We start from the raw sequence: 53711 nt of genomic DNA on the forward strand, positions 1-53711 counted from the left end.
CTTACATTTACCCTTACCACTGCTTTAACTTCTTCTGAGCAAATTCCCGCACTTGCTCATCTGGGTCATTCTCTGTGCGATCGCACTTAACCCCACATCCCGCCAGAGAATAAATTCTCTAGCTAATAGCTCAAGTCCACTGAAGCGGACTAAAACTTTGGTTCAGTCTTCAATAGATAGACTTTAGCTATGAGACTGGGAATTCATTCCCAGGCGGTTGTTGGGATTGGCGAAATTGCTAACCGCGATGTCTACAATGGTCACTGAGCGGCTGGTGAGCGGCTTGCCCTGAGCGTAGCCGTTCGCGTTAGCGTCTCCGACAGGAGAAGGGAGTCGAACCATGTCGAAGTGCGGGCTGCGCGATCGCAATTTCCCCCATAGCACATTCACTTTTGCTACAACCATGAGCCGCTGCTAGTTCTTGTAAGGGATATGTGCGATCAATCACCATAGCAATTTTGCTAGATTCAATTTATTCTTTAAGAAAAACCAAGTTCTCAGTGTTGGGTTTTTTAAACACCAATTTGGCTTTTTGACGGGGAAATAACGCTGTTAAGGCTTTCTGCACAATGCTTTTGCGGCTAGATAGGGTGGTGATAATTCCGTTAAGTTTGAGGAATTTTTTGGTTTGAAAGAGCGATCGCTGTGCCTTTGTTTGTAACTTTCGCTTCACCCATTTTTTGAGGAGTTAAGAAAAATAATAGTACATAAAGATATTTGAAGTATTTTAAAAAACTAGTACCTCTGAGTTAACTTTGTTCAAACTCCGGCTACAATCGGCTAGCCGAGAGTTACGTGTAATATAAATCACTACAAAGCTAGAGGGAACTTTAAAATGGTTGCATTTGCTTTAAAACCAACACAGATAATTGGAGGCATATTATCCACATGGCTACTGAGTCTGATGTCCTTAGAGGTTCTTACCACCGCAGCCTTCGGCATCCCGCCAGCTGCGTCTGTTCAAACTAAGCTGAAAGTGCCTAGTACAATGACCTTTGCGCCCTTTAATACTAACCGTTACTTGAAAGTGCCGCCCAATTTCTCTGTCTCTGTTTATGCTCGCATTAACAAAGCTCGCTTTATGGCAGTTGCTCCCAATGGGGATCTTCTCGTGTCACAGCCCAGTACAGGTAAAGTGTTAATTGTCCGACCCAATGGCAGCAAAGACCCAATTATTTCTGACTTCGTGACGGGTCTACGCAAACCACACGACATTGTGTTTCATAAGATTGGCAACACCACATACGTTTATATCTCTGAGACTCATCAAATTAACCGCTTCATCTACAAATCTGGAGATCGAATCGCCAAAAATCGTCAAATCGTTGTAATTGGTTTACCAGACAACAGCACATCGGAACTCAAAGGCTCCTATGGGCATGAACTAAAAAATATCGCACTTGATTCCAACCACAAACTGTACGTGTCAATCGCCTCTACGTGCAATGCCTGCAAGGAAGATACTGTCAGTACCCCAAAGCGTGGTGCAATTTACCAGTACAACGCCAATGGAACCAATCAACGGCTTTTTGCCCAAGGTTTACGTAATGCCGAAGGATTAGCATTCTTACCTGGCACAAATGACCTTTGGGTAGTCGTTAATAATCGAGATAACATCGCCTATCCTTTCAAGGATAGCAGTGGCAATTACGGTAAGATTATTCCCTCTTACGTAGACAATCACCCGCCAGAGGAGTTTACGAAAGTCCGAGATGGCGGCAACTACGGTTGGCCATTCTGCAACCCCAATCCTGACACGTCAACTGGCCTCAACAATATGCCGTTTAACCGCGACTATGAGTTCAATGCTGATGGAAGTGTTAATTGCAATGCAATGGACAGAATTAACAAGGGTATTCAAGCCCATTCGGCTCCCTTGGGACTAACATTCTTACAAAATACCAAATTTCCCAGCCTGTACTTAAGTGGGGCAGTGGTGGGGCTGCATGGTTCATGGAATCGGCGGAGGAAAACGGGCTACAAAATAGCTTACTTTCCCTGGAACAGTACAACAAAGACTCTAGGACAGGAGATAGATTTAGTCAACGGTTGGCTAGTTCCAACAACGCAAGAAGTCTGGGGACGACCGGTGGATATGGTAGTTGATAACCAAGGTAATTTGTTAATTTCGGATGACTACAGCGGCACTATCTACAAGCTCTCCTATTTATTATCCAACATCTAAAATTGAGTTACCTGTGCTGCTTTTGGCTTATTGGGGACTTCCAAATAAAAAAATACTCAAAAAACTGGCGAAAAAACTCTCTCCTCCTTATTCCTCTGTGTTCCAATACAGTTCAGTTAAGCTTTTTTTCTCCCCCTGCTTCCTCTGCCTCCCCTGCTCCCCCTGCCTGCCTTAACAGATAAATTTGCTTAACTGAACCGTATTGCTCTGTGTTCTCTGTGTCTGGAGTGGTAGCCTGCGGCAAGCCCTCCGGCTTGGTGCAGTCGCTCATGGGGGAAACCCCCATGCGCTAAAGCGTCTCCCCTTGGGAGAAGACCGCGCTGCTTCACCGCTTTGCGTCTACGTTTATTTGGATAATTTATTTCTTGGAAAGTCCCTTGTCCTCCAATCAACTAGAAACAGCGATCGCAATTTTCCCCATTGCACGCCCAGTTTCGCTATAAGCATGAGCCGCCGCTAGTTCTGGTAAGGGATATGTGCGATCAATCACCACACGAATTTTACCCGCTTCAATCAATTCTTTGAGATAAACCAAATCTTGAGTGTTGGGTTTTTCTAGGATAAATTTCGCTTTTTGTCCGGGAAGAAACGCTGTTAAGACGCTCTCTAACAAAACTTTGGGGCTGGGTAACGTGGTGATATAAATTCCGTTTGGTTTGAGGACTCTTTTGGTTTGAGAGAGCGATCGCTTACCCACTGCATCAAAGATAATGTCATACTGCACTGTATCTTGGCTGAAATCTTGCTGCGTATAATCAATCACGCGGTCTGCTCCCAAAGATTTCACTAAATCCAAATTTTTAGTACTGCTAACTCCCGTCACTACTGCCCCTAAAGCTTTAGCAATTTGCACTGCAAAAATCCCTACACCGCCCGCAGCACCATTAATTAAAACTGTTTGTCCTGTTTTAATATTTCCTTCATTTCGCAGCGATTGCAAAGCCGTAAGTGCTGCTAATGGCACAACAGCAGCTTCTTCATAGTTTAGATTTGTTGGTTTGAGAGCCACCAAATTTTCTGGAACGGCTGCAAATTCGGCATAACCTCCTCCAGGGAAGCTAGTACTGCCATAAATAGCATCTCCAGGTTTAAAGCGCGTGACACCAGAGCCAACCTCTACAACTTCTCCCGCCACATCAAACCCCAGAATCTTTGGGAATTTGCTGCCGCTAATCAAACTCAACATCCCTTGGCGAATTTTCCAATCAATGGGATTAACGCTACTAGCACGAACTTTCACAAGTAACTGCGTTGGCTCAATTTTTGGCTGCTCTACGTCTTGGTACTGCAACACTTCAGCCGCGCCATACCGACGGATAACCACTGCTTTCATCGCATTCCTCCTGCTACCCTGTTTTTGTGAATGAACTTAGACAGCTTATGACTATAGTGTAGCGATGTCTAGGGCTACGCCTACGCATGGGATTTAACGAAGACGCTAGCCGCAGTCAGAGATTTCCTAAAATAGAAATATCGGTCTAAGATTACACCTGTATGCCAGCTAGAGACATCTATCACAATAATGTCAAAAATGCTTTGATTAAAGACAAATGGACAATTACTCATGACCCACTGACTCTTAAATTTGGTAAAAAAGATTTGTATATTGATTTAGGTGCTAGACAACTGTTAGCGGCGGAAAAAGCAGAATCAAAAATTGCAGTTGTGATTAAAAGTTTTACCGAAAGTTCGGATGTTGATGATTTAGAAAAAGCGTTAGGTCAGTATATTTTATATCAGGATATATTAATTGAGTTGGAGCCAGAGCGAATGTTATATCTTGCAGTGCCTAACAGAGTTTTTGATGATTTGTTTAAAGAACCCATTGGCAAACTTTTACTGAGAAATCATCGTTTAAAGCTGATTACCTTTGATCCAAAACAGGAGGTCATCAAACAATGGATTATACCCAATTAGACCACTATCGCCAAGTGATTGAAACTATTCTTGGTGAATATGCTTCCTTGAGTTATTCCTATGCCGATATTCAATCAGAAGTGGTGTTTGATCGAAGCCGCGTTGGCGCAGCCTCTCTGAAAGAGACTCGCTATTTGTGGATGGATATAGGTTGGGATGGCGAATGCCTACGGCACGCTACGCGAACGCCGTATTCATGGCTGTCTGGTTCATATTGACCTAATTAATGGCAAAATCTGGATTCAACGGGATGGCACGGAAGAAGGCATTGCCGCCGATTTAGAACGGGCTGGAATTCCTAAAGAACACATCGTCCTTGGCTTTCGTCCACCGGAGTTAAGACCCTACACTGGCTATGCAGTTGCTTAAAGACATTAACTTTTTCGCTTTTCAAGAAAACCCATTTTCTTTATTCTTCAGTCGTAAATACAACATCTTGATACAGCAGTTCAATCGAACACTCAAATTCAATGCTCGATAGAGTGATGATATCTCCAGCCGTGTAGGGATAGTAAAGCCACATCCTACCCTCACCCCGACAGTAACGCTCGACTGAGATTTTTTCCGAGTCAATTAAGATATACTCTTGCAAACTAGGGATTGTCAGATAATAAGTGAATTTTTCATCCCGATCTTTAGCGCTTGTACCTGGGGAAAGAACTTCGACAATCAGCTTGGGATGTTGAATAAATTTGCGGGCATTGAGGTCTTCAGGGTCGCAACTGACAATAACATCAGGATAATAGTAGCGACTCTGGGGAGTGAGTTGCATTTTCACGTCTAACACATTCACTCGACAACCTTTAGGACGTAGATGGGGGTACAAAGCTCTGTAGAGATTTAGTGCAATGTCGTTATGGGGAATTGTACCGCCTGTCATGGCAAATACTTCGCCATTGGCATATTCGTAGCGAAGGTCTTGCTGAGGTTCCCATTCGAGATATTCCTCAACGGTCATTTTTGGCGGCTGTTGGGAGATGGCTATCATAACTAAGATTTTTCACGCTTGCTTTGATTGTAGCTAAATGACATTCTGACAATTCAGATTATCGGTAAAACCTCTCTCCTAGAAAGAGAGAGACTTTGAATTTTCCCCCTTAGAGCGTCGGGAAGGGGGTTAGGGGGTTAGGTTTTTCGCTAAGGTTTGTAGTGAGCAATTCCGAAAATTCATTGCGATCGCTCAATCATGTTAGATTATAGTTTGTTGTTTCTCTTAAACACAAAATTCGAGACTTTCCTACCCATCTCCTCATTGTGGGAATGAAAAAAAAGAACTGAAAAGTTAAGTTTTTTGAAAATTATGTGCAGCAATACATCTATTCCCACTAGCTCATATAGCTTACCAGACAAGGCTTAAAGGCATAATTGAACATCATTGTCAAAGAAAAATTAAAAGAATATGAAGTGCATTTTTACCCTCAAAAAAATGATATGTTAGATACAGAATTCAATTTCGCGCGTTTATGGAGTAGAACAATATAGATTACTTCAGTTTTTCACCCTCAAACCCTTGGCATTTCTTGCTTTTGACGCAAATTGAGGGCAATGTGAGTACACATTTAAATAACCAAAACCCAGTTGCAAGTAGATTAAAGTCTTTGCTGGGATTGTGTTGTGGCTGAGTACAAAGAAATCCTGAACCCCTATCTATAAACACTAGAACCCCAACCAAAAAATACTAGAACCCCTACCCGAAAAAAACTTTTTTAATTCTTGTAATGCTTGAAGAATTAGGGTTCTTATTATTTGAGTACAAACGTAATAAATCCAATAAATTCTATCCTAGAGAGACGCACTGTTTGGCTAGGAGACGGCTGCTATAAATCTTATATCGCCAATCACCTAACGCTCTGAAACAAACGAAGCGAAAAGTGAGTGGAGGGATGACATAGCACCATGCCTGAAGTGAAGAGAAGTCGCGGCTGTAAGCACCAATTCTACCCAAGAACCGAACGTTGACACACACCAGCCGAACATCAGATATCTATTGCCTGCCTTACTTGAAAACAAGTCGCCCGAACCCAAGGGTTTGCAGGCAGTGTGAAAGACGCGACTTCAATTCCTGGGCATAGAGAGTGGCAACAGCATCTCCCACAGTGGCAGCCAAGTCCACCGACCTTTTGCGAAACTCAATGACATCACCGTCTACACGACTCCTCAACTCCCCTGCTACGGAATCGACAACCCAAGCAAAATCCGGTGGTTGCGGCTGCGACAGCACCAGCAGCGCCACCGTGGAAAGGGACGAAAAGCTCCAAGAACGAATTGCTAAACATCCCTGCTACAGCGAAGACGCTCATCACCACTACGCCCGGATGCACGTTGCAGTTGCTCCCGCTTGCAACATTCAATGCAACTATTGCAACCGCAAATATGATTGCGCTAACGAAAGCCGTCCTGGAGTAGTTAGCGAATTGCTAACACCAGAACAAGCAGCACACAAAGCTTTGGTCATTGGTGGAAAGATTCCCCAAATGACAGTTGTGGGAATTGCCGGCCCTGGCGACCCTTTGGCGAACCCAGAAAAAACTTTCCGCACATTTGAGTTGATTGCAGAACAAGCACCAGACATCAAGCTGTGCTTATCAACCAATGGTTTAATGCTGCCAGACTACATCGATCGCATTAAACAATTAAATATAGATCACGTTACGATCACCATTAACATGGTAGATCCAGAGATCGGTGCTAAGATTTATCCTTGGGTTCACTACAGACGCAAGCGTTACAAGGGCATTGAAGGCGCAAGAATTCTCCACGAAAGACAGATGGAAGGATTGCAAGCCCTGAAAGATGCTGATATCTTGTGCAAAGTTAACTCAGTGATGATTCCCGGAATTAATGACCATCACTTAGTCGAAGTGAATCGAGTCATTCGTGAAAAAGGTGCATTCTTGCACAACATCATGCCATTGATTTCTGCACCAGAGCATGGCACACACTTCGGTTTAACCGGTCAACGCGGCCCCACACCCAAAGAACTCAAAGAAGTTCAAGACAATTGCTCCGGTAACATGAAAATGATGCGCCACTGTCGCCAGTGCCGCGCCGATGCAGTAGGATTATTGGGAGAAGATCGCAGCCAGGAATTTTCCAAAGAGAAATTCTTGGAAATGACTCCAGAATATGACATGGAGAAACGTCAAGAAGTTCATGACGGTATTGAGAAGTTTAAAGAAGAACTTAAAGTAGCCAAAGACAAGGCGCTTGCCGGCAAGAAATTTGCCAACAGTCCTAAAGTCCTAGTTGCAGTAGCAACCAAAGGCGGCGGATTGGTTAACCAACACTTCGGTCATGCGAAAGAATTCCAAATTTACGAAGTGGGTGGAGACGAAGTTCGCTTTGTCAGTCATCGCAAGATTGACCAATACTGCCAAGGTGGATACGGCGAAGAAGCTTCTTTTGAGCATATTATGAAAGCGATCGCAGATTGCAAAGCAGTTTTAGTCTCTAAGATTGGTAACTGTCCTCAAGAAAAATTGCAAGAAGCTGGAATACAGACTATTGAAGCTTACGACGTGATTGAAAAGGTTGCTTTGGAGTTCTACGAGCAATACATTAAGGAATTAGAGAATAGGGAATAGGGCATGGGGCATGGGGCATGGGGCATGGGGCATAGGACAAGAATTATCCTCAATGCCCTGCCCTAAACCCAATACAGTTCAGATAAGCCCAAAACATTGATGTAGAGACGCGATTTATCGCGTCTTGAAAGACCAATCATCTACACCAATCACCCTTAACCCAAGCGTATTGGCCCTAAACCCAAATCTCAATGCCCAATGCCCAATGCCCAATGCCCCATTCCCCAAAAGGAGAATAATCATGGCTTACAAAATTACTAGCCAGTGTATTTCCTGCAATCTCTGTCTCTCTGTATGTCCCACAAATGCAGTTAAAGTGGTTGACGGACAGCACTGGATTGACCCTGAACTTTGTACAAACTGTATTGGTAGCATTCATACCGTGCCTCAGTGTAAAGCTGGTTGTCCTACATGCGACGGTTGCGTTAAGCAGCCTAGCGATTACTGGGAAGGCTGGTTTGCCAATTACAACCACGTAGTTGCTAAATTAACAAATAAACAAGATTACTGGGAACGTTGGTTTAACTGCTATTCCCAGAAATACTCTGAGCAGTTGCAAAAGCGTCAACCCCAAATAATTCGTAATTCGTAATGGGCTACGCCCCGCTTCTCTACGAGACACTTCGTGAACGCTAACGTAATTCGTAATTGAAGACAACAATGCAAAATAACTGCATCTATCTTGATAATAATGCCACGACTAAGGTAGACCCAGAAGTTATAGAGGTAATGCTACCTTACCTGACGGATTATTACGGCAATCCCTCCAGTATGCATACCTTTGGTGGGCAAGTCGGTAAAGCAGTGAGAACAGCAAGAGAACAACTTGCAGCCATCCTGGGAGCCGATGAGTCAGAAATTGTCTACACAAGTTGTGGAACTGAGGGAGATAACGCGGCGATTCGAGCCGCACTGTTGGCACAACCAGAAAAGCGACACATCATCACCACCCAAGTTGAACACCCAGCAGTACTCAATGTCTGCAAACAATTAGAAACCCAAGGTTACAGTGTTACCTATCTATCAGTAAATCATCAAGGGCAGCTGGATCTAGATGAACTAGAAGCTTCCTTGACGGGTAACACCGCCCTGGTGACAATTATGTATGCTAATAATGAAACCGGCACGGTTTTCCCGATTGAGCAAATTGGGTTGCGCGTGAAAGAATATGGTGCTATCTTCCATGTAGATGCGGTGCAAGCAGTGGGAAAAATCCCCTTAAATATGAAGACTAGCACCGTGGATATGTTAACTCTGTCTGGTCACAAGCTGCACGGGCCGAAAGGAATTGGTGCTTTATATATTCGACGCGGAGTTCGGTTCCGTCCCTTCATGATTGGCGGACACCAAGAACGTGGACGTAGGGCGGGAACTGAGAATGTTCCAGGAATTATTGCCTTGGGCAAAGCTGCGGAACTAGAACTGTTACACTTAGAAGAAGCGACCGCAAGAGAAAGAAAGCTGCGCGATCGCCTCGAACAAACTTTACTTGCGACAATTCCCGATTGTGTCGTTAACGGTGACGTTACGCAGAGATTGCCCAACACCACAAATATCGGCTTCAAGTATATTGAAGGTGAAGCTATCTTACTATCCTTGAATAAATACGGTATCTGTGCATCATCTGGTTCTGCTTGCACCTCCGGTTCACTGGAACCTTCCCACGTCCTTCGGGCTATGGGCTTACCCTACACAACTTTGCACGGTTCCATTCGCTTCAGTCTTTGTCGCTACACAACAGTTGCAGAAATTGATCAAGTGATAGAGGTAATGCCCAGTATTGTGGAACGTTTACGCGCCCTCTCACCCTTCAAAAATGATGACGCGGGTTGGCTGCAAGAACAAGAACAAGCACTGTTAGGAGTTAGGAGTTAGGAGTTAGGAATTAGGAATTAGGAGTTAGGAGTTAGGAGTTAGGAGTTAGGAATTAGGAGTTAGGAGTTAGGAGTTAGGAGTTAAGAAGTAGCTTTGGCTGACTATTAATGATTTCATAACTCATCACTCCTCACCCCTCACTCATCACTCCTCACTCCTCACTCCTCACTCCTCACTCATCACTCTTGCTCATAACTCTTGCTCATAACTCATCACTCCTAACTCATCACTCTTAACTAATAAAAGTTATGTGGGACTACACTGATAAAGTATTAGAACTGTTTTACGATCCCAAAAATCAGGGAGCAATCGAAGAAACGAGCGAACCTGGAGTTAAGGTTGCAACGGGAGAAATCGGTAGCATTGCTTGCGGTGATGCTTTGAGACTACACCTCAAAGTTGAGGTAGAATCTGATAAGATTCTAGATGCTCGTTTTCAAACCTTTGGCTGTACTAGTGCGATCGCATCTTCTAGTGCATTAACCGAAATGATCAAAGGTTTAACCTTAGATGAAGCCTTGAAAGTGTCCAACAAAGACATTGCAGATTACCTTGGTGGTTTACCAGAAGCAAAGATGCATTGCTCTGTCATGGGACAAGAAGCGCTAGAAGCCGCTATCTATAATTATCGTGGCATTCCTCTAGCTACCCATGATGATGACGACGAAGGCGCGTTAGTTTGCAGTTGCTTTGGCATCAGCGAGTCCAAAATTCGCCGTGTGATTCTAGAAAATCATCTCACGGATGCCGAACAAGTAACAAATTATGTAAAAGCTGGTGGCGGATGCGGTTCCTGTCTGGCGAATATCGATGATATTATTAGATCAGTTCAACAGGAATACGCCTCACCTGCTCTCAACAATTACGGCGTACAAGTTGCCACAGAAATTGTTACTTCAAAGCAACGATCGCTAACCAACGTGCAAAAGATTGCTCTAATTCAAAAAGTTCTCGATGAAGAAGTCAGACCCGTACTCATTGCAGACGGGGGAGATGTAGAACTCTATGATGTAGAAGGCGATCGCGTTAAAGTTGTGTTGCAAGGTGCTTGCGGTTCCTGTTCTAGTAGTACAGCAACTCTGAAAATTGCGATCGAAGCCAGATTACAAGATCGTGTCAGCAAGAGCCTTGTAGTCGAAGCAGTTTAGGAATTGCTGTAGGACTTAACGTACTCTACAAATACGCCCTAATATGCATCAGCCAGGAACAGAAAGTAGGATTTGAATCGAATCATTGTCTCCACTCAATGCTTCATACCAATTCTTTCTTAATTACGAATTACGAATTACGAATTACGAATTGGTATCAGTCCTACCACTATTACTGCTAACAGCATATAGGCTTCATAGATTAAGCGCCTACTTGCGAATTTCATCATCTAACTCGCTTCAAAGGAACAGAATATGAGCACATTGTACGACAAACTTGGTGGACAACCAGCTATTGAACAAATAGTAGATGAACTCCACAAACGCATTGCGACAGACAGCATCCTCAATCACTTTTTTGCTGGTACAGATATGGCCAAGCAGCGTAATCATCTAGTTGCTTTCTTATCTGAGATTTTTGAGGGGCCAAAGCAATACGGCGGTCGTCCAATGGACAAAACACACGCTGGAATGAATTTACAGCAACAACACTTCGATGAGATCGCCAAGCTTTTGAGTGAATCAATGGCTGTGCGTGGAGAGTCGCCAGAAGACACCAAAGCTGCACTAGAGCGCGTCACAAATTTCAAGGGCGCTATTTTGAACAAGTAGTAGGACTTATGCATTGATTGTTGACAAATAGCAACATCAAGTCCTATTTAGTCTTGCAAGCTGAGACACATTATGACGTATTTGTAAATTGCGTAGTTTTCTTTGTTCTTTGTCATTTGTTTTGACAAAGAACAAAGGACAAAAGACAAAAAGAAAAGAAATTTAACCAGGAAATATATGTACTTGCTTTCGATCATTTTAGCTGTGGAGCGATCGCCCCCAGCAGGCATTTATGCCAACGCTATCAACGATGCTCTACACGCGCTCACTACTGTCGCTCAACTGGCGTGAACGCAACTGACAAACGCGCATACCCACCAACCAACCAATTGCAGGGAAACACGAACAATGACAGACGAAAACATTAGACAGATAGCTTTCTACGGTAAGGGCGGTATCGGTAAATCTACCACTTCCCAAAACACCTTGGCAGCTATGGCAGAAATGGGTCAACGCATCCTCATCGTCGGTTGCGACCCTAAAGCTGACTCTACCCGTTTGATGCTGCACAGCAAAGCTCAAACAACCGTTCTTCACCTCGCCGCAGAACGTGGTGCAGTAGAAGATATCGAAATCGAAGAAGTAATGCTGACCGGTTTCCGTAACGTTCGTTGCGTAGAATCTGGTGGTCCAGAACCCGGTGTAGGTTGCGCCGGTCGTGGTATTATCACCGCCATCAACTTCTTAGAAGAAAATGGTGCTTACCAAGACCTAGACTTCGTATCTTACGACGTATTAGGTGACGTTGTGTGTGGTGGTTTCGCAATGCCTATCCGCGAAGGTAAGGCACAAGAAATCTACATCGTTACATCTGGTGAAATGATGGCGATGTATGCTGCTAACAACATTGCTCGTGGTGTACTCAAGTATGCTCACACTGGTGGCGTGCGTTTGGGTGGTTTGATTTGTAACAGCCGTAACACTGACCGGGAAATCGAATTGATCGAAACCTTGGCAAAACGGTTGAACACCCAAATGATTCACTACGTACCCCGTGACAACATTGTTCAACACGCAGAATTGCGCCGGATGACTGTTAACGAGTACGCACCAGAAAGCAACCAAGCTAACGAATATCGGATTTTGGCTCAAAAAATTATCGACAACAAAAATCTGGCTATTCCTACACCCATCGAAATGGAAGAACTAGAAGAATTGTTGATTGAATTCGGTATTCTCGAAAGCGACGAAAATGCTGCCAAGTTGGTTGGTAAGACTGCTGCTGAAGCTCCTGTAGTATAAGTCGCCGCTAAGAAATAACGTTTTAGCACAAGGAAAAAGGAAGAGTTCCATATCTTACCTTTTCCTCTCTCTCTTGCATCTCCCCCCTAACCTTAGAGGGGACTCCTAGTCCCCCTATGCCCCGATCCTTACGAGTCACAGAGGCTAAGTATGACACCTCCAGAAAATCAAAACATCATCGAAGAAAGAAAAGAACTAATTAAAGAAGTTCTCAGTGCTTATCCAGAAAAAGCTGCTAAAAAGCGCGAAAAGCACTTAGGCGTATACGAAGAAGGTAAGTCCGATTGCGGCGTTAAGTCTAACATCAAATCCCTTCCAGGTGTAATGACCGCTCGTGGTTGTGCTTACGCCGGTTCTAAGGGTGTGGTTTGGGGTCCTATTAAGGACATGATCCACATCAGCCACGGACCTGTAGGTTGCGGTTACTGGTCTTGGTCTGGTCGTCGTAACTACTACATTGGCACCACAGGTATTGATACCTTTGGTACCATGCACTTCACCTCTGACTTCCAAGAAAGAGATATCGTTTTCGGTGGTGACAAGAAACTTGTCAAGCTAATCCAAGAACTAGATGTACTTTTCCCCCTCAACCGTGGTGTTTCCATTCAATCTGAATGTCCCATCGGTCTAATTGGGGATGACATCGAAGCAGTTGCTCGGAAGACATCGAAAGAAATTGGCAAGCCAGTTGTACCTGTGCGTTGCGAAGGCTTCCGGGGTGTTTCCCAATCTTTGGGACACCACATTGCTAACGACATGGTTCGTGACTGGGTGTTCACCAGAGCAGACCAAGCTAAGAAAGACGGTACACTTCAGTTTGAAGGTACTCCTTATGATGTAGCCATCATTGGTGACTATAACATCGGTGGAGATGCTTGGGCTAGCCGCATCCTGTTAGAAGAAATCGGCTTGCGCGTAGTCGCTCAGTGGTCAGGTGATGGCACCATCAACGAAATGTTGATGACCCCCAATGTGAAGATGAACCTCATCCACTGTTATCGGTCGATGAACTACATCAGCCGTCACATGGAAGAAGCTTACGGTATACCCTGTACGAAGTATGATTTAATGTATCGTGATACCAAGATTTAGTCCACGTCTAACTTTGCTCAATTTAAACATTGTTCTAAATGGACTAAATTTTAAGACACATTTAAGACACAATGAAAAGCAAGGCGCAGGACATTTTTGAGGATTTCATTCCGCCAGCATCTACCGATGGCAGCTATCTAGGAACGCAGAAACACATGAAGGCTACTCGGCAGCATCTGGAACGCAAGTTTGAGAAAGGTTTGGCAGACACTAGGGCCCGTCTAAAAGCCGCTAAGGTCAAAGTTGGTTTGGTCGTGGCACGGGACACTATTCAACTGCAAGCATCCCTACCTATCAAACCGGGCGATCGCGACACTAAAGGAACTGGTTTTAAGCAGTACAAGATTTCGCTAAATATCCCTGCAAGCTTGGACGGGTTGAGAACAGCTGAGGAAGAGGCAAACGAGCTAGGCAAGCTACTCGCCCGTAAACAGTTTGAATGGACTGAGAAATATCTGGGTAAAGTCGCTAAGGTCGGCAACAGATCCCAAACCCTTGGTGATGTTTTAGAAGAGTTTGAAACTGAGTATTTCAAAACACGCAAGTTAACAGAAAAAAGTAAACACACCTTTTTCTATTACAAAGAGTATTTACGGCGACTGATTGGGCTAGATACTTTATTGGCTCAATCGGAGATTGATAAAAAGCTTGCAGAATTGACGGGTGATTCCGCCAAATACAGTGCTGTTAAATCATTGAAGGTTTTAAAATCAACTCTTAATTTAACTAGTTTCACTCTCGAACAATTTAAAGCTACACAACCCAAAAGTCAGGCTAGGGACATTCCCAGCGATGAGGATATCATCAAATATTATGAATCTTTTCATCAGTACTCTTTGACTAGAAGCCTAACAATTAAAAAGAGTTGTTTAGACAGTTGGAAGATGTGGGAATGGGTATATGGAATGCTCGCTACTTATGGACTACGCCCAAGAGAACTGTTTGTAAATCCTGAAATTGATTGGTGGTTGAGTCCTGAAAATAAAGATAATACATGGAAGGTTCACCCAGATACTAAGACTGGTTACAGGGAAGCTTTACCGCTACATCCTGAATGGGTTTACTTGTTTAATTTAAAAAATCTAGAGCCTTTGGAACTGTTAAAAGCTCAAACTGATGACAGAACTAGTTTTACAGATATCAACAATATTCGGGTTAATTGTTCATCGTGGTTTAGGCGCGTAAATATTCCGTTTACACCCTATGACTTACGCCATGCTTGGGCGATTCGAGCGCACATGATGGGCATTCCAATTAAAGCTGCTGCTGACAATTTGGGGCATTCTGTAGAGATTCACACTGAGATTTATCAGAAGTGGTTCAGCTTGGAGAACCGGAGGAAGGTAATTAAGCAGGCAGTAGATAAAAAAGATGACATGGATGCGTTGAAGCAGGAGAATGCACGGCTAAGGGCTGAGGTGGAATATCTCAGGCAAGCTCTGGCACGGCATCAAATCATTGAAGTTCTGTCTACTTAACTCACCGTAGAGTGCGGTTTATTAACAGAGGTGCATCTCTATCTGTTTAGCTTTGAAACTGTTAAAATAGTGCTGCTATATTTTTTGGGCAATATATTAGATAAAAAGGCTATTTTTTGGAAATTTATGTTAAAAAATAGCCAGTCAAAAAAATTGTCTACAGTTGCCAAAAACGGCATCCAGAGCGGGTTTTATTCGTCTACAATTTCGTCTACACATGTAGACAGTATAGACACACTCAAGCCGCACTGCAACCGCACTTGTCACCGTTGATCGTGGCATTGTAACCGCTCTTGTCGCCGTCGAACGTGGCACACAAAGCGCACTTGTCACCGTCTGTTGTTAGGGTGTAATCCAACTGTAGACGGGTTGAAACCGAGTTGAAACCGTACATAAGTTGACTACAAAGCGTGCTTTAGTTCCTTGATAAAAGCCTGAATTGCCTTACCTGCTGGTGATTGTCTGCCCATTTTTAACTGATTCAGAGTGCGATCGCGGATTGAGTCGATGTCTACAGAAGCGTCTACAGGTGTAAACAGCGTAGCTGGTGATTGCCCAAGAGATGCCGCGTTCTCTCTCAAGCGCTCAACTCCCCCAGGCGCTCATCGACTTCGTGCTTAATTTCGTTGATGCCTGTTGCCAGGTAAGCGGTATTAGCTGCGATCATCTCTTTCAATTGTTCAGAGTTGGCGATCGCGTTTTCTACCTCTTGCCTAACTAACTCCTGTATGTCTACACCTGTAGACGATACTGTAGACGGTTCTATAATCCCTGCCAACATCCCCCTCAGCAATCTTGCAGCTGTTTGACTAGGGGATTTATCCTTTGGAGTTTGGAAGGCTTGCAGTGCCTCTAATTCCTCATCACTGAACCGAAATGAAATTATATTGCTACGCATTTGTAGACTATTTGTAAACACCTATGTCTACATAGTAGGTCAACCATCATTAATTGTCTACAAGTTTGTAGACAATGTTGACAAGCAACGAAGTAGTAGCTTAGACTGTTCGTAGACAGAAAGTAGACGATGGTAGACTTTGGTTTCAGCGAGTAAATCGTAGCGTCGTATCGCCGCCTAGTTCTCCTACCCACACTAGATGGATAAATGATCATCTGTCCCAGAAATAGCGCGATCGCTATTTGTTGCGAAATCTGCTTCAATGATTCCAGATACCTGATGCTTTCAAATCCTGATTTATCCCTCACCTCTGCCGTTGCCGCGCTGCTGCCCTAGCAGGTATTCCCAGATTTGGCGAATTTCAGCTTGGGTTTGTGTCCATCTCACTTGGTCAGCTTCAGCGTTTCGAGTCAAGCGAGTAACGGCATCTGCTAGAGATTCAACTGCTGCTGAGGTGCGAGATTGTTCTTCTCCCAGTCGGTTAAATAGACGTTGGGTTTCAGATACCAGGCTGTCAAAGCGTGAGGCTAGCTGTTGTTGCTGCTGGGCGGTTTGTTGGGCTAACTGGGCAGTTTGTTGGGATAATTCGGCAACTTGATCTAGCCGTGATGCTGTTTGCTCAAGGATGCGCTCGATGCGGTCTAGGCGATCTGGGGTTACTTCACTCATGCTGCCCCCTGGTCTTGGTTGTTGTCTGTGGAGTTTTCCTGATCTGCGCGGTCTAGTCCCTCTTCAATCAGAACTGCCCCAGTTTGACTAACTGACCAGCGTTTAGAATTAGCTAGCTGCTTTAATTTATCATGCACTTCTTTGCTGACAATGACGCTAACAGTGACCTTATCAGACGCTGTGGGCATAAATTTAAGTTTAGGTATTAACTATTCATAATCAATCATAACCTTTCATTGTTTCTCATATAGTTGCTATACTCAACTCAGTTCATAGCTTCTATGAACTGTTCATAACCAATAGTTAGCGCCCTGGCAGCGGTGGTCAGACCGATGCCAGCACGACTTCCATCCTTAACAGCCAAGGAGGCAATAGATTATGTTAGCGTCAGACGCGCCCACTTTGGGCATTTTTCGTCAAGCGTCAAAGTTTTGGCGTTTGCGAGTGAGTAAAGAATTCGACAAGCCCGAATATTACATTGGTCAAACCGTGCTGCACAAGATGAAAGTGAGGCAGGGTGAAATTTTGCATCCAGTGACGGTGATCGGGGTAAGGTGGTCAGGGTTTGACTGGATGTACGCCGTCATATTGCCAGAAGACCATCCACAGTTTCATCCTGAGAATCATGGCTGGGATGAATATGAATATTACCTATGCTTCTGGCGATTGGTAATCGCCAACATGGGAAAATGCCCATTATTTTTTCTCTGATTCATTCAGATTTTTTGGTGATTTTTCTGTACTTAGACGATCACCTTTGGCTGTATTGCTTGCTGTGTCTAGATTGATGGGGTGATCGGGGGGGGTGATCGGGAGGTGATCGGGGGTCTCACCCCTGATCACCTTAGGATCACCTTGACGGATCACCTTCTTAAAAATTATGAAAACCTTACACAGCAAGGATTTTAGTTCGATTGTAAAGCAAGGTGATCAGGTGATCATCGTTTTTTCGCATTTTTTTCTGATTCCAATTCTGTTTTTTTTGCAATTTCAGGCGTACTTAGACGGATCACTTCGTTAGAATTAGTCAAAAATTCCTACTGTGCAAGGCTTTCAGGATTGTAACGAAGGTGATCCGGCAAGGTTATCATAAGGTGATCCACAGGTGATCCATCGTTTTGATACACACTTTCTTTTTGAGTGCTTGATAGCTCTGGGCAAGCCTTTGAGGTATTTTCAGAGGTGATCCACTGAGGGGAGTTGACACACCCCCTGGGGTGTGTCAAACCCTAGCCCTGAAGTTGACACCGTAATCATTCGTGCAGTACCAGTGTCTGTGGACTAAAAAAAACAACCCCTGTTTGAGCCGGAGTTGTTTAACATTTTCAAAACAATGAGAAATTTATATGTCACAAATAGAGCAGTTTAGCAATTTGGTGCAAGATGCACAACGAGATGACGAATACATCAATGCTACCAAGTGGTGTAAGCATTTTGGGTCTCGACTTGATAAGTGGAAGCAGTTGCCAGAAACAAAGGCTAGATCAGAGGATTTGAAAATTACAGAGTCAAATGCTGAACCCTGGATTGTTGAGCGCGTAGGTAAAACTTGGGTAACTTGGGTTCACCCAATCATGGCAGTTCACCTAGCCAGCTACCTCGATCCAGCTTTCGCCAACTATGTAGTCAAGACTTTTATCAGGTATGCCAAGGCTGACCCAACTCTCGCTGCTGATATTGCCTCACGCCAAAACACAGTAGAAGGGCTGGATATCATCAACGAGGCAGTTCAGAAGCAATACAGCCTGATTTTTGCGCGTGATTGGATTTGTGAAATAAGTAAAATTAAGTTTGATTTCTTAGATGAAAACCCTTGGATGAGAGACGAATTATCAGAGTCGAATTTATTGTCTGTTTTAAACAATAAATTTGGATTGCCTTGCAAAGGGCTTGTTGTAATTCATTCGTTAAGAGAAGATTTACTTGAAGACTTTTTGAAAGAGAAATACCCCAACATTTATCAGAGCGCGTATACGTTTGTTGAGTTACGTTCAGGACTGGTCTCATGTATATCAATAGAAAACGAAGGTGCTTTATTTAGCTATTTCTTCCGAGAAATTAATGATTGGGTAAAAGAGAAAGGCGGCACTGATTGTAGCTTTTTGAGGTAGTGCCTGTGGACTACAAAAATGACCCCTGGTCAACGGCTGGGGGTCGTTTTTGTGCGCGACCGCTCACAGATCGTTGCAACGCTTCCCGACTTCCAACTTCCACCAGCTAGCTAATGAAGTTGGAAGTTGAAGTTGGAAGTTGCCGCAACGTGCAGCAGCAAGACCAGCCGCCGCCGATTGCGTACAAAAACGTCGGGCAATCGCGGTAAAGAACTTCATGTAAACCTTAAGGTTTAGCCATTGTTGAGCGGCGATCGCCCGTAGGATAGTCGTCGCTACGGAGTTTTAACCGCTCCGCTCGTAGAACATCCGTGAACAAAACAGTGTTGCGTACTTTGGAAACTTATAGGTTTCCCTATGTTCTGGAAGTGTCACCAATCCTCAACAGTGTTGCGTACTTTGGAAATGTATAACATTTCCCTATGTCCTGGAAGATTAAAGCTTAATACTCACACATTGCAATCGTGTAACTTAAACCGGAACCCTTAAAGGTTCCCTAACAGAAGTAAAGCGAATTGCATTAAACAACAAACCATTTAAGGGTTAAGGCCCAATCGGGAGAGTTAGCGATCGCGCAGCAGTCGTGCAATTGTCATTGAGTAAAACTCTGTCAAGGGTTAAGGGCCGATAGGGAGTGTAAGCGGTCAGTCACTAAAAACAGCGACAATTTCAAACCACGCTAAAACAAGCTAATCCTTTTTCGGCAAGTTAACTTGTCACTGGTTTAATTCTTCCTAAAATTGCAGTGCCAGCAATGGAGTTAGTTTCTTCGACATTAACCCCAAAGAAACCAAGTCCACTGATCATCATCCAGTTCGTGTCGGACAGTATACTTATCGACGGATAATTTACCTGCCGAAAACACGCTGTCAAACAATAAAGATAAAAACCTAATAGGTTTCGCCAGAGAATTCTAAGGATTTTAAAGGCAGTGTAACTAGACCCTACTTGCCACGCACTCATGCTGCATTTAGCCGAGAGTGCAGTAACAAGTTACTGCGTTGCATACGAACGCAGACTGTACAGCAGTTCTCGCCGGCATCAAATTTTTGCAACGGTAGAGCGTGAGTAGCGCGAATCTTACGACCGCACAAGGTCAACCAAGTTTGCGATCGCGAATCTTCACTATCCATTAGGTGCAACCTCTTGTTTTGGCTCATCGGCCTTCCCAGTACTTCCATGCCAATACACTCACGTTTTAAACAAGTGTATAAAGTTTGACAGATAACCTGCAAGCTGTTGCAAAAATTTGCTGGACAACATATGTTATCCGGCTGCGAATTTTGACTTATGCACCAATGTTGCATCTCCAGTTGAGAGTTAAGGTTCGATTCTTAATTCTGTTGGGTATACAGCTAAAACTTCACATCTCTTAAGCCACAATTTGCAAATCAAATTACCATTTCACTAGAGTTTTGGATGTTTAAATCGCAAGCTTTAAGACAAAAACAAGACACACAGAACGCAGACTTGTAAAACCTTTAATATACAAGGCTTACAGGCTTTAGTCTACCGTATACCCTGGCTTGAGTATAATTTCTTCGGCCCCACCAAGATTGCTGAATCTTTACGGGAAATTGCTTCCAAGTTTGACGAGACAATCCAAGCGAATGCTGAGAAGGTTATCGCCAAGTATCAGCCAACAATGGATGCGGTAGTTGCTAAGTACCGCCCCCGCTTGGAAGGTAAGACTGTAGCCATCATGGTTGGTGGTCTGCGTCCTCGCCACGTTGTCCCAGCTTTCCAAGACTTGGGTATGAAGATGATTGGTACAGGTTATGAGTTTGCTCATAATGACGACTACAAACGTACCACTCACTACATCGAAAACGGCACCATCGTTTATGACGACGTTACCGCTTACGAATTTGAGGAATTTATCAAAGCGCTGAAGCCTGACCTCGTAGCTTCTGGTGTGAAAGAGAAGTACGTCTTCCAAAAGATGGGTCTACCTTTCCGTCAAATGCACTCTTGGGATTACTCCGAACCTAGCGATGCCTTCGGCGGGCTACGCGCCAACGCACTTCAACATCATATTAATGCAAGGTTTTTTAGCGGCGGGAGAAAAAAGAGCCTATTTCTAGCCTAAATGCAAGTTGCAGGGTTATTTAGGAACAATCTGTTTTTATGCTTCAGACAGTATAACTCTTATGCAGTCTAGCTTTTAGATTTTACTTGCACTTTGTTCAAAGAAAAGCTGTTATTTAAAAAACTTTTTAAGCTGACATTTTATTAGACTAAATTATAGCTTTAATCTTGCTTAGATCATATTATTACAAAGTGTTTTTGACAACTAAAACAATGGAAAAAAGCTAGTATATTCTTCGTCTATCTCAGAATCGTATTTGTATTCAAGTATGTGCTTGCTCTTACATTGAGGACACTGAACAAAATGCCAGCGATAGTAAGTTCTCTCAATATTGTATTGAACACCTAATAAAACTGGTTGATCTGCATTTTCCTCATTGTAGTAATCATCAGATGTCAAAAATTCCTCATTGAATTGAACGGCATCTGGTGCAGGATTAAGACGTTCAGAAACAATCTGGTTAGTAGCAGGAGTAAAATTTGTTATCAATTTAATCATATTGCCTACTTGACCACATCGCTTACATTTGAAAGAACCTATAGTTACTGGATAACCATATTCATTGCTCTGCTTAAAAATTTCCATTACAAGCTACCTCCTCACTCGACAATAAACTAGGCGATCGCATTAAACCGTCCAATCCTCTATTAACAATCTGGTATTTTGCTGAAATCCCGATGATTGCGTATTAACAAAACTAATTTACGAGATAGTGCGACGCCGAACAGCTCGTCGTAGACATCGCAGTAAAAGAAGTAGACTGTTGTTGCGATCGCACTGAGCCGCATAACGGTGCAATTGAGCGGTTGCAAGTAACAGTCTTGCTGATTGATGGGATGATTTTTGCTGGGCTACGCCCCGCAACTCTTGGAGACGCTTTGCGTAGCTTGCTTCCCCGGAGGGGTACGCTAACACGCAAAGCGCAAATAAGCAAAGAATTTACCTTTAGCTTTGTTCAAAAATCTCAATTTATCCCCCAAATATGCAACGCCCAAGCAACCCGTGCATACACACCAAGCTATCTCGAAAGTCTGCTCCAAAAAAGCATAGCGTTTTCATTGATATTTGCCAAGGAAGTTTAAGCAATCATTCTTGGGCTTCAGTCTGGGAAAGCCAAACCAGTCATCGGGTCACGAATATATAACCCTAGCGTGAGACTACGCATCGCTTCATCCCAAACGGGTATTAGTTGTTCTGCTTGATTTGCCCAATAATCGAATGTAATCAAGCACTGAATATTCGACCCCAAAGCAATGCAAGTCCGCGAAAAAGCTTCCCGTGGTTCTTCCTGAGTGTCAATGAACTTCATCTCTGTCCAGACAATTTTGGCGGTTTGGCGCTTGACGGTAATAATTTCTCCCTTAGCAATGATGTTGCGGCTGTCGTTTTCCAGGACTTTCTTCAAGGTAGATTTTAGCGGAAACTGGCTCCAATCATTGGGTGGCAGAGGATTGAAAGATACTTCCAGACAGCAATCATCGTTGGGGGGTTTTTTATCGAGGAACTTGAAGGATTTTTCTTGTGGCTCAAAAACCCAATCCTGGGGAACATTGAAGCGAACAGCCCCACGATTCGCAACAAATATTTTATAGCCTGATGGAGATTCCCAACGATGGTCAGGCTTTAGTTCAAGTGTTTCTTTAATCCACTGGAGATTGCTTTTCTTACGCTTTGCCATAGTGTTTTTGCCAATCTGCTGAAGAGGGCGTAGGCGTTAGCCCGTCGTAGACATCGCCTAATTTGGGTCGTAAACAATCATCAACTTTGTTAATGTTATCAAATTGCTAGTATTTAGTAGCACTCTTTTATTACTCTTACCAAATAAAAATTAGAAATCTTGATTTTCATTCATCGGCTTTATGAATCTATGGGTAGGTTGGGAAGCCACAGTCAACCCAGCAAGTTAAGGTTCTCCTTCAGCAAGGGACTGGCGTTGAAGGTTTGGGCAACCCCCAAGAAGCGGAGGATTTTACTCAGGATATTTTTTTGACCCAGCAAGCGATCGCTAAGAACCTATTTGGCAATTTTAACGGTAAAACTCAACCTTATGATTAAATTTTCAGCTTTCACCATTAAAATCTTAGCAGCAGTGTTCATGGTTATGGATCATGTGTGCTATTTGCTAATGCCAGACTTTTTAATATTGCACTTTATTGGGCGATTGAGCTTTCCCCTCTTTGCATGGCTTCTGGCTAAAGGCGAAAAACACACCCAAAATGTGTACCGCTATGGAAGCAGGCTATTAATTACAGCAATTATATCTCAGCCAATCTATACTGTTGTTTTCCAAAAGTTCTCATTTAATATTCTCTTCACGCTTCTTCTTGGACTTGTAATGTTGCGCTTAGTAAGGCTTTGTCCGCAATTATGGCAGCAATTAATAATTATTGGATTGTGTGCAGCAGTTTCTGAGGTCTTGGGCTTTGAGTATGGCGGATATGGGATTGGAGTAATTTTATTGATGTCTTTAATAGATAAACTCAATCCCAGAGTATGGTTGCTCTACTGGTGCATCTTGCACTTGATTTTAGTAATTCTATCTATAAATTATATATTTCAAATTTGGGCAATTTTTGCAGGATTCATTGTGCTTCGATTCAATGGTAGGCAAGGTTCACGGTCTAGATGGTTTTATGTGTTCTACCCGGCTCATTTAATAATTTTAGGTGTAATCAATTATTTAACTAGTTCCGTGGGTTTAAGTCCCCCGGTTCAATAAAAATTTTGTTTTGTGTTGGGGTTAAATCCCCATTACAAAACTTAATTACAAATTACGAATTACGAATTACGAATTACGAATTATTTAATCCGGCGATCGCAAAAAATTTGTAATACCAATTCTGTATGAAGATGCGCTAAACCATATTTAAGTACAAGAAAGAAGAAAGAGAAACGAACCGCAAAGGACGCAAAGGACACAAAGAAAGAAAGAAAGAAGTTAAAAGGGTTTGGCGCAGCCTCACAAAGAAATGGTATAAGTTGCATTTTACTAATAAACGAACCCAGGGCTTGCATTAGACAGACTTCACTTTATTTAGCCCAACCTACGGCTAAACATAAATCTGCTACAACCCATACAGTAATTAAAAAAACTAATTTAAGCAATTACCAAATTCTATTTTTATTGGCGAAAAAGTTCAGAAATTAGATATATTTATCTCCAGAGATAGATGCTAGATAGTTAGATATCTTCCTTTAGAAGGATATCTTTTTTTAAATTACTTTTATTAGACCATAAGTTAAAAATAAATGGTAGATATACATTTAATTCAATGATATTCATCAGATAAATATTATAAATCTTAGTCTTTTGTTAATGTTTACCAGCTATGATGTCAGAGTAGTAAATAATAATTCGGATTTAAGTATCTAGGGATAATTGTGTCATCCAGGAAAAATCCCCTAGATTTATCACCCAAGCTGCAAAATGTAGCCGAAAGCAACTACTGAATAGGTCAATCTTTAAGGTAATAACCATGAGTTATACTATCGAATCCGCACGGAATATTTTTTCTAGCACTCAAGTGGCAGATGCTGTTCCAGCCACTACAGCAAAGTTTGCTGAACTCAACATTGACGATCAGTTGGCATTTCTCTGGTATGCCTACGCTGAACTAGGTCGTACAATTACTCCAGCTGCTCCCGGAAAAGCAAATCTCCAATTAATGGAAGGTATATTCAACGACATTAAGCAGATGTCTCATGAAGAACAAACGCAATTGATGAGAGATTTAGCCAGTAATGCTGATACTCCCATCAGCCGTTCTTATGCATACTTTGGTGTCAACGCTAAATTGGGATTCTGGTGGCAGTTAGGAGAGTGGATGAAACAAGGTATCGTCGCTCCTATGCCAGCAGGCTATCAAATGTCAACCCAAGTTAAAGCAGTGCTAGAAGCTGTTCAGAGAATCGATCAGAGTCAGCAAATTACTGTACTACGCAATACTGTAGTAAATATGGGATTTGATCCGTCTCTGGCTGATAAAAAACAGGCAGAAGTCATAAACTTTAAGTTCCCACGTTCATCCCTAAGTCCCCAATTTACTATTGAGGGAGTTACAGAACCAACAGTGCTGAAATACATTGAAGCGATGAATGCAGATAATTTTGAAGCTGCTGTTGCTTTATTTGCTAACAATGGTGCGCTGCAACCACCCTTCCAAAAACCAATTGTTGGTCAAGAAGCAATCACTTCTTATCTACGAGATGAGGGACAAGGGTTAGTGATGAAGCCAACCAAAGGTGTTTCGGAAACTATAGAAGATGGTTATACACAGCATAAAGTTACTGGTACAGTCGAAACTCCTTGGTTTGGAGGTAATGTTGGGATGAACATTGCTTGGCGATTTTTACTCGATCCTCAAGGTCAAATTTACTTCGTGGCTATTGACTTACTGGCTTCTCCCAAAGAACTGCTTAACCTAACTCGCAAGTAAAATTTCTTTGTTTTAATACAAAAGCAATTGCGCTTGTTTAAGATGATGTTTTAAAAAGTTTTTTGCTCTCATAGCTAGCAAATTATTGCATATTAGTACATAGCTAAAACATTAATTTGGCGTTGTACTTAACCCAGGCAGAACTGCTATAACTTTCGGGACTTTTAAAACATCCTCTAAGTGTCATGATAATCATCAAATAAAATCTCAATCAATGCTCGGTTCTAGGTGAACCGAGCTTTAGTTATTGGCTATGAGTCTCCGAAGTTTTGAGCTAATTCCTTTTTTCTAGTAGCTAACCTGATACCCAGCTGCATTTCTGACTTTTCACGTTATGTGGAAAAGTCCACTAAAAACCTAACCCCCTAACCCCCAACCCGTGGCGGGAAGGGGGAAATTCAAAGTCTCTCTCCTAAAAGGAAGAGAGAAATAGAAGTGATACCAATTCTGTATGAAGATGCGCTAAACCATATATAAATACAAAAAAGAAAAAAGAATAAAGAAAAACGAACCGCATAGACGCGGAGCGGCTTCCCGCAGGGTAGGACGCAAAGGACACAAAGAAAGAAAGAAAGAAAGAAAGAAGTTAGAAGGGTTTGGCGCAGCCTCACAAAGAAATGGTATGAGGTTTTCCAGATGCCGTGAAAAGTCAGGCTGCATTTACAGGAGATTTCAACTTGGTGGAGTACACAAACTAAGGTTCAAAGCCAGACATAAAGCCTGTTTTACTTCTGAATTATGAATGATGACTCCTGAATTTTGCTGTAAGCGTCATGCTTTGCGATCGCACTGCCATCACGATAATCATAACTAGTCATTACAGCCCAGAAATATGGATAAAGTCGAATTTAGTAAGTCAAATAGCATTTGGCTTACTCAAAATGCCATTTGACTTACTCATTTTGGTGTTTTCCGCAAGTAAAATCAGCTTTTACTTTCTCAAACCCCAGTTTGCTTTCTCATTTTGGTGTTTTCCGCAAGCAAAATCAGCTTTTACTTTCTCAAACCCCAGTTTGCTTTCTCATTTTGGTGTTTTCCGCAAGCAAAATCAGCTTTTACTTTCTCAAACCCCAGTTTGCTTTCTCATTTAAGTAGTTCGCGCAATCTGCTGTAATTATCCCTATGTAGCAAAAGCCATTGCAGATTTGCCGGAATTCTCTCAGGCTGATCTATACGGAAGTCCTTTAAGGTAAAGAATATTAACCGTACTGGATTCCAAGGTGTAGATCATGGCTCGGAGAAAAAGAACTTCTGTAGTATTAGAAAAAGCAGTGCGTCGTGCGGCTAGTATAAACTCAATTGATCCGAGTTTAGATTTAGGCAATGGACTCACCTTACCTGCCTTCTCAAACCTGATCGAGACGATGCGAACTAAAGAAAATGCCTACAATAGCGCCCTTTCCAGCTTGGATAAGTTGTACCGTGAGATGCTGGAAACAGAAGACGAGTTGGGAGATATGACAGAACACATGCTGATGGCAGTTGGGACTCGATATGGCAAAAGCAGTGTAGAGTATGGCATGGCGGGAGGAGTTCCTAAGAACCAGCCTCGTAAGGGACTACGAGGCGAACCGCCAATTTCTAGTGATGAGCAACCGTCATTTGTTGCCAGTGTAGAAGGCAAGAATGGAAAGAAAACGGTAGCCACAAGTTAAGATGTGCCGTAGTACTCAAAATTTTGTCAAACCCAAATAATTGCGTAGGCGCAGCCCGTCGTAGACATCGCTGTTTTATCAAAATTAGGACTTACGCACTGTACAAATGCGTCGTGATGTGCATTACCTATCTTGAGGAAGTTTTCAGGCTTTTCTTAATTATCCTGCGATCGGAAATAGACCATGCTGTAGGGGCTAAGCTTTTGCTGTGCCCTTACGAAAGATATGGTTTTTAACTTGCTTCATATTTGGTATTTCTTGTCAATGCGTAATATCATGTCCGGATAAATAGTTATGATTCCCACAGTCATTGCACCCCACCCCCAACCCCTAAGAGCTCTTCGGGAGGGGAGACAAAGCATAGCTTTGGCTCTTTGGGGTGATTCGGGTTTAATAAGTAATCAAGCGGACATGATATAAGTCCTAAAAATATTTATACGCTAGGGACTTCCAAATAAAAAAATACCCAATAAATTTACGAAAAAGCTCTCTCTCCTCATTCCTCTGTGTTCTCTGTGTCTGGAGTGGTAGCCGGAGGGCTTGCCCTCCGGGTTCGGGGGTGACGCTCCTAACGTCGCTAACGCTACGCTATCGCAAGACGCTCGTTCGCATGATTGCGTCTCCCCTTGGGAGAAGACTCGCTAACGCTGCGCTAACGACGGGAACCGCCAGACGCTCGCGGACTCGCTAACGCTACGCTATCGCTTTTAGCGTCTCCCCTTGGGAGAAGACTGCGACCCCCTCACCGCTTTGCGTCTACGTTTATTTGGGTAATTTATTTCTTGGAAGTCCCTTAGTAGTCGCGCAGCATAACGCACCCTACAGCTTGACAAAAAAATTTAAACAAAGGTGAGTATGTGGCCATCTTGGGAACTATATAAGTAAATCAGATTAGCATCAGCTTCTAGTTTCCAATGAAAACTCTCTATTTTAGCAAAAGTAAAGCGTTCCCATTACAGATTGTTCTTGTTGTTCCCTTCCTGATCCAAATTTTTGGAGCAGTCAGTTTAGTGGGTTATTTGTCCTTTAAAAATGGGCAAAGAGCAGTTAATGACCTAGCACAGCAGTTGATGGATCGCACCAGCGACGTAGTGGATGAACATTTGAAGTCTTATCTTTCCATTCCGCAAACCCTTAATCAGATTAACGCAGATGCTATCCGCAGGGGAATATTAGATGTGCGCGATCGCAAAACTCTTGGCAAGTATTTCTGGGATCAGATGCACGCGTATGATCTAACTTATATTGGTATCGGACTAACGACGGGTGAGGGGCTGGGAGCCGCTCGTTATGATGGCAAGACGATCACCATTGATGATTGGACTGCCAACCCTCCAAACAATACCTACACCTACGCTACCGATGATCAAGGGAATCGAACTCAGGTAAATGCTCCGTGGACTTGGAACAATTTCAGTGAATCTTGGTACACCAAACCCATTGCCGCTGGGAAACCTATTTGGGGAAAGATTGTGACTGCAAATTTCCCCACTGGCCCGTACATCGTCGCCTCTGCCAGTCGTCCGATCTATAATGCACAAAATCGCTTGCTGGGAATGATTGCTACGGATATTCACCTGCTGAAACTCAGCGATTTTTTACGCAGTTTAGATATCAGTAAGTCTGGGCGGGTGTTCCTTCTGGAGCGCGATGGCACATTAATCGCCAGTTCTGGGAAAGAGAAGCCTTTTACTCTCGTCAATCAGGAGATCCGGCGATTGCGGGCGATTAACAGCTCTGACCCAATGATACAAAACATTGCTAAATACCTCCAAAGCTCCAACGGCTTTGCCTCCATCACCCAAGACACAGATTTTCAGCTTGAGGTGCAAGGAGAACGGCATTTTATTAATGTTGTGCCTTGGCGTGACGAGTATGGTTTAAATTGGCTGATGGTAGTGAGTGTACCAGAAAACACATTCATGGAGCAAATCAACGCCAATACACGTACCACGATCGCACTTTGTTTTGGCGCATTGGTGGTTGCCTCGGTGATGGGCGTGTTTACCTCTCATTGGATTGTACGCCCGATTCTGCGCCTGAATTGGGCAAGCGAGGCAATGGCATCCGGCAATTTAGATCAGACAGTAGAAACTAGCGGCATTCAAGAACTTAATACCCTGTCCAACTCTTTCAACCACATGGCAGGGCAACTGCACGAATCGTTTACTGCCCTAGAGAAAAGCAAGGAAGAACTAGAAGATCGGGTAGAAGAACGCACCAGTGAACTTAAAAATGCATTAGAGGAATTGCAGCGCACTCAATCTCAAGTTATTCAAAGTGAAAAAATGTCTAGTCTCGGACAATTAGTTGCTGGAGTCGCACACGAAATTAATAACCCAGTCAACTTTATTCATGGTAACCTCGACTATGTGCAGGAATATACTCAGGATTTATTAGCACTTGTGCAGTTGTATCAGCAGTATAATTCTAACCCTGCTCCTGAAATTCAAACCGCCATTGAAGACATGGATCTGGAGTTTTTGCAGGGAGACTTGCCAAAAATGCTGTCTTCTATGAAAGTGGGCACCGATCGCATTCGCCAGATTGTATTATCGCTGCGAAACTTCTCCCGCACCGACGAAGCAGAATTTAAAAGTGTTGATATTCATGAGGGCATCGACAGTACCCTGATGATTTTGCAACACCGCCTCAAAGCTAAACCCGAACAACCTGAAATTCAGGTGATCAAAGACTATGGCAATGTGCCTCTAATAGAATGCTACGCCGGACAACTCAATCAGGTGTTTATGAATATTTTAGTGAATGCGATTGATGCGTTAGAAGAAAGCAATGCCTTGCGTACTTATCAGGAGATCGAAGACAATCCTAGTAGAATCAAGATTCGGACATCAGTAGTTAATTCAACCTGGGTAGAAGTGGCGATCGCTGATAACGGAGTCGGAATTTCCAAAGAATTTCAGCAACGAATATTCGATCCCTTTTTCACCACCAAACCCATTGGCAAAGGAACCGGAATGGGTATGTCCATCAGCTACCAAATCGTCACAGAAAAACATGGCGGCAAACTGGAGTGCTTCTCAACTGCTGGAGAAGGAACCGAGTTTATCATTCAAGTTCCTCTCCAGTTATAAGTTTATTAAAAAATATATCTTTATACCAGGTTATTGGTTTAAAAATAAAAAATTTTCTAAGTATTGTTACAGAATACAAAACAAAAACACCACTATACTATACAACTAAGGAGAGATGTAAAACAGTAGTTCTATTTGTTAAAGAACCTATGCAGATAAATCAGGTGATTGAAACCTACGATCAAGGCGCAGTGGATTATGACGCAATTATGAAGCGTTACTGGCACATCGAGCGCAAACCTCTAATTGCTTCTTTGCAGCTGAAGCCAGGACAAACCGTACTAGATGCTGCGGTAGGAACAGGTCTTAATCTTTCAGCCTACCCTGAAGGCGTGCATGTCGTCGGTGTTGATCTTTCTGAGAAGATGATGGATGAAGCACGTAAAAAGCTCGTATCCGCAGACATCACCTTCAAGGTAATGGATATGTGCAATCTTGATTTTCCTGATAATAGCTTTGATGCAGCAGCGTCGGGATTTACCCTCTGTGTTGTTAATGATCCAGTTCTTGCTCTTAAGGAAATTCTACGAGTTACCAAGCCTGGTGCATTTATTGCCATTCTTGATTATTGCAAATCGCAAGATCCAGAGTTTCAGAAATGGCAAGAATTAATATTTGATGCTACTTCACAGCTAGGCTTCCCGACTGGCAAAATCAAGTGGGATGCATTGATGGATTATGACGAATTGATTTATAACAGCAAGCTTCCCATTCAAGTGCTTGTGGACGATCGCACAGAAAATCCAAACCCGTTTTTATGTAGTTGTCAATTACTGCTTAAAAACTCAAAAGCTTAAAGCCAACAGTATCGCAGTCTTGTAATTTTGTTTTGTAGTGAGGACTTTAGTCCTCTCTACGAGACGCTACGCGGTAAGCGCAGCTATGCCCTTCATTGCTTTACAAAATCACAACTGAAGTCCCGACTACGAAAATTTTTAATAGCTTGTAACTATATCATATCATATCATGTTCGCATAATTAGTTATGATTTCCACAGTCATTGCACCCCACCCCTTAATCCCCTCCCCGCAAGCGGGGAGGGGAGACGAAGCGTAGCTTTGGCGGGGTGGGGTTCTTCGGGTTTAATAAGGAATCAAGCGGACATGATATCACAAGTTATTTTTAAACAGTTCTAGAACATGTTGCCAAGCATCAGGAGCCGCTTCTGGGTTATAACTTGGGTGCTGGGCTAAGAATGGGTACTTATCTTTGAAAAATCCGGCAAAGAATCCATGTCCTGCATCGTATCGAAATATACGATGATTTATTTGATGTTTCTTTAATTCTGCCTCAATTTGCTCGTTTTCTTCCTGGGAAACTAATGTATCTCTTGTACCAAAAAATGCATAGATAGTACCTTTAATTTCTGAAGTACGATTAATGGTTGGAGTCTCTTCACCATAACTAGAAGTGGTAATTCCACCACCATAGAATGAAGCTGTCGCTTTGATATCGGGTAAAGTTGCAGCCATATAAGCAACATGACCGCCAAAACAGAAACCAATGACACCAATTGCATTATTTTTGACATTGGGTAAAGTTTTTAGGTAAGCGATCGCAGCTTGAATATCGCTGAATATCTCTTGATACTTTACTTGTTGATAGTATTCCAAGCCCAGCCGATAGCTTTCTGGGCTATAGCCAACATCTTCTGAGCTAAAGTCAGCCTCAAAACCGGGAGCAACACGTTGATACATCGCCGGGGCTATTGCTACGTATCCTTGTTTAGCGATTAATTCCGTAATATCTCGAATATTACGATTGATTCCAAAAATTTCTGGAAAAACTATAACTGCGCCAAAGGTTCCGTTTTGTGCTGGTTGAGCTAAGTAAGCATCGATTTCTAAGTCATCGTTGGGTACTTTGACATTGGAGGTGTTAATTTCGATGTTTGTTGTTTCTAGCATCTTTGTTTCGGCTGATTTTATACCAACTCATTTATTTTGACTGGTTTTCGACCTGACTTTTCATGGCATCTGGAAAACCTCACTTCTATTTCTCTCTTCCTTTAAGGAGAGAGACTTTGAATTTCCCCCTTCCCGCATCGGGTTGGGGGTTAGGGGGTTAGGTTTTTAGTGGACTTTTCCACATAACCTGAAAAGTCAGGTTTTCGACACAGACGGACGGAAACATCAGCAGTATTGCTCTCCTCAATAAAGGGAAATCGCTTACCTTCAACCATGACTTTACATCTGTGAGCAGATCAGATAAATTTCTAACTTTTGAATAGGTGGTATTTCAAACTTCTGGATGATGCTAGGGGTTTTTGATTTGTGCGACCTTACATAAAGTAAGCATAAAGACTCAAAATTAATAACCAGAAGAAAAAACAATGCCCGATGAAAGTTTTAGAACAAATATTCCAGAAATTGACCCAACGGAAATTGAAGATACTCGAACTGCGATCGCCGACGAACATCGCTCGTTCTTAGAAAAAGTCCAGGTCAGAGCCGGATTTGCAGACCCCTATGATGCAAGAGACTTTACCGAAGTTGTGTTTCGCGTTATGCGCGACTTAATGACCACAGAAGCCAGCGATCGCGTCGAGGCGGAACTGCATACAGAGGCTATACCTACGGATGAAAAAGCACTCCAGTTTGAAGTGTCCGATCTCTGGAAAGACACCAATCCAATTGTGGGATTTTTGAGCCGTGTTCGTCCACCCTGGCAAGGCCCAGGCATCTTCAAGATCGATTCCGATCGCTTCTTGTTCAGAGTTGCTAATGAAAGCGGAATGCCGCGATCGGTCGAGCGAGAGCAAGCGGTTAAAGCAGTGTTTTCTGCCACCAAAGACGAACTTTCCGAAGAACGGATTCAGGAAATTGCTAGCTGGCTACCTGACTATGTACGTCAGCTTTGGGAGCAAGCTTAATTAGAAGGCTAAAAAAAGTCAAGCCTGTTTGTGAGTAATGATCACAAACAGGCTTTTTAAATAGTTTACCCTACAGCAAACTCTGTATACTGCCGTACATGAGGTGCATAGATACTTATCACAATATCTTGCTTAGGCACTCCCTCGCTCACGAGTTGATCTGCGATGTCTAGGACGGGCTACGCCGAAGCATCCTCCGTGCCGTCTGCACCCAAATTTTCCCGTTAAAAGAAATAAATTACCCAAATAAACGTAGACGCAAAGCGGTGAAGCAGCGCGGTCTTGGGGGTTTCCCCCATCTTGGACTGCACCAAGCCGGAGGGCTTGCCGAAGGCTACCACTCCAGACACAGAGGAATAAGGAGGAGAGAGTTTTTTTGCCAGTTTTTTGGTTTTTTTTATTTGGAAGTCCCTTACGGCTGTGGACACACATCAAATACCAGTTGTGAACGATAGAAACACACATCAAACTCCAAAAAGAAGTTCATACGTCCTAGCAACAAAGGTACATCATTAGACAAACTCCACGCAAAAACTAAGCGAACAGGCTCAAATGATCCAATCTGAGCAGATACAAGCAAACCTCTTGCTTCAACGGGAGCCAAATTACCAGCCAACATTACAGAAATCGTCTGTTCTTCCCAAATTGCGCCTAGTTGGACACCAATACTGTATGGCAGAACGCTGACGCTTGCTCCAGTATCTAACAAGCCTGAAACGTCTACTGATGAGTTACGATAGGTTAATATTAATGGTAGCTTTGGCAGCGCATCGGGAACACCAAATGTATCGTATCCCTCTGTAAAGGAAAATCTTTGAGGATTAACCATTGTGCATTTACTCGTCCGACTCTAGCAGTTGAGAAAGTTGATGTGCAGCTGCGTGGGAATTAAGTGGCGACCAAATAGGATAAGTTGCTCCTTGCTCTAATGATGGCTCTTCATCCCTAGATAATTCTGAAACTAGAAACTGCATCACTTTCAGTTTGTCTGCACGAGTTAAATTTCGCAAGGTAGGAAATAGCTCTAGGAGGTTCATAATTGTCATACTGGAGATGAATCAACATTTCTATCTTTCCACAAATTACCAGTTGTTGACCAAGTTTATGTGCGACTGCATAGGAATTAAGTGGCTTTGAGATAGCGGTGCATTGCGCTTTACGACAATGCACCCTACATTAGGGATGCGATCGCACTCAATAAGCAATTAGCTGAGTTTGAAATCTTGGAATTTGTAATCATCTAACCTAAGTAAATGACCGTTAGAGCAAACAAATCTAAACTTTTGCCCCATCATTTCTTTAATAACTACTCCTTGTCCATAACTGGCTAAGTTGATGTGCAGTTTGATAGTCTTTTTGGAAATCAGTTTTGAACTGATTGCCTGTTCCTGTCGCATCTGTAATGTTAATACTTCCACTGGGCAATCGCCCAGTGGTCGATTAACATTTAAGAATGCTTTTCTAACAACTTTTGAAACAAACTATCAGATGCCCAAAAAGATGTGTTTTTAAGATTTTGGATAGTAACAGGTAAATTGATGAGCTTCATGGTTGTTGCCTCATCCAAAATTCCCAGGATACCTGTGATAACCAAATTTCTATCTTTGGCAATGCGTCTTGCTTTCATGTCGTCTAATATAAGTAAGTCTGCATTGAGTTCCTGGGCTAGCAGTATAGCTTCAGATTCATCGGTATCGAGCAAATTTGCGTAGGCGTAGCCCGTCGTAGACATCGCATCCGCAGTTTGACTAACGGGTTGAATTTTTAGCCAGTTGGGTGATGCTACAATCCAGGTTTGGACAGGTGGTGGAGCAAGTCTATCAGAGAACTCAGTATAAACTGCTTGAGGAATGATAATTTGCTAAAATAGTTCTGATAGGAGGTTGATTTTGGTATGATTTATCAGTTAATTTAACTTTGTTTATAAACCATTTCCATTTTCAATTTCTCAATCTCCAATCTCAACTTATCATTCTCCACCCTCAACTTTGCATTCTCCTCTCTAATCAACTCAACTTCATTCCTCTTACTTAACGCCTGATTAATCGCCAACTTCCGCATATCTAACGAGAACCAACGCTGATAAGTTTGCGTGTGAACCTGCACACTATGCCCCAAATTATCAGCCGCAGCTTTAATTGGTACTCCTAAAATATGCGCCCGAATTGCCCAACCGTGACGTAAATCATAAGGTTTAAAATCCAATCCTATCTTGCGAAACCACCAACTAATGCGCTGTGTTAACGCTGTTATCTCAGCATGATTAGTGTTATCTTTTTTAGCGATCGCACTCCTTAACATTTCTAAATATTTAGGATTTCTCAAATCAAAATCCTCAATCCATTGCATATATAATGGTAATGCTTGTCTCTCACCAGTTTTACAATCCTTATGAACTTTCCATGTCAAATCTGTATTTTCTTGACTCAACCACCAATCAATATCAGGATTAATAAAAAGTTCTCGTGGACGTAAACCAAAAACTGCTAACATTCCATACGTCCAGCGCCAAAGTTGCCAGCTATCTTGAACATTTTGATTAACTTGATTACCTCTGGTATTTTGATAATATTCAAACTTAATAATTCCCTCCAATATTTCCGTATCGGTCGGTATATTTCGGAAATTATTCTCAGGCATTTTTGAATATTTAGATAAATCGATTTCGATTTTGAATGTCACACAAAATGCAGCGATCGCTCTAGCTGCATTATACTTAGCCCATTCTTTATCGATTTGTTCTATTGAATTTATCAAGTTCTCAGCAGTAGCTAAATCTTGGATATTCGTAAATCTCTTGGTTCGGGAAAAATAATAAAAAAAAGTATGTTCGCTTTTGGTTGTGCGTTTATGAGTTTTAAAATACTCAGTTTCAAATTCTTCGAGTAATTCTCCTATAGTTTTAAAATCTTTTCTAATTGCCTCATTTCCTAAATATTTATCATTCCATTCAAAAGTTTTACGAGCGATTAACTTGCCTAACTCATAAGCTTCTTCCTCAGCCGTCTTGAGTCCATCTAAGTTAGAGGGAATATTCAAACTGATATTGTATTGCTTTCTCCCAGTTCCATTACTGTCCTTGTCTCCCGGTTTAATTGGTAACGTCGCCCGTAATTGCAGACTTCCATTTGATTCTCTAATTGTCACCTTTGCCTTTGCAGACTTCAAACGCAGATTAACTTTCTCTAATTCTAGTAGTACTTTCGTTCTCATGTATTCTTTTTGCTGCTATGATTGCAGACTTGAGCCGAAATAATTACTAATTCGTAATACTCGCCAAAGGCGAGAAGCAAGCTACGTAATTCGTAATTAAGAGCCATAATTACGAATTACGAATTATCAATTACGAATTATCTTTTAGCCTATATTTAGCCTAAAAATAAATGTGTTCTCAGCGAACAATGTTTAGCACAGACACTGTTTACTGCAAACATTAGGCTGTTGAAAAGAATTAAACCACAAAAAGGATTACTCCGGCCCTTATCACGGTTATGACGGCTTTGCCATCTTCGCACGCGACATGGACTTGGCACTCAACAGCCCAACCTGGGGATTAATTGGCGCTCCTTGGAATGAAAAAGCTCAGGCTAAGAAGGCTGAAGCTAAGGCTACGGCTGCCGTCTAGGGAAATGGGAGAGTGAGATAAGTAAGGATAACCTGGGGCTAAAACCCCAGGAGGGAGTTGGGAATCCAAAATTCAAAATTAAAAGATTAAAAATTAATTTTGATTTTTGCATTTTGAATTTTGAATCATATTCCCACTCCCTTCTAGAGACGCGATTAATCGCGTCTGTACCGGATTAATCGGGTCTCTACTCCCCACTCCCACCTCAATCAGTAAAGAATTCAGTAACCTTGGAGATCCAGAAATGCCTCAGAATCCAGAAAAAATTCAAGATCACGTCGAGTTATTCCACCAACCAGAGTACCAACAGCTATTTGAAAACAAAAAGCAGTTTGAAAACGGTCACGAAGCCGAAGAAGTACAACGGGTTGCAGAGTGGACGAAGGGTTGGGATTATCGTGAAAAGAACTTCGCTCGTGAAGCTTTAACCGTTAACCCTGCTAAAGGTTGTCAACCACTAGGAGCAATCTTTGCTGCTGTTGGTTTTGAAGGTACTCTACCTTTTGTTCAAGGTTCTCAAGGTTGCGTTGCTTACTTCCGCACCCACTTAACCCGTCACTACAAAGAACCATTCTCTGGTGTATCTTCTTCAATGACTGAAGATGCAGCCGTGTTTGGTGGTCTGCAAAACATGATTGACGGCTTGGCGAACTCTTACCAACTCTACAAGCCTAAGATGATCGCTGTCTGCACCACCTGTATGGCAGAAGTAATTGGTGATGACTTACAAGCCTTCATCAACAACTCTAAGCAAGCTGGTTCAGTTCCTCAAGATTTCCCAGTACCCTACGCTCACACCCCTAGCTTTGTCGGTTCCCACATCACTGGTTACGACAACATGATGAAGGGAATTCTTTCTAACCTGACCGCAGGTCATAAGAAAGAAACCAGCAATGGTAAAATCAACTTCATCCCAGGTTTTGACACCTACGTAGGCAACAACCGCGAAATCAAGCGGATTGCTTCTTTGTTCGGCTTTGACTACACAATTCTAGCCGACAACAGCGACTACTTGGATTCACCCAACACAGGTGAATTCGATATGTACCCAGGTGGAACAAAGCTAGAAGATGCAGCAGATTCAATCAATGCTAAAGCGACAATTGCTCTGCAAGCACACTCTACACCCAAAACCCGCGAGTACATCGAAAAAGAATGGCAGCAACCAACCTCAGTTTCCCGTCCTTGGGGCATTAAGGGTACTGATGAGTTCTTGATGAAACTCAGCGAATTGAGTGGTATCCCCATTCCTCAAGAATTGGAAATCGAACGCGGTCGTGCAGTTGATGCCATGACTGATTCCCACTCATGGATTCACGGCAAGCGCTTCGCTATCTACGGCGAACCAGATTTAGTATACAGCGTTGTTGGCTTTATGCTAGAAATGGGTGCTGAACCTGTGCATATCTTGGTTCACAACAGCAACGAAGTATTTGAAGCAGAAATCAAAGAATTGCTTGCTTCTAGCCCCTTCGGTCAACATGCAACTGTTTGGCCTGGTAAAGACTTGTGGCACATGCGTTCTTTGTTGTTCACCGAACCAGTAGATTTCCTTGTTGGTAACACCTACGGTAAGTACCTGTGGCGCGACACCAAGATTCCCCTCGTGAGAATCGGCTACCCCATCATGGATCGCCACCACTTACACCGCTACGCCACCATTGGTTATCAAGGTGTGATCAACCTTCTCAACTGGACTGTAAATACCCTGTTTGAAGAAATCGATCGCAACACCAACATTCCTTCTAAGACAGATATTTCCTACGACTTGATTCGTTAGAAATTGCGTAGAAACACAACGTGTTAATTAAAGGCAGGAAATAATTCGTAATTCGTAATTCGTAATTCGTAATTATGAATTATTTCCTCCTTTTTCTTTCTAGCATTTACCCAAGGTATATATAGATGAAAACCATCAATCACACTCACGAACATACTCACACTCATCCTAATTACCATCCACCTAACCAGAAAAAACTAGGGTGGTTCAACAATCTTCTTAATCCGTTGCGCCGTGTAGTGGATGGAATTCAGGTTAAAAATAATCGCATCGCTCATCTAATTTGCCAAACAATTCCTTGTTGTTGTCCCTTTGAGCGACAAATTAAATTATTTGGGAAGTCTATTGATATCCCACCACTATGTAAACTCAATCCTTTATATGACGAATTCGTAGGATTGCGTTTCCGCGCTCTATCTTACCTCACGGATGTATGTGGAGAGGATGTCACAAAATACATTTGTTAGTTATTGGTCATTAGTCATTGGTCATTAGTCATTGGTCATTGGTCATTAGTAAATAACAAATGACAAATGACAATTAACAATTCAGCACGAGAAGAGAGATGAAAATCACCCAAGGCAAAATTAACGAACTGCTGACTGAGACAGGATGCGAACATAATCAGCACAAACAAACGGAAAAGAAAAACAAGTCATGCGCTCAACAGGCACAACCTGGCGCGGCTCAAGGGGGCTGTGCCTTTGATGGTGCAATGATTGCTTTAGTGCCGATCGCAGATGCTGCTCATTTAGTCCACGGGCCGATTGCTTGTGCTGGTAATTCCTGGGGCAGTCGTGGTAGTCTGTCGTCTGGCCCGCAACTCTACAAAATGGGCTTTACCACTGACTTGGGTGAAAATGATGTCATCTTCGGTGGCGAAAAGAAGCTTTACAAAGCGATTCTGGAACTCAAAGAGCGCTACCAACCAGCAGCAGTATTCGTCTACGCCACTTGCGTTACAGCCTTAATTGGCGATGATATCGATGCTGTCTGCAAAGCTGCTGCTGAGAAAATTGGTATTCCTGTTGTTCCCGTCATTGCACCAGGATTCATTGGCAGTAAAAATCTGGGCAACCGTTTTGGCGGTGAAGCTTTATTAGAATATGTTGTCGGCACAGCAGAACCAGAACATACAACGCCTTATGATATTAACTTAATCGGTGAATATAACATCGCCGGGGAAATGTGGGGAGTAACACCACTGTTAGAAAAATTAGGCATCCGTATTTTGTCTAAAATTACGGGCGATGCTCGCTACGATGAAATTCGCTACGCCCACCGCGCCAAGCTCAACGTCATGATCTGCTCACGAGCGCTGCTCAATATGGCGAGAAAGATGGAGGAGCGTTACAACATCCCCTACATTGAAGAGTCTTTCTACGGCATCGATGATATGAATCGCTGTCTGCGAAATATCGCTGCTAAATTAGGCGATCCTGATTTACAGGAGCGGACAGAAAAGCTAATTGCAGAAGAAACGGCTGCTTTAGATTTGGCACTGGCTCCTTATCGCGCTCGACTCAAAGGTAAGCGGGTTGTGTTGTATACAGGTGGTGTCAAGAGTTGGTCGATTATTTCGGCTGCTAGAGACTTGGGCATTGAAGTTGTTGCTACCAGTACTCGCAAAAGTACTGAGGAAGATAAAGCCAAAATCAAGAAGTTGATTGGCAACGATGGCATCATGCTGGAGAAAGGCAACGCTCAAGAATTGCTACAACTGGTTAAAGACACTCGCGCAGATATGCTGATTGCTGGTGGACGTAACCAATACACCGCTTTGAAAGCTCGAATTCCTTTCCTTGATATCAACCAAGAACGCCATCATCCTTATGCAGGTTATGTGGGAATGATTGAGATGGCGCGGGAACTGTACGAAGCTCTCTATAGCCCGATTTGGGAACAAATACGCAAACCCGCTCCTTGGGACGAGGAGGTAGTTTAATGGCGATCGTTACCGCTTCTAACAAAGCACTGACAGTTAATCCCCTCAAGCAAAGTCAAGCTTTGGGCGCAACCTTAGCCTTTTTGGGATTGAAAGGGACAATGCCCTTATTCCACGGTTCTCAAGGTTGTACTGCTTTCGCCAAAGTTGTCTTAGTGCGGCATTTCCGGGAAGCGATTCCTTTAGCTACCACAGCGATGACAGAAGTCACTACTATCTTGGGTGGTGAAGAGAATGTGGAGCAAGCAATTCTGACTCTGGTAGAAAAAGCTAACCCAGAAATTATTGGTTTATGTAGTACTGGGTTGACTGAAACCAGAGGCGATGACATTGAAGGTTTTCTTAAGGAAATCCGCGATCGCCATCCCGAATTAAATGATTTAGCGATCGTTTTTGCACCCACCCCAGATTTTAAAGGTGCGTTGCAAGATGGCTTTGCTGTCGCTGTCGAAAGCATAGTTAAGGAAATTCCTCGCGCGGGTGGACTCAGAACTGAACAAGTCACAATTTTGGCGGGTTCTGCATTCACACCTGGGGATGTACAGGAAATCAAAGAGATAATCACGGACTTTGGACTAGTGCCGATCTTTGTACCTGACCTTGGCGCTTCTCTAGATGGTCATTTAGAGGATGCTTATAGTGCAGTTACGGTTAGTGGGACTACCTTAAAACAGCTACGAGAAGTAGGTAGTTCTGCTTTTACCCTGGCATTGGGTGAAAGTATGCGGGGGGCTGCAAAGATTCTGGAAGAACGCTTTGGCACACCTTATGAGGTGTTTAGCGAACTGACGGGATTAGAACCGGTAGATGAGTTTATCCAAGCATTGGCAATTCTGAGCGGTAACAGCGTACCCGAAAAATACCGCCGCCAACGCCGTCAGTTGCAAGATGCAATGTTGGACACTCACTTTTACTTCGGTGCAAAACGAGTTTCTTTAGCGCTGGAACCAGATTTGTTGTGGTCAACAGTGCATTTCCTGCAATCGATGGGAGCGCAGATTCATGCGGCGGTGACAACGACGCGATCGCACCTCTTAGAAAAACTCCCAGTTAAAAGCATCACCATCGGCGACTTGGAAGACTTTGAGAGTCTAGCGGGCGGTTCTGATTTGCTGATTGGTAACTCGAATGTGGGTGCGATCGCTAAACGGCTCTCAATTCCTCTTTATCGTCTAGGATTGCCCATTTATGACCGCTTAGGTAATGGTCAATTTACCAAAGTTGGCTATCGAGGCACGATGGAACTTTTGTTTGGCATAGGCAACCTGTTTTTAGAGGCAGAAGAAGCGAGAGTTAAGCAGTTCCAAGAGTTCGGAATTGTCGGCGCTGAGTTTTGAATTCTTCTTCAAGAATTCAGGAGTCAAAATTCAGAATTCGGAAAGAGTAAAACCTGCCACTGATTGTTTGTTTATCCTTGGCGTTTGCGTAGGAAAAACTACTAATACCAATTCTTTGCGAAGGCATGTCAAACTTTCTTTATTTCTTTCTTTGTGTCCTTTGCGCCCTTTGCGGTTCGTTTCTCATATATTTTGGCGCATCACCAAACAGAATTGGTATAAATATGCAGATCTAGTTCTGCCACTCAAACTCTAATTACTCCTGAATTCTGACTCCTGACTCATGGATTCCTTCTTACCAATTCAAAATTCAAAACTTTAGAGAGGAGAATTACAATGAAAATAGCCTTCACGACGAGTGACCGAGTTCATATTAATGCTCATTTTGGATGGGCAAAAATGATTGATGTTTACGAAATTTCCGATGAGGGATATCACTTCGTAGAAACCCTCAATTTTGAAGGCGACCTCAAAGAAGATGGGAATGAAGACAAAATTACCCCAAAACTTGAGGCAATAGGCGACTGTACGATTATTTACGTAACAGCAATTGGTGGTAGCGCCGCCGCTCGTTTAATCAAGAAAGGTGTCACCCCAGTGAAGGCGCGATCGGAAGAAGAAGAAATTAGTGAAGTGCTAAATAAGCTAGTGAAAACCCTCAAAGGTAATCCTCCACCTTGGTTGCGTAAAGCTTTACAGCCAAAACCCACAAACTTTGCTGATGAAGTTGAAGATGAGGCAACAGTATGACCGCAAATAATAGTGTTAACGGAACCGCTACAACTGAAGTCTTGAACTCGCCTTTTCTTAAGGTATTAATTAAACAAATCCGTGGTCAAGACAGTTATGGAGTTTATCGTACTTGGTCGGATGAGTTGATTCTCAAACCCTTTATTGTCACCAAACAAAAAAAACGGGAAATCTCCGTTGAGGGCGAAGTTGATCCGGTAACTCAAGCCCGGATTATGGCATTTTTTCGGGCTGTAGCTGCTGGGATTGAACAAGAAACAGGTTTGATATCCCAAGTTGTAGTTGATTTGAGCCATGAAGGATTTGGCTGGGCGCTAGTTTTTTCTGGTCGTCTTTTGCTAACTGTGAAAACCCTACGAGATGCTCATCGCTTTGGCTTTGACTCGCTAGATAAATTAGCAGAAGAGGGAGAAAACTACGTCAAAAAAGGTCTTGATTTGGCGAAGCGCTTTCCTGAAGTTGGCAAAATTTAATTAGTCATTAGTCATTGGTTATTGGTCATTAGTAAAAGACAAATGACTAATGACATAGACGCGCCAGCGGCTTCCCGCAGGGTAGGACAAAGGACGAAGCACAAATGACAATTGAGGAACTACAAGGACAAATCAGACGGCTTAACAGCAAAGCAGGTCAAATGAAAATGGATCTGCATGATTTAGCTGAAGGTCTGCCAACAGATTACAACCAACTTATGGATGTTGCAGCTGCAACTTATGAAATCTATCGCAAGTTAGATGAACTTAAGCAACATCTGAAACAATTGGAGAATGCTAAATGACTGGAACTATTGATGAATTCAAGAAGCTCGTAGATGCAGAAGAATTTTTTCAATTCTTTAACATGTCCTACGATTTAGAAGTTGTAAATGTAAATCGTCTACATATTCTGAAAAAGTTCTCTCAATACATGCAGGAAATTGATGATAATTCTCCTGACTTGAATCAAGAAGAGAGACTAAATCAATATTCTTTGGCTTTGCAAAAAGCTTATCAGGTATTTGTCGAATCAACACCTCACGAACAAAAGCTGTTCAAAGTGTTTAACGACAAGCCGAAAAATGTAGTCACACTGACAGAAATCACTTCTGATTAGGAGGTATAAATTGGTTAACCTAACGCCTACCGAATTAGAACGCTATCGTCGCCAAATGATGCTTCCGAATTTTGGCGAAACAGCACAGAAACGCTTGAAGTCAGCGACGGTTCTGGTGACAGGTGTGGGGGGATTAGGCGGTACGGCGGCGCTTTACTTAGCAGTAGCGGGCGTTGGGCGGCTAATTCTAGTCCGGGGCGGTGACTTGCGGCTAGATGATATGAATCGTCAGGTTCTCATGACTGATGATTGGGTAGGTAAGCCAAGGGTATTCAAAGCTAAAGAAACTCTGGATGCGATTAATCCTGATGTCCAAGTGGAAGCTGTTCATGATTACATTACCCCGGAAAATGTAGACTCGTTAGTGCAATCCGCCGATATGGCTCTTGATTGCGCCCACAACTTTACAGAGCGCAATTTGTTAAATGAAGCCTGTGTGCGCTGGCGTAAGCCAATGGTGGAAGCTGCAATGAATGGGATGGAGGCTTACCTGACAACGATTATTCCTGGTGTGACTCCTTGCTTGTCTTGTCTGTTTCCAGAAAAGCCTGATTGGGATCAGCGCGGCTTTTCAGTTCTAGGCGCTGTTTCTGGAACACTAGCTTGTTTAACAGCACTGGAAGCTATCAAGCTAATCACTGGGTTTAGTCAGCCTCTATTGTCGCAATTGCTGACAATCGACCTAAATCGGATGGAATTTGCTAAACGCCGTTCTCACCGCGATCGCTCTTGTCCAGTATGCGGTAATAGTGCGCCTTGGAGACACGCGCAATCCAATTCGATGGAACCCACAGCCACAGGTATTGCACAAAATAGTTAATTTTCGTCATTAGTCATTAGTCATTTGTCATTAGTGAATAACAAAGGACAACTGACAACTGACAACTGACAAAGGACAAAGCACAACCCCACCTGAAATCAGAACAACTAATCGCTACAAATCAGGAGACTTAATGGCCGTTATTTTATCAGAAAAAGCAGAATTTCATCTGCGGGCATTCCTCAAAGGTTCCGCACCCGATGCTGATGGCGCAACTAAAGGTGTCCGCATCTCTGTAAAAGATGGTGGTTGCAGTGGCTATGAATATGCGATCGATATCACTAGCAAGCCCCAGCCAGATGATTTGGTAAGTCAGCAAGGCAAAGTGCTGGTTTACGTTGATGCCAAAAGTGCGCCGTTATTAGACGGAGTTATTGTTGACTTCGTTGAAGGAGTGATGGAAAGCGGTTTTAAATTCATCAACCCCAATGCGACTGATACCTGCGGTTGTGGAAAGTCCTTTAAAACAGACGACGGTACGCCTACTGGTGTACCTTGCAGTTAACATCATTCCGTTAGCGCTAAGTCAATTTTAGAGGCTTGCCATAGACGCACTCCGCAGAGTTTCAATGCTCTTGAGGTAGCTTCTAGTTCGCATTGCATCTCTTACTCCTATAGAGAAGCCGACTAAGCGTAGCATCTCCGTAAGAAGAAGGCAAAAGAAGTAGGATAGGTTGCTCAAAAAATTCGTAAATTAGACCAACTGTATAACGTTTGAGGAGAATCGGAAAATGGCTACCTACCAAGTTAGATTAATCAACAAAAAAGAAGACCTCGACACCACAATTGAAGTTGACGAAGAGACAACAATCTTAGACGCAGCGCACGAAAACGATATTGACTTGCCAGCTTCTTGTCAAGCAGGTTCTTGCTCTAGTTGTGTTGGCAAGGTTGTTGAAGGTGAAATTGATCAAGAAGATCAAAACTTCCTAGATGACGAACAGATTTCTAAGGGATTCGCTCTACTTTGTGTCACTTATCCCCGTTCTAATTGCACAATTAAGACACATCAAGAACCCTATCTTGTCTAAACTATTATTTTGCTTGCTGCCTTTAGCAATCAAATAAAAGATGAAGGATGAAGGATGAAAATATACTTCCTTCTTCCCTTCACAATCCCTAATTTATACTTTAAATGTTTTCCCCTTTTAGTGTTACTGGCTGTTCATTAGAATTATTAAGAACGGGAGAGCGAGGAATCGTCACCTTCTGTAAAAGTCAATATGAAACAATCTTGAAAAAACTGATATCAATCGGAGTAACACCAGGAGCTACTATCACTTTACAACAAAAGTTTTCCTCATTAATTATTAAAATAAGAAACACATCTCTAGCACTAAATATAGAAAGTATCTGTGCTATTTATGTCCGCATTATTGATAGTTAAATTAATTAGCATCTATATAATATCTTCTTAAAAAAATAATTATTAATTCGTAATTAATAGGGTACAAAGCAAGCACTGATTACAATTATGAATTACGAGTTACGAACTACGAATTACATTGACCTCACTCCTTTCCTAATTAATTCCAGGAGTGAGGTCACTAAATTTATAGATATGAATGCAATTTGGTATTACAGACAAAGCCACTTGTAAGAAAAAGAAACTTGCCTATTTTTTAATCAACAGCAACTATCACATCTGATGATTTAATCACGGCATAAGCCTGCTTACCTTCTACAAGTCCTAGCTTTTCCGCCGATGATTTTGTGATTATTGACACTAACTCTACTCCTGGTGCCACTTCTAAAGTTATCTCAGTATTAACTGTTCCAGGTACAACTTTTTTTACAGTCCCTTTGATAGAATTACGAGCGCTAATTTCCATGTTTTTATTTGCTAATTTTAGCTATTTATACTTTAGTAAATTAGCAAACTTTAATATTAAAAATGTTCTTTTTTTAAATATCTTAATAATTCTAAAATAATTCTTATTTGCCTAACGGCTATACCTCTAGTTGATGATCTTTACAAAAGAGCGTGGTAATGTGCTACCAAATTCAGGCTCAAACAATTTACAAAAATAATATTAATAGGTATTATCAAAAATAGACTTATCAAGTAAATATCTTATTATTTTATGTATATATATCGAGTGCTATAGCAGTCCTATTTGATTCGGGGAAAATATAAAATTTGAAAACGAACCGCAAAGTATTGGCTTTGGGCGCAAAGGGAAGAAGGAATAAAGAGATATATAATTTTCACAAATGATTTAGGACTGCTATAGATAACATTTTTACATTTAAACTTGCTAAGAAAAGTCGAATCAAGCATTAGAGTAAACTTTCAATAAGGTTCCCACAAAACAGATCAGGACTTACGCACAAGGAACAGAAAATCGAACCACAGAGGACGCAGAGAAGCCAGTGCGCCCTTGCGGTTCCCCGACTTGAAGCAACTGGCGCGACACGGAGGAATAAGAGTTTGAGAGGTTTTTGCGTAAGTTCTAAGATTTTAGAAGCGCTGGATACAAGCGATCGCTCTCTTATAATTGATACTATAGCCAGTCTCCAAGAATCAGCCAAAGCAATTATTTCTCGATTATGCAAATCTGATAAAAACTAACAAGTAAGCATTGCTGGTAAGAATTAGCACAAAGGGTCAGTTAATGTCCCTATCTGAATTTGCAATTGTAGAAAGCACTCTCCGTGAAGGCGAACAATTCGTCAAAGCCAATTTTTCTTCAGATGATAAAGTCGAAATCGCTGAGGCGCTTGCTGCGTTTGGAGTGGAATATATAGAGTTAACTACTAAGCGATACTTATGAATCAAACCAACAGTCAGAATCTGAGTGAAACTACAATCCAATGGCTAATAGCAAAAGGCTATAATCCTAGCGATTTAAATCAGACAGGCGAAAATGGCGATACAGCTTTGATGAAAGCTACAAGAGAAGGAATACATCCAGTCGTTAAAGAACTCATTGATGCAGGTGCGGATATCAATGCTCGAAATAGCGATGCCTCCGGCGGGCTACGCCTACGCAACAATGCTTTGTGGTTTGCTTGTTTTGGTACTCACTACGATTTAATTAATTTACTGTTGGCTGCCAACATTAACATTAACAATCAAAATGACAATGGTGCAACTGTTTTAATGTACGCAGCTTCAGCCGGAAAGACAGAAGTCGTCAGGTTACTTTTACAACATCATCCTAACTTAGATATGAAAAACTTAGACGACTATAAAGCTATCGATTTTGCCAGCAACGTAGAAGTCTTAAGGATACTTAAAAATGCCACAAAGCCAGATATCGGGCAAAGCTTATCATGACGCTACCAAGCATTCTTACTTATCGGTACAACTTGATCCAAATTATGTAGATGCTTCAACACAGCCATCTCCATTTAAAGTTTATCCCAAGTTTTATCGGAGAGTGAAATTAAATCTCAATAATCCTGTTCATTCTTTTATCTCGTTAACCAGTGCGATAACACTGGAAAAAGTATATAAAGATGGCCCTTATAAACTGCGGGTGAATCCATCAGCAGGCGCTCTGTATCCTACGGAAGTTTACGTACAGGTTCGCGGGATTGAGGGAATGGTAAATGGTATATACCATCTAGAAGTTGAGAATAATTGTCTAACTCTTATCTATGAATTAATTGATGATGGGTTGGAGAATTATATTATACCGAGTAAAAGTATCAACGGATTCATCTTTTTAATTAGTTGTGTTTATTATAGGTCTAGCTGGAAATATCAAAACAGGAGCATAAGATATTGCTTCTTAGATAGCGGACACCATTTAGGTGCAATCGCAGCTTCAGCTTTTCTCCACAACCAAGATATACAACTAATTTTTGACTTTGATAAACTTGCTCTCAATTCAGATTTGGGTTTTGAGAATAAGGAGTTTATTACTGCTTGTGCGGTGTCAGGAGAACTACAAGAGAAGAAAATCAGAAGCTTAAGGCTGAAAATTCCTTTTGTGTCTGGTACTGATTATTTTGAATCTAATCAATTTATTGAAGATGCCTATCAAGCAACAACTCTACAAAAGAGTCGCCAGCAGAAATTAGAGTATCCTCAATTTGGCTTCGACAAGGATAAATTTTATCAAGTTGTTTGGAATAGACGTTCTATTAGACGTTTCCGGAAAGAGTCTATTTCTCAAGAAGATTATTTATATATAGTGCAGCAACTTGAGCAGTCAATACCGACAGAAAACTATGAGGAGATAGAAATTTACTCAGTGGTGCATCGGGTAGAGGGAATGACACCTGGGTTATATAAAGGTACGTATCTGGTTAAAACGGGTAATTTTACTGAAAAGACGGGTTACTTATGCATTAATCAGGCTATCGCTAAAGATAGCGCTGTAACTTTATTTTTCGTGTCAGATTATTTAAACTATCAAACTGCTATGCAAATAGCTGGTTTTCTTGGACAGAGGCTTTATTTAACTAGTAATTATTTGGGGATTCAGTGTAGTGGTATTGGTGCTTATTATGATGATGAAACCCAAGAATTATTAGAAACAAATAAAGATGTACTTTATGGAATGGTGATTGGAATATAAGCAGGAAGCTAAAGAGAGATGGCTAGAAAGATGTATTACTTAAATGGTGATGACTCACATCCGATACAACCGACATCGGCAGATATTATACTGCGTCAGCAACTAGAGTATTCTATTAGTAGATACTTTTATGACGCTTGCGATCGCACTATTCAAAATCTTCTATCTAATTGTCGGTGGTATGTCACAACCCATGCCAATGCTCTAACATTGGTTATTGAATGTCCTGATCAAGTTACTAATTGGCGTATTTTACAAAAAATCGTGCCAATGGGGACATTACTATATGGAATTGTCAGCAGTGCTAAAATCCGTGTTTGTCCGCCAGAGAGTCAAGGCGTACCTTTTGAAATGAGGGTAGATGAACTTTCTGTTTATCGGGATTGGGCATAAGAGAAGAGAGACGCGATTAATCGCGTCTGTACAGGAGTTAGGAGTTTAAAATTTCTACTCATTATTTTGGCTGATAAGTGCAGCTACCTCTTCAAATACCAAATCAGCAGAATGTTTGATAGCAGGACTTAATTCTAGTCCAAAAGCAAGATTTGCCGCCTCAATTAAATAAACTGTCACCTCTTGGGGAAAGTCATTTTGAAAGATTTTCCGTCCGGCGGCTAAAGCATTATCCCAACGAAAATCGTGCAAGTTATAACTAGGTTCTGGCAAAGCTTCCAGTTCTTTTCCTGGAACTTTAAACACAGCACCTGCTTCAGAACCAGTTGAACTTGCATCAATAATTACTAATTCTTTACTACCTCTAGCTTGAAACATTACTTCCATCCCTGCGGTGCCACAGTCATATACTCGCACATGAGGATGAGGGTTTTCAGCTAGATATTTTTGTAAGCGTTGGGCAATGATTACGCCTACTGCGTCGTCACTGCGATTGAGGTTGCCGCAACCAATAATAGTTAGCATGGGATGAGATTTAATAACTTTAGTGAGTTGCAAAAGCACTGTCATCGATAAATAGATGAGATGAGGTAAAGCGCAATTTCAGGTGGTATTAGACCGCTAATAGCAGTATTCCAGATTTTGATATGTTAGACTGCTGAGTGCGCTTTAACATCCTAGATAGGAGTGTTCATCTGCTGCTTAGCGCCCGATAACACTATAGGCAGCGTGTTAGACCGTATAAGAGTAGTTAAATAAATAGTTAGGCGTGCTACCTACACTTAAAATTCGATGGGCAATATTCTTAATATCGTAGGTTTAGTTCTCGGCTTCATAGGTGCCTCTCTCGCATTTCTCGATAGTTGGCGCACTGGCTCACGGTTTAGCGAGAGAGGTGTCAAACTTGGGTACGAACCAACTTTAAACACGTGGTTCTGGAAATCGTGTGGAAGTATTGGCTTTGTGCTGATTACGATCAGTTTCGCTCTCCAATTATTCGCTGCCTGTATGTAGTAGTAAAAGCCTACCTAGTATGGTTACGCCACCAGCAATACAATCTTTTGTTATATACAAGTAGTCAAGGCAAATATTCCAGCTCGCAACCTGTATGAAAAACTCGGCTATGAACCGAAATGTATGAGTACTGGTATCGAGTAGGCTGTAGATCAGACAATCAGTAGTGACTGAAACAGAGGCTTTGACTAAATAATACAGACAAAGCCTCTGAAAAATAATTTATCAGCCGGAAACTATAAATCTACGCCATGTTTCTTGGCAATTTCAGTTAGTTTCTCATACTGATGTTGTGATGCTTGAGTTAATATCTCTTCAGCCTGTTCTTTAGTACTTCCTTCTTTAGGAATTAAATACTTGATATAAAGAGATACAAAATCGGCTACGATCGCTAAACCGGATAAAGCATGTTTGTCAGCTTCCTTGCCAGCGATCGCAGCTACCAAACCTGCTTTAATTGGGTCTGGTTTAACTTTCATGAACTGATCAACAAGTTTCGGGATGTAGTCTGCTGGTGGCAAATTATCTAACTTACTTCTGTCGGGAGTAAAGTTACATTCTGCGGCTTTTGCCTGCTCTAAAACACACCATTCGATGAATTCTTGCAATGCTGCATCGGGCACGCGAGGGAGATATTGATGTAGCGCTAAATCAGACACAAGCTTACCGTGTAAATTGCTGTTTTATGCAAATGCATTAAGGCAAGCCTAACGCATCGTTTCTATAAGTTATGGTGTGTTACGCTACGACTTTTGAATAAATAGTTAGATTATGAGATATCTCAAGCAAAAATCATCCTAGAGTAGAGCGATGATGCCCGTCATAGTCGAATACTTGCCAATTAGGGAGACAACTACAATTACAAGAATATATTTTAAATAATATTTACAGATGTATTCAAGTTGTATTTCTTATGGGAATCTTAAGAATACAGGAATTACGCAAACAATAGCCGAAAGCCTTATTTTCACATAGGGGCAATTTATGAATTGTCCCTACAGCGTGTACTTTTGCGTAAGTCCTAGAATATTATTACCCGCTTTGATTAATTAGTTTAAGGAAGGCAGAGTTAGCTATGGGAAAAGATTATGTTTTATTTCTACATGGTGTAAATGTACGGGAATCGAAAGAAAACGAAAGGAACCAGAATTACACCTATGCCGACAAGTTGTTTAACTTGATTGTTCAGCTAGTCCGGCAGAAAGATCGTAATCGTGAATGCATCAAAGTGCCTCTTTACTGGGGTGATGTCAACCAAAACGCCTTGGATGAACTACTAACAAACCTGCAAGGCTCGTCTAAGTGGAACCAACTCTGGTTTCAAGATTTTCGCCAGAAGCAAATATTGCAATTTGTTGGGGATGGAGGACTTTACATCAGTCGCCTAATTGGATCAATGGCGGCTGACCAACTCAAAAAGCAAACATTTAAAGGCTTAGAAAAGTATAAACAGGACGATCGCCTACATTTGGTGACTCACAGTTGGGGGACGGTCGTACTGTTTGACATTCTGTTTGCCAGCCGTTGGGATAATCAAGAAATTCCTGGCTATCAAAGTGTAAAGGCTATTCGAGATAAGCTTTATGGCATTGGGGATAAGCCTAAAGAAGGTATCCGGCTGGCTAGCATTCAGACTATGGGTTCTCCCATCGCTTTGTTCAGTTTAATTAGTATCAATGGTAGAAATGCTAATGACGAAAGTACTCATGACATCAGTCCTGGTTTAAGTAATTTGTTGAAGAACCTTACCCAAGGAGATCGAGAGTTGTCTTGGCTCAATTTTATGCATCCTGGTGATCCAATTGCTTGGCCGCTAGAAAATGTCATCACCAAGTTAATTCCCGATTCTGGTTCTTACGTTCAGGTAGAAGACGTTCTCACTGGTGACTCTGGTTTCTTGAATTTATTTGCTCAAACTCCCCCCATTAGACAAACGTTTTTGGCTCTGGCAAACGGCGGCAGCGCTCACGGAAGTTACTGGCAAAATAAAGATGTAGCACAGCGAATAGCAGCAAATATTCTAACAGCTTAATACTATTGTGTTTTAATCAAGCTCTATATGATGAGGATCTGGTGTTCGAGACGGAGTTTGTAAGTACACAACAGATTGTGGTTTACTAGACTTAGACTATGGGTAATGTTTCTATTCTTATAAATGCTGGAGTTGCAGTGAGGTCTTAACTAATGACTTTAATACTTGAAACTCAGAGGCTGTTGTTAAAACCAATTTTGGAGAGTGGGCTGAACACACTACACGCTATTCTCATTGACTCATACGTGAGAAAGTATCTGTGCGATGACAAAATTTTTCCATTGCAACAAATTGAAGAAATGGTGATACAAAGCCAGAATAGTTTTGAAGAAAAAAAATTTGGTTTATGGTTTATTGAGACTAAAAATGAGCAAGAAACCATTGGCTTTGTTGGTTTGTGGGATTTCTTTGATGAAGAACAGCCCCAATTAGTTTATGCTTTGCTGCCTGAAGCAACCAAAAAAGGTTATGCTAGCGAAGCTGCAACCAAGATGTTGGAGTATTGTTTTAATAAACTTAACTATCAGTATCTTTTAGCAAGCTGCGATCGCCCAAACCTTGAATCACAAAAAGTAACAGAAAGAATAGGCATGACAAAGGTGGACGAAAAAATCGTCAATGGCAACCCTTTAGTATTTTTCAGGATTGAGAGGTTGTAGGTAAAAATATTGTAACTATTGATAAGTCACTAGTGCGTGCGGCATAACACAGCGTTGTAGCTGATTGCAATCTAGATTGTCTAGATCAGTCCGTTGTTTGGGGATGAAGGCAATAAGCAGCAGCGATCGCTGAAGTAGCAATTGTAGTCGCCGAAATAGCAAATGCGATCGCCAAAGTAGCAAATGCGATCGCCAAAGTAGCAAATGTAGTCGCCAAAGTAGCAAATGTAGTCGCCAAAGTAGCAAATGTAGTCGCCAAAGTAGCAAATGCGATCGCCGAAATAGCAAATGCGATCGCCAAAGTAGCAAATGCGATCGCCAAAGTAGCAAATGCGATCGCCAAAGTAGCAAATGTAGTCGCCAAAGTAGCAAATGCGATCGCCAAAGTAGCAAATGCGATCGCCAAAGTAACAAATGCGATCGCCAAAGTAACAAATGTAGTCGCCAAAGTAACAAATGCGATCGCCAAAGTAACAAATGCGATCGCCGAAATAGCAAATGTAGTCGCCGAAATAGCAAATACGTAGGCGTAGCCAGCCATAGGCATTAAGATTTGGCTGCCCAAAGTAGGGAAATGTCGTACTTATTAAACATCGAATCGGCACTCACAAGCGTCATTTCTTCTATCTGAGCCTGTGCAATCAACATTCTTTGACACTCCCCAGCCATAAATGGCGGGGATTCTAGCATCAATGACGTTCTTTGCTTTTACAGGTCTTACGACCAATAGAAGTAGAGAGAACATCTCCGCTAGCGTTACTTTCCAGATGCCCTCCG

Annotated in this window: 63 protein-coding genes and 4 pseudogenes; 42 read left to right on the plus strand and 25 right to left on the minus strand. The window is 42.2% G+C overall.

What is annotated here, in order from left to right; genetic code table 11:
- Positions 1-307 precede the first annotated feature (307 nt).
- On the minus strand, positions 308-451 hold the full coding sequence (locus LC586_RS07735) for an MDR/zinc-dependent alcohol dehydrogenase-like family protein (protein ID WP_229483998.1): 144 nt from the start codon (positions 449-451) through the stop codon (positions 308-310).
- Positions 452-472: 21 nt separating this feature from the next.
- A complete protein-coding gene (locus LC586_RS07740) occupies positions 473-673 on the minus strand; it encodes a hypothetical protein (RefSeq protein ID WP_229483999.1) in 201 nt (66 codons plus the stop codon).
- A 162-nt stretch (positions 674-835) separates the two neighbouring features.
- On the opposite strand from LC586_RS07740, the gene LC586_RS07745 reads away from it, so the two are divergent.
- Positions 836-2185, plus strand: coding sequence for a PQQ-dependent sugar dehydrogenase (locus tag LC586_RS07745; protein ID WP_229484000.1), 1350 nt, complete (start codon positions 836-838; stop codon positions 2183-2185).
- A 112-nt stretch (positions 2186-2297) separates the two neighbouring features.
- On the opposite strand, the gene LC586_RS07750 is transcribed toward LC586_RS07745, so the two are convergent.
- Positions 2298-2456 carry a hypothetical protein gene (locus LC586_RS07750; RefSeq protein WP_229484001.1) on the minus strand — a complete coding sequence of 53 codons (159 nt, stop codon included), beginning with the start codon at positions 2454-2456 and terminating at the stop codon, positions 2298-2300.
- Between the two features lie 117 nt (positions 2457-2573).
- A complete protein-coding gene (locus LC586_RS07755; protein WP_229484002.1) occupies positions 2574-3518 on the minus strand; it encodes an NAD(P)-dependent alcohol dehydrogenase in 945 nt (314 codons plus the stop codon).
- Between the two features lie 161 nt (positions 3519-3679).
- On the opposite strand from LC586_RS07755, the gene LC586_RS07760 reads away from it, so the two are divergent.
- The 3 genes from LC586_RS07760 to LC586_RS42555 are packed head-to-tail and all read left to right on the plus strand — an operon-like array spanning position 3680 to position 4471.
- Positions 3680-4102 carry a XisH family protein gene (locus LC586_RS07760; protein ID WP_229484003.1) on the plus strand — a complete coding sequence of 141 codons (423 nt, stop codon included), beginning with the start codon at positions 3680-3682 and terminating at the stop codon, positions 4100-4102.
- A complete protein-coding gene (locus LC586_RS42550; protein WP_438822878.1) occupies positions 4084-4320 on the plus strand; it encodes an element excision factor XisI family protein in 237 nt (78 codons plus the stop codon). Before LC586_RS07760 ends, LC586_RS42550 begins: the two co-directional genes overlap by 19 nt.
- Positions 4259-4471, plus strand: a complete 213-nt coding sequence (locus LC586_RS42555; protein ID WP_438822879.1) for a XisI protein — start codon at positions 4259-4261, stop codon at positions 4469-4471. Before LC586_RS42550 ends, LC586_RS42555 begins: the two co-directional genes overlap by 62 nt.
- Before the next feature lie 40 nt (positions 4472-4511).
- Here LC586_RS42555 and LC586_RS07770 read toward each other — a convergent pair whose 3' ends face one another.
- Entirely contained in the window at positions 4512-5090 is a 579-nt protein-coding gene (locus LC586_RS07770) for a Uma2 family endonuclease (protein WP_229484004.1), read from the minus strand.
- Between the two features lie 1144 nt (positions 5091-6234).
- Between LC586_RS07770 and nifB the strand changes: the two genes are divergently transcribed.
- The 8 genes and pseudogenes from nifB (at position 6235) to LC586_RS07810 (ending at position 15133) form a co-directional block, all read left to right on the plus strand.
- A complete protein-coding gene (gene nifB, locus LC586_RS07775; RefSeq protein WP_229484061.1) occupies positions 6235-7686 on the plus strand; it encodes a nitrogenase cofactor biosynthesis protein NifB in 1452 nt (483 codons plus the stop codon).
- A gap of 241 nt (positions 7687-7927) precedes the next feature.
- The gene (locus LC586_RS07780) at positions 7928-8278 is read left to right on the plus strand and encodes a DUF362 domain-containing protein (RefSeq protein WP_229484005.1); all 351 of its coding nucleotides are present in this window, start codon (positions 7928-7930) and stop codon (positions 8276-8278) included.
- 68 nt (positions 8279-8346) lie between these two features.
- The gene (gene nifS / locus LC586_RS07785; protein WP_229484006.1) at positions 8347-9561 is read left to right on the plus strand and encodes a cysteine desulfurase NifS; all 1215 of its coding nucleotides are present in this window, start codon (positions 8347-8349) and stop codon (positions 9559-9561) included.
- A 248-nt stretch (positions 9562-9809) separates the two neighbouring features.
- Entirely contained in the window at positions 9810-10709 is a 900-nt protein-coding gene (gene nifU / locus LC586_RS07790) for a Fe-S cluster assembly protein NifU (RefSeq protein ID WP_229484007.1), read from the plus strand.
- A 255-nt stretch (positions 10710-10964) separates the two neighbouring features.
- Positions 10965-11321: a globin domain-containing protein gene (locus LC586_RS07795; protein WP_229484008.1), complete on the plus strand. Its 357-nt coding sequence runs from the start codon at positions 10965-10967 to the stop codon at positions 11319-11321.
- 348 nt (positions 11322-11669) lie between these two features.
- Positions 11670-12563 (plus strand): nitrogenase iron protein, encoded by an 894-nt coding sequence (nifH, locus tag LC586_RS07800; RefSeq protein WP_162397600.1) that lies wholly within the window; start codon positions 11670-11672, stop codon positions 12561-12563.
- 150 nt (positions 12564-12713) lie between these two features.
- Positions 12714-13652: pseudogene (locus LC586_RS07805) on the plus strand (nitrogenase component 1); the annotation flags it as partial.
- Positions 13653-13726: 74 nt separating this feature from the next.
- Positions 13727-15133, plus strand: a complete 1407-nt coding sequence (locus LC586_RS07810) for a site-specific integrase (RefSeq protein WP_229484009.1) — start codon at positions 13727-13729, stop codon at positions 15131-15133.
- A 401-nt stretch (positions 15134-15534) separates the two neighbouring features.
- On the opposite strand, the gene LC586_RS07815 is transcribed toward LC586_RS07810, so the two are convergent.
- From LC586_RS07815 to LC586_RS07830, 4 genes are all read right to left on the minus strand, one after another.
- Positions 15535-15714 carry a hypothetical protein gene (locus LC586_RS07815; RefSeq protein WP_229484010.1) on the minus strand — a complete coding sequence of 60 codons (180 nt, stop codon included), beginning with the start codon at positions 15712-15714 and terminating at the stop codon, positions 15535-15537.
- Positions 15711-16031, minus strand: coding sequence for a hypothetical protein (locus LC586_RS07820; protein ID WP_229484011.1), 321 nt, complete (start codon positions 16029-16031; stop codon positions 15711-15713). The genes LC586_RS07815 and LC586_RS07820 overlap by 4 nt, the downstream gene beginning before the upstream one ends.
- Positions 16032-16328: 297 nt before the next feature.
- A complete protein-coding gene (locus tag LC586_RS07825; RefSeq protein ID WP_229484012.1) occupies positions 16329-16700 on the minus strand; it encodes a hypothetical protein in 372 nt (123 codons plus the stop codon).
- Positions 16697-16888: a hypothetical protein gene (locus LC586_RS07830; RefSeq protein WP_229484013.1), complete on the minus strand. Its 192-nt coding sequence runs from the start codon at positions 16886-16888 to the stop codon at positions 16697-16699. The genes LC586_RS07825 and LC586_RS07830 overlap by 4 nt, the downstream gene beginning before the upstream one ends.
- A gap of 190 nt (positions 16889-17078) precedes the next feature.
- Here LC586_RS07830 and LC586_RS07835 point away from each other — a divergent pair, with 190 nt between their 5' ends.
- The gene (locus tag LC586_RS07835) at positions 17079-17411 is read left to right on the plus strand and encodes a hypothetical protein (RefSeq protein WP_229484014.1); all 333 of its coding nucleotides are present in this window, start codon (positions 17079-17081) and stop codon (positions 17409-17411) included.
- Positions 17412-18046: 635 nt separating this feature from the next.
- Complete coding sequence (locus LC586_RS07840; protein ID WP_229484015.1) at positions 18047-18811, plus strand: KilA-N domain-containing protein; 765 nt, start codon at positions 18047-18049, stop codon at positions 18809-18811.
- 63 nt (positions 18812-18874) lie between these two features.
- On the opposite strand, the gene LC586_RS07845 is transcribed toward LC586_RS07840, so the two are convergent.
- On the minus strand, positions 18875-19030 hold the full coding sequence (locus tag LC586_RS07845) for a hypothetical protein (RefSeq protein WP_229484016.1): 156 nt from the start codon (positions 19028-19030) through the stop codon (positions 18875-18877).
- Between the two features lie 740 nt (positions 19031-19770).
- Positions 19771-19944 carry a hypothetical protein gene (locus LC586_RS07850; RefSeq protein WP_229484017.1) on the minus strand — a complete coding sequence of 58 codons (174 nt, stop codon included), beginning with the start codon at positions 19942-19944 and terminating at the stop codon, positions 19771-19773.
- Between the two features lie 377 nt (positions 19945-20321).
- On the opposite strand from LC586_RS07850, the pseudogene LC586_RS07855 reads away from it, so the two are divergent.
- A pseudogene (locus LC586_RS07855) lies at positions 20322-20900 on the plus strand (nitrogenase component 1); the annotation flags it as partial.
- A 204-nt stretch (positions 20901-21104) separates the two neighbouring features.
- Here the strand turns inward: LC586_RS07855 and LC586_RS07860 are convergent.
- Positions 21105-21485 (minus strand): hypothetical protein, encoded by a 381-nt coding sequence (locus tag LC586_RS07860; RefSeq protein ID WP_229484018.1) that lies wholly within the window; start codon positions 21483-21485, stop codon positions 21105-21107.
- Between the two features lie 221 nt (positions 21486-21706).
- Between LC586_RS07860 and LC586_RS07865 the strand changes: the two genes are divergently transcribed.
- On the plus strand, positions 21707-21982 hold the full coding sequence (locus LC586_RS07865) for a hypothetical protein (protein ID WP_229484019.1): 276 nt from the start codon (positions 21707-21709) through the stop codon (positions 21980-21982).
- 17 nt (positions 21983-21999) lie between these two features.
- Here LC586_RS07865 and LC586_RS07870 read toward each other — a convergent pair whose 3' ends face one another.
- Complete coding sequence (locus LC586_RS07870; protein ID WP_229484020.1) at positions 22000-22578, minus strand: Alr1449 family protein; 579 nt, start codon at positions 22576-22578, stop codon at positions 22000-22002.
- Between the two features lie 369 nt (positions 22579-22947).
- On the opposite strand from LC586_RS07870, the gene LC586_RS07875 reads away from it, so the two are divergent.
- The 5 genes from LC586_RS07875 to LC586_RS07895 all read left to right on the plus strand — a co-directional run bounded on the left by LC586_RS07875 (position 22948) and on the right by LC586_RS07895 (position 30883).
- Positions 22948-23619: a TraX family protein gene (locus tag LC586_RS07875; RefSeq protein ID WP_229484021.1), complete on the plus strand. Its 672-nt coding sequence runs from the start codon at positions 22948-22950 to the stop codon at positions 23617-23619.
- Between the two features lie 757 nt (positions 23620-24376).
- On the plus strand, positions 24377-25336 hold the full coding sequence (locus LC586_RS07880; RefSeq protein ID WP_229484022.1) for an orange carotenoid protein N-terminal domain-containing protein: 960 nt from the start codon (positions 24377-24379) through the stop codon (positions 25334-25336).
- A 1229-nt stretch (positions 25337-26565) separates the two neighbouring features.
- Positions 26566-26991 carry a hypothetical protein gene (locus tag LC586_RS07885; RefSeq protein WP_229484023.1) on the plus strand — a complete coding sequence of 142 codons (426 nt, stop codon included), beginning with the start codon at positions 26566-26568 and terminating at the stop codon, positions 26989-26991.
- Between the two features lie 914 nt (positions 26992-27905).
- Positions 27906-30086, plus strand: a complete 2181-nt coding sequence (locus LC586_RS07890; RefSeq protein WP_229484024.1) for a sensor histidine kinase — start codon at positions 27906-27908, stop codon at positions 30084-30086.
- Between the two features lie 149 nt (positions 30087-30235).
- On the plus strand, positions 30236-30883 hold the full coding sequence (locus tag LC586_RS07895) for a class I SAM-dependent methyltransferase (RefSeq protein WP_229484025.1): 648 nt from the start codon (positions 30236-30238) through the stop codon (positions 30881-30883).
- Between the two features lie 312 nt (positions 30884-31195).
- Here LC586_RS07895 and LC586_RS07900 read toward each other — a convergent pair whose 3' ends face one another.
- On the minus strand, positions 31196-31993 hold the full coding sequence (locus LC586_RS07900) for a dienelactone hydrolase family protein (protein WP_229484026.1): 798 nt from the start codon (positions 31991-31993) through the stop codon (positions 31196-31198).
- A gap of 425 nt (positions 31994-32418) precedes the next feature.
- On the opposite strand from LC586_RS07900, the gene LC586_RS07905 reads away from it, so the two are divergent.
- Positions 32419-32958: a DUF2267 domain-containing protein gene (locus tag LC586_RS07905; protein ID WP_229484027.1), complete on the plus strand. Its 540-nt coding sequence runs from the start codon at positions 32419-32421 to the stop codon at positions 32956-32958.
- A 65-nt stretch (positions 32959-33023) separates the two neighbouring features.
- Here LC586_RS07905 and LC586_RS41845 read toward each other — a convergent pair whose 3' ends face one another.
- The 6 genes and pseudogenes from LC586_RS41845 to LC586_RS07930 form a co-directional block, all read right to left on the minus strand.
- Positions 33024-33125: an element excision factor XisI family protein gene (locus tag LC586_RS41845; protein ID WP_438822881.1), complete on the minus strand. Its 102-nt coding sequence runs from the start codon at positions 33123-33125 to the stop codon at positions 33024-33026.
- A 245-nt stretch (positions 33126-33370) separates the two neighbouring features.
- Entirely contained in the window at positions 33371-33787 is a 417-nt protein-coding gene (locus LC586_RS07910) for an aspartyl protease family protein (protein WP_229484028.1), read from the minus strand.
- Positions 33788-33794: 7 nt separating this feature from the next.
- Positions 33795-33995, minus strand: a complete 201-nt coding sequence (locus LC586_RS07915; protein ID WP_229484029.1) for a hypothetical protein — start codon at positions 33993-33995, stop codon at positions 33795-33797.
- A 168-nt stretch (positions 33996-34163) separates the two neighbouring features.
- Entirely contained in the window at positions 34164-34376 is a 213-nt protein-coding gene (locus LC586_RS07920) for a hypothetical protein (RefSeq protein WP_229484030.1), read from the minus strand.
- Between the two features lie 29 nt (positions 34377-34405).
- On the minus strand, positions 34406-34816 hold the full coding sequence (locus LC586_RS07925) for a PIN domain-containing protein (protein ID WP_498072176.1): 411 nt from the start codon (positions 34814-34816) through the stop codon (positions 34406-34408).
- Between the two features lie 53 nt (positions 34817-34869).
- A pseudogene (locus LC586_RS07930) lies at positions 34870-36216 on the minus strand (site-specific integrase); the annotation flags it as partial.
- Between the two features lie 199 nt (positions 36217-36415).
- Between LC586_RS07930 and LC586_RS42560 the strand changes: the two are divergent.
- The 13 genes and pseudogenes from LC586_RS42560 to LC586_RS07990 all read left to right on the plus strand — a co-directional run.
- Positions 36416-36583 (plus strand): annotated as a pseudogene (locus tag LC586_RS42560) (nitrogenase molybdenum-iron protein alpha chain); the annotation flags it as partial.
- 244 nt (positions 36584-36827) lie between these two features.
- Positions 36828-38363, plus strand: a complete 1536-nt coding sequence (nifK, locus tag LC586_RS07935) for a nitrogenase molybdenum-iron protein subunit beta (RefSeq protein WP_229484033.1) — start codon at positions 36828-36830, stop codon at positions 38361-38363.
- A gap of 125 nt (positions 38364-38488) precedes the next feature.
- Positions 38489-38830 carry a Mo-dependent nitrogenase C-terminal domain-containing protein gene (locus LC586_RS07940; protein ID WP_229484034.1) on the plus strand — a complete coding sequence of 114 codons (342 nt, stop codon included), beginning with the start codon at positions 38489-38491 and terminating at the stop codon, positions 38828-38830.
- Positions 38831-38928: 98 nt separating this feature from the next.
- The gene (gene nifE / locus LC586_RS07945) at positions 38929-40308 is read left to right on the plus strand and encodes a nitrogenase iron-molybdenum cofactor biosynthesis protein NifE (protein ID WP_229484035.1); all 1380 of its coding nucleotides are present in this window, start codon (positions 38929-38931) and stop codon (positions 40306-40308) included.
- Positions 40308-41645, plus strand: a complete 1338-nt coding sequence (gene nifN / locus LC586_RS07950; RefSeq protein WP_229484036.1) for a nitrogenase iron-molybdenum cofactor biosynthesis protein NifN — start codon at positions 40308-40310, stop codon at positions 41643-41645. The genes nifE and nifN overlap by 1 nt, the downstream gene beginning before the upstream one ends.
- A 336-nt stretch (positions 41646-41981) precedes the next feature.
- Complete coding sequence (gene nifX / locus LC586_RS07955) at positions 41982-42395, plus strand: nitrogen fixation protein NifX (RefSeq protein ID WP_229484037.1); 414 nt, start codon at positions 41982-41984, stop codon at positions 42393-42395.
- Positions 42392-42868 carry a NifX-associated nitrogen fixation protein gene (locus tag LC586_RS07960; RefSeq protein WP_229484038.1) on the plus strand — a complete coding sequence of 159 codons (477 nt, stop codon included), beginning with the start codon at positions 42392-42394 and terminating at the stop codon, positions 42866-42868. The genes nifX and LC586_RS07960 overlap by 4 nt, the downstream gene beginning before the upstream one ends.
- A 104-nt stretch (positions 42869-42972) precedes the next feature.
- A complete protein-coding gene (locus LC586_RS07965) occupies positions 42973-43173 on the plus strand; it encodes a CCE_0567 family metalloprotein (RefSeq protein ID WP_229484039.1) in 201 nt (66 codons plus the stop codon).
- Positions 43170-43487, plus strand: coding sequence for a nitrogenase-stabilizing/protective protein NifW (nifW, locus tag LC586_RS07970; RefSeq protein ID WP_229484040.1), 318 nt, complete (start codon positions 43170-43172; stop codon positions 43485-43487). The genes LC586_RS07965 and nifW overlap by 4 nt, the downstream gene beginning before the upstream one ends.
- A 10-nt stretch (positions 43488-43497) precedes the next feature.
- The gene (locus LC586_RS07975; RefSeq protein WP_229484041.1) at positions 43498-44307 is read left to right on the plus strand and encodes a HesA/MoeB/ThiF family protein; all 810 of its coding nucleotides are present in this window, start codon (positions 43498-43500) and stop codon (positions 44305-44307) included.
- A 133-nt stretch (positions 44308-44440) separates the two neighbouring features.
- On the plus strand, positions 44441-44812 hold the full coding sequence (locus LC586_RS07980) for a HesB/IscA family protein (protein ID WP_190890070.1): 372 nt from the start codon (positions 44441-44443) through the stop codon (positions 44810-44812).
- A 226-nt stretch (positions 44813-45038) separates the two neighbouring features.
- Complete coding sequence (locus LC586_RS07985) at positions 45039-45338, plus strand: 2Fe-2S iron-sulfur cluster-binding protein (RefSeq protein ID WP_109012241.1); 300 nt, start codon at positions 45039-45041, stop codon at positions 45336-45338.
- Between the two features lie 104 nt (positions 45339-45442).
- The gene (locus tag LC586_RS07990) at positions 45443-45694 is read left to right on the plus strand and encodes a FeoA family protein (protein ID WP_229484042.1); all 252 of its coding nucleotides are present in this window, start codon (positions 45443-45445) and stop codon (positions 45692-45694) included.
- 235 nt (positions 45695-45929) lie between these two features.
- Here the strand turns inward: LC586_RS07990 and LC586_RS07995 are convergent, their stop codons facing one another.
- Positions 45930-46139, minus strand: coding sequence for a TOBE domain-containing protein (locus LC586_RS07995; RefSeq protein ID WP_229484043.1), 210 nt, complete (start codon positions 46137-46139; stop codon positions 45930-45932).
- A gap of 599 nt (positions 46140-46738) precedes the next feature.
- On the opposite strand from LC586_RS07995, the gene LC586_RS08000 reads away from it, so the two are divergent.
- The 5 genes from LC586_RS08000 to LC586_RS08020 are packed head-to-tail and all read left to right on the plus strand — an operon-like array spanning position 46739 to position 49229.
- Positions 46739-46879 (plus strand): hypothetical protein, encoded by a 141-nt coding sequence (locus LC586_RS08000; RefSeq protein ID WP_229484044.1) that lies wholly within the window; start codon positions 46739-46741, stop codon positions 46877-46879.
- A gap of 43 nt (positions 46880-46922) precedes the next feature.
- Entirely contained in the window at positions 46923-47081 is a 159-nt protein-coding gene (locus LC586_RS08005; RefSeq protein ID WP_229484045.1) for a hydroxymethylglutaryl-CoA lyase-like TIM-barrel protein, read from the plus strand.
- Positions 47078-47587 (plus strand): ankyrin repeat domain-containing protein, encoded by a 510-nt coding sequence (locus tag LC586_RS08010; RefSeq protein WP_229484046.1) that lies wholly within the window; start codon positions 47078-47080, stop codon positions 47585-47587. The genes LC586_RS08005 and LC586_RS08010 overlap by 4 nt, the downstream gene beginning before the upstream one ends.
- Positions 47550-48836 (plus strand): SagB/ThcOx family dehydrogenase, encoded by a 1287-nt coding sequence (locus LC586_RS08015; RefSeq protein WP_229484047.1) that lies wholly within the window; start codon positions 47550-47552, stop codon positions 48834-48836. Before LC586_RS08010 ends, LC586_RS08015 begins: the two co-directional genes overlap by 38 nt.
- Positions 48837-48854: 18 nt before the next feature.
- Positions 48855-49229 carry a hypothetical protein gene (locus tag LC586_RS08020; RefSeq protein ID WP_229484048.1) on the plus strand — a complete coding sequence of 125 codons (375 nt, stop codon included), beginning with the start codon at positions 48855-48857 and terminating at the stop codon, positions 49227-49229.
- A gap of 54 nt (positions 49230-49283) precedes the next feature.
- On the opposite strand, the gene LC586_RS08025 is transcribed toward LC586_RS08020, so the two are convergent.
- Together LC586_RS08025 and LC586_RS08030 are read right to left on the minus strand one after the other, a co-directional pair.
- Positions 49284-49754 (minus strand): hydrogenase maturation protease, encoded by a 471-nt coding sequence (locus LC586_RS08025; protein ID WP_229484062.1) that lies wholly within the window; start codon positions 49752-49754, stop codon positions 49284-49286.
- 725 nt (positions 49755-50479) lie between these two features.
- Positions 50480-50902: a hypothetical protein gene (locus LC586_RS08030; RefSeq protein WP_229484049.1), complete on the minus strand. Its 423-nt coding sequence runs from the start codon at positions 50900-50902 to the stop codon at positions 50480-50482.
- Between the two features lie 416 nt (positions 50903-51318).
- On the opposite strand from LC586_RS08030, the gene LC586_RS08035 reads away from it, so the two are divergent.
- Together LC586_RS08035 and LC586_RS08040 are read left to right on the plus strand one after the other, a co-directional pair.
- The gene (locus LC586_RS08035) at positions 51319-52275 is read left to right on the plus strand and encodes a hypothetical protein (protein ID WP_229484050.1); all 957 of its coding nucleotides are present in this window, start codon (positions 51319-51321) and stop codon (positions 52273-52275) included.
- Between the two features lie 152 nt (positions 52276-52427).
- The gene (locus LC586_RS08040) at positions 52428-52934 is read left to right on the plus strand and encodes a GNAT family N-acetyltransferase (RefSeq protein WP_229484051.1); all 507 of its coding nucleotides are present in this window, start codon (positions 52428-52430) and stop codon (positions 52932-52934) included.
- An 85-nt stretch (positions 52935-53019) separates the two neighbouring features.
- On the opposite strand, the gene LC586_RS08045 is transcribed toward LC586_RS08040, so the two are convergent.
- On the minus strand, positions 53020-53481 hold the full coding sequence (locus LC586_RS08045; protein WP_229484052.1) for a hypothetical protein: 462 nt from the start codon (positions 53479-53481) through the stop codon (positions 53020-53022).
- The gene (locus tag LC586_RS08050; RefSeq protein WP_306423237.1) at positions 53481-53624 is read right to left on the minus strand and encodes a PIN domain-containing protein; all 144 of its coding nucleotides are present in this window, start codon (positions 53622-53624) and stop codon (positions 53481-53483) included. Before LC586_RS08050 ends, LC586_RS08045 begins: the two co-directional genes overlap by 1 nt.
- Between the last annotated feature and the right edge of the window lie 87 nt (positions 53625-53711).

It is taken from the genome of Nostoc favosum CHAB5714 (assembly GCF_020829495.1).
Lineage (GTDB): Bacteria > Cyanobacteriota > Cyanobacteriia > Cyanobacteriales > Nostocaceae > Nostoc > Nostoc favosum.

Excerpts from the sequence above, each read along its gene's own strand:
- LC586_RS07860 (WP_229484018.1), bottom strand. The coding sequence starts at position 21,485 with ATGGAAATTTTTAAGCAGAGCAATGAATATGGTTATCCAGTAACTATA.
- LC586_RS07890 (WP_229484024.1), top strand. The coding sequence starts at position 27,906 with ATGAAAACTCTCTATTTTAGCAAAAGTAAAGCGTTCCCATTACAGATT.
- LC586_RS07900 (WP_229484026.1), bottom strand. The coding sequence starts at position 31,993 with ATGCTAGAAACAACAAACATCGAAATTAACACCTCCAATGTCAAAGTA.
- LC586_RS08010 (WP_229484046.1), top strand. The coding sequence starts at position 47,078 with ATGAATCAAACCAACAGTCAGAATCTGAGTGAAACTACAATCCAATGG.
- LC586_RS07825 (WP_229484012.1), bottom strand. The coding sequence starts at position 16,700 with ATGAGTGAAGTAACCCCAGATCGCCTAGACCGCATCGAGCGCATCCTT.
- LC586_RS08015 (WP_229484047.1), top strand. The coding sequence starts at position 47,550 with ATGCCACAAAGCCAGATATCGGGCAAAGCTTATCATGACGCTACCAAG.
- nifU (WP_229484007.1), top strand. The coding sequence starts at position 9,810 with ATGTGGGACTACACTGATAAAGTATTAGAACTGTTTTACGATCCCAAA.
- LC586_RS07795 (WP_229484008.1), top strand. The coding sequence starts at position 10,965 with ATGAGCACATTGTACGACAAACTTGGTGGACAACCAGCTATTGAACAA.
- nifX (WP_229484037.1), top strand. The coding sequence starts at position 41,982 with ATGAAAATAGCCTTCACGACGAGTGACCGAGTTCATATTAATGCTCAT.
- LC586_RS07905 (WP_229484027.1), top strand. The coding sequence starts at position 32,419 with ATGCCCGATGAAAGTTTTAGAACAAATATTCCAGAAATTGACCCAACG.
- nifS (WP_229484006.1), top strand. The coding sequence starts at position 8,347 with ATGCAAAATAACTGCATCTATCTTGATAATAATGCCACGACTAAGGTA.
- LC586_RS08025 (WP_229484062.1), bottom strand. The coding sequence starts at position 49,754 with ATGCTAACTATTATTGGTTGCGGCAACCTCAATCGCAGTGACGACGCA.
- LC586_RS07990 (WP_229484042.1), top strand. The coding sequence starts at position 45,443 with ATGTTTTCCCCTTTTAGTGTTACTGGCTGTTCATTAGAATTATTAAGA.
- LC586_RS07965 (WP_229484039.1), top strand. The coding sequence starts at position 42,973 with ATGACAATTGAGGAACTACAAGGACAAATCAGACGGCTTAACAGCAAA.
- LC586_RS07960 (WP_229484038.1), top strand. The coding sequence starts at position 42,392 with ATGACCGCAAATAATAGTGTTAACGGAACCGCTACAACTGAAGTCTTG.
- LC586_RS07840 (WP_229484015.1), top strand. The coding sequence starts at position 18,047 with ATGTCACAAATAGAGCAGTTTAGCAATTTGGTGCAAGATGCACAACGA.
- LC586_RS42555 (WP_438822879.1), top strand. The coding sequence starts at position 4,259 with ATGGCGAATGCCTACGGCACGCTACGCGAACGCCGTATTCATGGCTGT.
- LC586_RS08045 (WP_229484052.1), bottom strand. The coding sequence starts at position 53,481 with ATGCCTATGGCTGGCTACGCCTACGTATTTGCTATTTCGGCGACTACA.
- LC586_RS07915 (WP_229484029.1), bottom strand. The coding sequence starts at position 33,995 with ATGAACCTCCTAGAGCTATTTCCTACCTTGCGAAATTTAACTCGTGCA.
- nifH (WP_162397600.1), top strand. The coding sequence starts at position 11,670 with ATGACAGACGAAAACATTAGACAGATAGCTTTCTACGGTAAGGGCGGT.
- LC586_RS07830 (WP_229484013.1), bottom strand. The coding sequence starts at position 16,888 with ATGCCCACAGCGTCTGATAAGGTCACTGTTAGCGTCATTGTCAGCAAA.
- LC586_RS07760 (WP_229484003.1), top strand. The coding sequence starts at position 3,680 with ATGCCAGCTAGAGACATCTATCACAATAATGTCAAAAATGCTTTGATT.
- LC586_RS08040 (WP_229484051.1), top strand. The coding sequence starts at position 52,428 with ATGACTTTAATACTTGAAACTCAGAGGCTGTTGTTAAAACCAATTTTG.
- LC586_RS08020 (WP_229484048.1), top strand. The coding sequence starts at position 48,855 with ATGGCTAGAAAGATGTATTACTTAAATGGTGATGACTCACATCCGATA.
- LC586_RS07880 (WP_229484022.1), top strand. The coding sequence starts at position 24,377 with ATGAGTTATACTATCGAATCCGCACGGAATATTTTTTCTAGCACTCAA.
- LC586_RS07850 (WP_229484017.1), bottom strand. The coding sequence starts at position 19,944 with ATGGATAGTGAAGATTCGCGATCGCAAACTTGGTTGACCTTGTGCGGT.
- LC586_RS07770 (WP_229484004.1), bottom strand. The coding sequence starts at position 5,090 with ATGATAGCCATCTCCCAACAGCCGCCAAAAATGACCGTTGAGGAATAT.
- nifN (WP_229484036.1), top strand. The coding sequence starts at position 40,308 with ATGGCGATCGTTACCGCTTCTAACAAAGCACTGACAGTTAATCCCCTC.
- LC586_RS07895 (WP_229484025.1), top strand. The coding sequence starts at position 30,236 with ATGCAGATAAATCAGGTGATTGAAACCTACGATCAAGGCGCAGTGGAT.
- nifE (WP_229484035.1), top strand. The coding sequence starts at position 38,929 with ATGAAAATCACCCAAGGCAAAATTAACGAACTGCTGACTGAGACAGGA.
- LC586_RS07995 (WP_229484043.1), bottom strand. The coding sequence starts at position 46,139 with ATGGAAATTAGCGCTCGTAATTCTATCAAAGGGACTGTAAAAAAAGTT.
- LC586_RS07810 (WP_229484009.1), top strand. The coding sequence starts at position 13,727 with ATGAAAAGCAAGGCGCAGGACATTTTTGAGGATTTCATTCCGCCAGCA.
- LC586_RS07745 (WP_229484000.1), top strand. The coding sequence starts at position 836 with ATGGTTGCATTTGCTTTAAAACCAACACAGATAATTGGAGGCATATTA.
- nifK (WP_229484033.1), top strand. The coding sequence starts at position 36,828 with ATGCCTCAGAATCCAGAAAAAATTCAAGATCACGTCGAGTTATTCCAC.
- LC586_RS07980 (WP_190890070.1), top strand. The coding sequence starts at position 44,441 with ATGGCCGTTATTTTATCAGAAAAAGCAGAATTTCATCTGCGGGCATTC.
- LC586_RS07845 (WP_229484016.1), bottom strand. The coding sequence starts at position 19,030 with ATGAAGTTCTTTACCGCGATTGCCCGACGTTTTTGTACGCAATCGGCG.
- LC586_RS08050 (WP_306423237.1), bottom strand. The coding sequence starts at position 53,624 with ATGCTAGAATCCCCGCCATTTATGGCTGGGGAGTGTCAAAGAATGTTG.
- LC586_RS07755 (WP_229484002.1), bottom strand. The coding sequence starts at position 3,518 with ATGAAAGCAGTGGTTATCCGTCGGTATGGCGCGGCTGAAGTGTTGCAG.
- LC586_RS07750 (WP_229484001.1), bottom strand. The coding sequence starts at position 2,456 with ATGAGCGACTGCACCAAGCCGGAGGGCTTGCCGCAGGCTACCACTCCA.
- LC586_RS07870 (WP_229484020.1), bottom strand. The coding sequence starts at position 22,578 with ATGGCAAAGCGTAAGAAAAGCAATCTCCAGTGGATTAAAGAAACACTT.
- LC586_RS08005 (WP_229484045.1), top strand. The coding sequence starts at position 46,923 with ATGTCCCTATCTGAATTTGCAATTGTAGAAAGCACTCTCCGTGAAGGC.
- LC586_RS07985 (WP_109012241.1), top strand. The coding sequence starts at position 45,039 with ATGGCTACCTACCAAGTTAGATTAATCAACAAAAAAGAAGACCTCGAC.
- LC586_RS07780 (WP_229484005.1), top strand. The coding sequence starts at position 7,928 with ATGGCTTACAAAATTACTAGCCAGTGTATTTCCTGCAATCTCTGTCTC.
- LC586_RS07820 (WP_229484011.1), bottom strand. The coding sequence starts at position 16,031 with ATGCGTAGCAATATAATTTCATTTCGGTTCAGTGATGAGGAATTAGAG.
- LC586_RS07885 (WP_229484023.1), top strand. The coding sequence starts at position 26,566 with ATGGCTCGGAGAAAAAGAACTTCTGTAGTATTAGAAAAAGCAGTGCGT.
- LC586_RS08035 (WP_229484050.1), top strand. The coding sequence starts at position 51,319 with ATGGGAAAAGATTATGTTTTATTTCTACATGGTGTAAATGTACGGGAA.
- nifB (WP_229484061.1), top strand. The coding sequence starts at position 6,235 with ATGACATCACCGTCTACACGACTCCTCAACTCCCCTGCTACGGAATCG.
- LC586_RS07910 (WP_229484028.1), bottom strand. The coding sequence starts at position 33,787 with ATGGTTAATCCTCAAAGATTTTCCTTTACAGAGGGATACGATACATTT.
- LC586_RS07735 (WP_229483998.1), bottom strand. The coding sequence starts at position 451 with ATGGTGATTGATCGCACATATCCCTTACAAGAACTAGCAGCGGCTCAT.
- LC586_RS07940 (WP_229484034.1), top strand. The coding sequence starts at position 38,489 with ATGAAAACCATCAATCACACTCACGAACATACTCACACTCATCCTAAT.
- nifW (WP_229484040.1), top strand. The coding sequence starts at position 43,170 with ATGACTGGAACTATTGATGAATTCAAGAAGCTCGTAGATGCAGAAGAA.
- LC586_RS07875 (WP_229484021.1), top strand. The coding sequence starts at position 22,948 with ATGATTAAATTTTCAGCTTTCACCATTAAAATCTTAGCAGCAGTGTTC.
- LC586_RS42550 (WP_438822878.1), top strand. The coding sequence starts at position 4,084 with ATGGATTATACCCAATTAGACCACTATCGCCAAGTGATTGAAACTATT.
- LC586_RS07835 (WP_229484014.1), top strand. The coding sequence starts at position 17,079 with ATGTTAGCGTCAGACGCGCCCACTTTGGGCATTTTTCGTCAAGCGTCA.